We start from the raw sequence: 54,375 nt of genomic DNA, 5'->3' as shown, positions 1-54,375 counted from the left end.
ACACGCCCACACCCGCCCCGGTCGCTATGGGGTAGTGGCTCACGCGAAGCAGAGGCGTCGAGGCGGAGCGCGTCTATCGTTAGCGTCCTCGTCACCCCGCCCTCAAGTGCTCTCACTCCACCGTTTTGGTAGAGTCGTCACATGAACCCGGTGTCGAAGTCAGATTCGTCGGTAATCATCGAAGGTTGGCGAAACTTCTGACATTACCCCCGTATCCATTGCGGGTGGACACATGAACACGCTGATCTAGCCAGCTTCGCCGATATGGCGCGCGCGGTGTGGTACGGGCTCGGATTGCCGCGGCGTGCCAGCAGTCCAAAGTGTCGATCGCTGGCGCGCGACGAATCGTTGGATGGAACCCACCGACGAGTTAGCCGGATCTAAGATGAAGTGATCATGGGTCCTGGGCCGGTCGACTTCGAAGCCGCCTACTTCTTCTTGCCTTTTGCCTGGGCTAGTGCGCTGGCCGCAGCGGTTTTCGACTGAGCGCTGGTCCGGCTGTCCTGAAGGACTTTGGATGCTGCCGACGCTGCAGGCGCCGAGGTTTGCTTTTTCGGTGCGCCCGTTTGTGACAACGTGCTCGCGGCAGCGGTCTTCGATTTTGCGCCGGTCGAATTGCTCTGCAACGTCTTCGACGCCGCGGTTGCGGCCTTGCTGCCAGTAGTCTTGTTGTTTGCCATGTTCTGGTCAATTTCGGACTGCGAAAAAAGGAATACCGCTTGAAGTAGCGCGCCGTAGCAGGACACGGTTGCTGACAAGAATATACCTCTTTCATGGGGCATCCGTTCCATGCCAAAAGTATAACTCGCTCGTCATGCTGTGTGGTTCTGCTGCCCCACCCTACTCTCCGGCACGTCCTTCGCACCGCCAGAACTTGACATTAACCCCCTTTGAACGAGCAAGGACCGCCGCGCCGACTCTGTTTCGCCCCATTCAGAACCCGCTTCCCTACCCCCCTCAACCACTCAGTCCGGGTTGAGGGCCCGGTCAGCACGCAGCGTCTCGACTGCGAGGTCGACGAAACTTCGCACTTTGGCAGACGCGTGGCGGCCCTCACGGTGGATGACATGCACCGGCAGTTTGGTTCCTTCGTAACCTTGGAGCACTGCCCTCAGTTCCCCCGATTCGAGTTGGGGTGCCACCTGATAGGACAACAAGCGCGTCAGTCCATAGCCGCGGCATGCAGCCTCGAGCGGACCGTCATTGGTATTCACGACGATCTGTGGCTGCACACGCACGGTGAGCTTCCCATATGCTCCCGCGAAAACCCAATCGTTCGTCGGCGAGATGCCGCTGGAGGCGATCAGGCGATGACCACCAAGATCGTTTGGCGATTGCGGAGCTCCATGCTGATGGAGATAGGCCGGAGCGCCGACCACGATCCGTCGCACGTACCCGACACGGATGGCACGCAGCGACGAGTCAGGCAGTTCGCCGATACGGACGCCAACATCCATTCCCTCATCCACGAGGTTCACAATCCGATCGACGAACAGCGCGGACACCGTGGTTTGATCGAACGCGGCCTGATACTCGGTAATGATCGGCATTACGTGCAGCTTGCCGAAGAGCACCGGCGCCGTGACCGTCAGATGCCCGCGCGGAGTGGCGTTGATGCCCGTTGCGGCGGCATCGGCCTCGTCCAGTTCAACCATGATGCGGCGCGCATCCTCCAGGTAGCGCGCACCGGCTTCGGTTACCCGCACGACACGCGTAGTGCGGGCGAGCAGACGCACGCCCAGGCGCTCTTCGAGTGCAACCACGGCGCGCGTCACAGCGGGCGGCGAAAGCCTCAGACGACGGGCCGCCCCGGCAAAGCTCTGCGCCTCGGCGACTGCGACAAAGACGTTCATCAGGTGAAAGCGGTCCATCAGTATTACGGCAAACGGAATAATGAATTGCATTGTACGGCCATTCTTTCCTTCAATCGCCTTTGGCAAAGTGGTGACCGTCGACGGTACAGCGACACCTCAGTCCCCTCACCACCGCTAAGGAGAAACATCATGGCCCGCATCAACGTCGTCACGCACGAGACCGCCAACGCTGAACAGAAGGCGCTTTTCGACGCGATCCAGTCTCGGCTCGGCATCGTCCCGAACTTCCTGAAGGTCTTCGCGAATTCACCGGATGCCCTCAAGGCCTTCCTTGGCCTGCACGGCATCGCCAGCGCCGGCAGCCTCGACGCACTGACCCGCGAGCGCATTGCCCTCGCCCTGGCGCAGCAGAATGCCTGCCAGTACTGCTTGTCGGCGCACACCGCAATCGGCCGCAAGGTGGGCCTCGACAACGCGGAGATCGAAGCCAACCGGGCGGGCGGCAGCCAGGACACGAAGGCCGCTGCAGCCGTGAGGTTTGCCCGTGCCCTCGTCGCGCACTCCGGCGAGGTCACAGCGGCCGAGCTGGCCGACGTCCGCACCGTCGGCTACGGCGATGCGGAGATCGTCGAGATCATCACCCACGTCGGCATGAACATCCTGACGAACATCCTCGGCAAGGCCAGCCGCGTCGACATCGACTTCCCGAAGGTCGAACTGCGGGTCGCCGCCTGAGATCAATGCGATTGCGGAAGGGCTTGCTCCCTTCCGCTCTGCACCGGGGAGGTCTCCATGACCAACGCATTCATGCAAATAGCCTTCACCCCTAGCGTGCGGGCACTGCAGGCGCGCATGGGGAGCCGCGATGCGTACGCAGGCGGCGAGCACCACGGGATTGAGGCGCCCGTGCTCGGTCCCTACGAGATGGACTTCATCGCGGCGCGCGACAGCTTCTATCTGGGTACGGTGAGCGAAACCGGCTGGCCGTATGTCCAGCATCGCGGCGGGCCGCCGGGTTTTCTCAAGGTGCTCGATTCGCACACGGTCGGGTTCGCCGATTTCAGCGGCAACCGCCAGTACATTTCGACAGGCAACCTCGTCGGCGACGACCGTGTCAGCCTGTTCCTGATGGACTATCCGCATCAGGCGCGCCTGAAGATCCTCGGAAGGGCACGGGTCATCGACGAGGACAGCGAACCGGAATTGCTGGCACGGTTAGACAACCCGCACTACCGCGCACGTGTCGAGCGCGGCATCGTGATCCGCATCGAGGGCTTCGACTGGAACTGCCCGAAGTACATCACTCCACGCTATACGGAAGATGAAGTCGCGCAGCGGATCAGGGACGCTATCGAGGCGCACGCCCGAACCGTATCGGGCGGAAACCCCGGATCCACGGGGCCGCTCGGCAGCGGGGAACTTGCGCTCGCGATCACCGGTGTCCGGCAACTGACCTCGCGCGTGCGAGCCTATGAATTGCGCGCAGAAGACTGGGGCCGCTTGCCGCCGGCGGAGGCCGGTTCACACCTCGAAGTGCCGATAAGGCTTGCCGACGGATCCGTCGTCACACGGCAATACTCGTTTGCCGCCGACCCCGCAAACCGCGATGTCTATGAAATTGCCGTGCTCCGCGAGAGCGATGGACACGGAGGCTCGGTCGCGATCCATGAGACGTGGCAGATCGGCACGCGGTTGCGTGTGTCGCGGCCGATCAACCACTTTGCGCTGCACCCCGATCCGCGGGCGGCGGTGCTGATTGCCGGCGGCATCGGGATCACCCCGATCAGGGCCATGGCCCTGGCGCTTCGGCGGCGCGGCACTCCATTCGAACTGCACTACACGGGACGCACAGCTTCAGATATGGCTTATCGCGAGCAACTCGCGGCCGAGCTGCCAAGCGCCTACTTCACCTATTTCAGTCGCGTCCCGGGGCAACGCCGGCTCGACGTCTCCGAGGTGCTGCGGCATGCGCTTGCGGTCGCGGTGTTCTACGTCTGCGGACCTGCGTCCTTGATCGAGGCTGTGCGCACCGAGGCCCGACGACTCGGCATCGCGCCGGAGCGGGTGCAGTCCGAGTCCTTCTACTGACCGAACCGCCCGAAAAGATCCGATCACCCTTGACAGGGATCGTTGTGGTGCGCTCTCACACCGCCCCGCCCACATCAGTCACAGCCATCGGCACGACACCGCACTTCGGGCGTGGTCCTCGTGACAGCCCGCATCGCCAGCATGGTGACCGCGACGCCGCCGATGAGAGCCAGATAAGTCGGCAACGCCCATGGCCAGAACGCAGGAATCGCCGCGAGCAGCAAGGTATCGTTGCCTCCCGGGATCAGGGCCACACCAATCCCCATCAGCGCGCCGCCACAAGCAGCGCGCAAGAAAACGGGGGCTGGCGCGGTGCGCAGATGGAAGGAGTTGCGCTGCCGTGCTGAAAGCAACATGCCCGCCAGAACGCTGGTCACGAGCAGCGCATGAAAACCGGATGGCGGGACCACCGCGCCGAGCCACGCGCCCGCTTCGCTGCGGAGGAAATTGGTGTAGGTCCAGGCGCCCTGCAACGGGTAAAGGGTGCCGGCGGCGACGCCCATCAAGGCGGCGGCCGGCGCCGGCTGGTAGGTGGGTTGGCCAAGTATCTCCCGGATCGTGGTCGCGGGCACCGCTGCATGCAGGAGGCGAAACGCTTCCCGCACGCACCAGAGCAGCAAACCCACCAGCAGCAAGACAGCCCAGGGCGGGTGGGTCATCCACGGCGAAGCGGGCATGGGCTGAGCGGAAACGCCACCACTGACGATGAACGCCTGGCCGAATGCGACGCCCGCCGCGAGTCCGACGAGCGTCGCCAGCATCGACAACTCGCCGTCGATCAAGCGCTGGACCGTGGACAGCGAGCACCCGCCATTGAGCGCGGCGCCAACACCAAAGACGAAGCCGCCTGCGAGCGAGAACGATGGACTCCAGGCGACCGGCGCCTGCAGCGTGCCGGGCCCGATAAATCCCACCACACCTGCAATAGCCGCTGCCCACAAGGCCGCGCGGGCAAAACTGCCGAACATGTGCGCGGTCCCCGAACTCATGACTTCCGCGACGGCCTTTACCGTGCACAGGCTCGCACGATGGGCCGCAAAGCCGACTATGGCGGCGAGCAGGAGCGCACCGGCGTGAAGCAGGGTCATTGTGCTCCCCTACACCAGGCTCACGTCCGCGGGGCTGACCAGCAGGCATCGGTCGGCCCCGCAGCACACGAGTTTGTTGCAGGCGGTGCGCGCGGATGCCACGATGAAGCTGTTCTCGACCGCTGCGCCGCGACGGCGAACCTCGCTTGCGAGACGATCAAAGATCGCGGGCCGCAGTCGCACGAGCCGTCCGACATAATGTTGCAACTTCTCCACTTCGATCTCCTCGAACAGGGCGATGGCACTGCCTGCTCCGACACGCCCGGACCAGGGTACGCGGTCATCGCTCCTTCGAATTTGTCGCTTGCCGGCTTCGCACCCTTACAGCACGCCTCATGCAAAACACCGAGAAGGAGGCGCTGACTGAAATCGTCCTCGTCGGGGGCGGACACAGCCACGTTGAGGTGATCCGCCGCTTCGGCCTGGTGCCGCTGACGGGGGTGCGGCTCACCGTGATCCGCACCGATGCGCAGACGCCCTACTCCGGATGCTTCCGGGCTATGTCGCGAGCCATTATGAGGCCGAGGACATCCATATCGACCTGCCGCGCCTCGCCCACTGGGCTGGCGTCCGCTTCGTCATGGGGGGCCGACCCGGGTCGCCGGCCGCTGGGTGTGGCGCTGGAAGGACGCGATCGACCGGCGTTTCATGGCGCGGTATCGCGACTTGCCGGCGAGATGAGTGGTCTAACCAGCGAGCCCCTGGCAGTAGGCCTGCGTGACGGGGTGTCCGGGTGTGGTGAAGATGTGCTCCGTCGCCCCGCTCTCGACCACGCAGCCGCAGCCGTTCTCGACCCAGCACACGGCGACCGCGTCGGCGAGCCGTCGTGCCTGCGCGAGGTTGTGCGTGACCATCAGCATCGTGTAGCGGCCCTTCAGATCGCGGATCAGGCGTTCGACCGAGGCCGTCGCGATCGGGTCCAGCGCGCTGCAGGGTTCGTCGAGCAGCAGCACCTCGGGCGCGAGGACGATGGCCCGCGCGACGCACAGCCGCTGCTGCTGGCCGCCCGAGAGCGTGAGCGCCGACTGGTCGAGGCGTCCGGCCACCTCGCTCCACAGGCCGACGTCGCGCAGCGCGCGTTCGACCATGCGCTCGCGCACGTCGCGGCGGCCGATGCCATGTTCGCGCAAGGGGAAATGCAGGTTGTCGGCGATCGACAGGGGAAAGGGATTGGGCTGCTGGAACACCATCCCGACGCGCCGCCGCAGGAGCGGCAGGGACACGCCCTGCCCCGTCACGGAGGCGCCGCCGATGCGGATGTCGCCGCTGACGCGGCATCCGGGAACCATGTCGGTCATGCGGTTGATCGCGGCGAGCAGGCTGCTCTTGCCGCAACCGCTGGGGCCGACCAGCGCCATCAGCTCGCCCGGCGCGACGCTCAGGCTCGCATGCCGGACGGCCGGGCGGCTGCCGTAGGATACCGACACGTCATCCAGTTCGAGTGCGGGTGCAGCCGTCCGGTCGTCGATCATGCTGAAACTCCCCTTGAAATCCGGCCGAGCGCGACGGCGAGTGCCTGGATGCCGATGGCCAGCACCAGCAGGACCAGCGCGGTCGCGGCGGCATTGGTGCTGCCTCCCGATACGTTCATCGCGAGGTCGTAGATATGCACCGCGAGCGTGCGGCCCGAGTCGAACCAGCTCCCCGGCCAGCGCGTCACGTAGCCGGCGGTGAACAGCAGCACCGCCGTCTCGGCCAGCGCGCGGCCGGATGCGAGCACCACGCCCAGCGCGATGCCCGGGGCCGCGGTGGGCAGCAGGATGCGTCGCGCGAAACCCCAGCGCGACAGCGCCAGCGCCGCCGCAGCCTGGCGGTAGCCGGTGGGGCACTGGCGCAGCGACTGCTCGGCGGCGCGGATGAAAAGCGGCAGCACCATGCAGGCGAGCGTCAACCCGCCGGACAGGATGGAGAAACCCAGCCCCAGTTCGACCGCGAAGAAGCGGTTGCCGAACAGGCCGAAAACGATGGAGGGCACGCCGCCCAGGACGTCCAGCGTGAGCTGCAGGGCGCGTTCGAGCCGGCTCCCGGCGCGCACATGCTCGACCAGGAACAGCGCGCATCCCAGCCCCAGCGGCAGCACGACGCCCAGGCACACCGCGAGCACCCACAGCGTCGATACCAGCACGGAGCCGATGCCGCCGCCCAGTCCCGCATCGGTCGGGGCGCTCAGAAGGAAATCCGCGCCCAGCGCCGGCAGCCCGTCGACCAGCAGTTCGCCGATCAGCAGCAGCGGCACCAGCAGGGTCAGCATGGCGAGCAGGCCCATCCAGCGGCCGTGCAAGCGATCGCTGCGCCCCGCGCGATCCAGCGCTTCAACGCGCATCGCCCCTCCCCTCGCCGGCCGGCCCCGCCCCGAAGCGCCCGGCCATGGCCCGTGCGCCGAGCATGATCAGCGTCACCAGCACGAGCAGCAGCCATCCGCTGGCGAACAGCGCCGTCTGATGCGCACCGCTGGCGTAGGCCATCTCGAGCGCGATGTTGGCGGTGAGCGTGCGGATCGGCGAAGTGATGGTGGCGGGCAGCTGCACCACGTTGCCCGCCACCATCAGCACCGCCATCGTCTCGCCCAGCGCACGTCCGAGCTGCAGCAGGACGGCCGGAAGCAATTCGGGCGCGGCCGTCGGCAGGAGCACGCGGCGCACCGTCCCGCTGACCGAGGCGCCCAGCGCCATGGCCGCGGGGAGGTGGCGCCGCCGCGCCTCGTCGAGCGCGAGGTCGGCCTGCAGCACGAGGATGGGCAGGATCATCAACGCCAGCACCAGCGCCGCGGCGAGCAGGCTCGCCCCCGGCGGCGCCCAGCGATTGAGCCACGGCACCAGCGTCACCAGCCCCCAGAATCCGTACACCACCGACGGAATGCTTGCCAGCAGCCCCATCGCGCCGCGGTATAGCCCACCCAGCCACGGCGGCGCGAAGAAGCGCCCCCAGATCGCCAGCACCAGGCCGGGCGGCACGGCGAAAAGCAGGGCCAGCGCGCTCACCGTCAGCGAACCGACGAGCATCGCGAGCAGGCCGTAGGCACCGAGCGAAGGATGCCAGTCCAGCCGCCACAGCCCCGCGTCGGCAAAGAGCAGGCTGGCGCTCGCCGCCGTCAGGTAGACGAGGATCAGCGCGAGGATGGCCGCGACGGCGCCCGCGGAGACCGCGAGCGCGCGATACAGCAGGCGGTCAGCGGACGGCCGGCGGAACGAAATACTGGCCGGTGACAAGGTCGTTCACCTGGGGCGAGCGCGCGAACGCGACGAAATCGCGCGCGATGCCGGAAAGCTCGCCGCGATGGACGAGGTTCAGTGGCCGCGACAGCGGAAAGCGCCCGGCGGCGACCGTCGCGGTCGAGGGCTCGACGCCGTCGAGCGGCAGCAGGCGGACGGGCGTGCCGCGACCCGCCTCGTACTCGGCCGTGCCGATCGACACGTAGCCGATCGCCTGCGGGTTGCCCGCCACGGTCTTGATCCCCTGCTGGTTGTCGCCGATCACCACGTCCGCGCGAATGGCCGGAGCCTCGAGCTTGAGGTGGCTCAGGAAGAGCTCGAGCGTCGAGCGCCCTTCGGCCTTGTTCACCACCGTGATCGGCGCATCCGTGCCGCCGACCGCCTTCCAGTCGCGCAGTTTGCCGGTGTAGATCGCGATGATCTGCTCGCGCGTGAGCGCGGCCACCGGGTTGTCGCGATGCACGATCATCGCGATGCCATCTTGCGCGATGGTGTCGGCGACGAGATCGCCCTCGTCCGCCTTCAGCGCGCGCGACACCATGCCAATGTTCGCCAGGCCCTGGCGCACGTCGGCGACCCCGCGTGCCGAACCTCCGGCCTGCACGTCGACCTTGACACCCGGATGGGCGGCCTCGAAGCGTTCGGCGAGCACAGTCGCGAGCGGCGCAATGGTGCTCGAGCCGGTCAGGACGAGATGTTCGCCCGACTGGCGCGAGCAACCCGCGGCGAACAGGGCAGCCACGAGCGTCACCACGAAAAACAGGTTCCTCGGCACAAGTTTCATCGCGCCCGCCCCTCAGCAGCAGCCGCCCGCGACGCTCGTCTGCGCATCGCGGTCGAAGGGCATCGAATCGCCGCAGCCTGCGAACAGTCCGTAATGGCGCTCGAAATTGCCGATGAACTCGAAGTGCGCCCGGAAGCGCGTCTCGTGCAGCATGCGCCAGGTGTTGCCGCATACCGGGAAGACGCGCCCGGCTTCGATGTCGTGGTGCTTGTCGAGGCGGAAACGTTGCGGCATCGCCGGCACCGTGCCGCGGTAGATCACCGCCTGCCCGTAGTCCTCGCATTGCGGTTCGAGGCCGTCGAGCTTGAAGAGGCGGTAGGTCGCCGAGTGGAACCCGACCCCCGCGGCACGTTGGGCCAGTGCGGGGTCGGTGATCGCGATCGGGCGGTCTTCGACCAGTCGCGGGTCGGCGAAGCCGTGGCGTTTCGCCAGCGCCAGGAAATCGCCCCAGTAGAGCGCCCCGCCGAGACATTCGCCATACAGCAAGGGGTCGTTGCGGACCTGCGCCGGAACGCGACGGTCGGCGTAGATGTCGGAAAAATAGAACTCGCCGCCCGGCTTCAACAGCCGGAACACGTTGCGCAGCACCGCGTCCTTGTCCGGCGAGAGATTCACCACGCAGTTCGACACCACCACATCGAAGCTCGCGTCGGGCAGCCCGAGTTCATCGAGATGCTCGATATAACCCAGCATGAAGCCCGTGTTGTCGCGCGCATGGCCGAAGGCTTCGCGATGATGGTCACGGTGCCGCAGCGCCACTTCGAGTTGCTCCTCGGTCATGTCCACACCGACGACCTGCCCCCGTTCGCCGACCAGTTGCGACAGTACGTATGCGTCGCGCCCCGAGCCGCAACCCAGGTCCAGCACCCGGCAGCCGTCGAGCAGCGGCGGGCACACCAGCCCGCAGCCGTAGTAGCGCGACAGCACTTCGGGGTGAACCCGCGCGAGCAGCGGTTTCAGCCACGCCGGCATCTGGCTCGCATCGCAGCAGGCGGTGGTGCGCAGGTCCTCGCTGCCCTGCAGCCGGCTGCCGTAGTAGTCCTTCACGAGTTCATGCATGACTTGTGTTTCCTCTGGATTGAGCGTCGGATCCGCGGCGGCTCGCCCGTCAGGCTGCGCAGCGTGAAGTTGCGGGATGGTCGTCGCCCAGCGCGCCGCCACAACTCGATCCCTGGCCGGCCGTGCAGCCGTAGCAGTGGTCGGCGACGCGGATCACGCCGCCGGCGAGCGTCGCGGCGGTCGCGTCGCGCAGATGCAGCCGGGAGTGGGCGTCGCCGGCGATCGGCATGCCGAGCTGCTGGTTGAAGTCGCAGTCATAGAGATAGCCCTGCCAATCGACGCTGACGAGGCTGCGGCACATCACCGCGGTGAGGTTCTCCGAGCGGTGCGCGTCACGCAGGGTGCGCATGTAGTCGTGGAACTGCCCCTTCGAGACGAGCAGGCTGCCGAAGCGCTTGATCGGCATGTTCGCGAGGGTGAAGAGCTGGTTGAAGACGATGCCGAACGTTTCGCCGAGATGCTCGCGATACGCCCCCTCCAGCGCCTCCTGCGGGGGCGGCAGCACCGGGCCTTGCGGGTTGTACACCAGGTTGAGTTGCAGGTTGCTGCCGGAAGCGCCGTAACCCAGCGCATTGAGCTTCTTCAGCGTGCGGATGCTCGCCCCGAACACGCCCTTGCCGCGCTGCCGGTCGACGTTGTCTTCCAGGTAGCACGGCAGCGAGGCGACGATCTCCACCCCCTGTTTGGCGAGGAATTGCGCCAGATCCTCGTATCCGGGCTCCTCCAGGATCGTCAGGTTGCAGCGGTCGATCACCCGCAGGCCGCGGGCGCGCGCCGCCTTCACCAGGCGCTGGAAGTTCGCGTTCATCTCCGGCGCGCCGCCGGTCAGGTCGAGCGTCGTCACCGAAGGGCTCGCGGCGATAAAATCGAGCACCGCATTCGCGTTGTCGACCGACATTTCCTCGCTACGGGTCGGTCCGGCATTGACGTGGCAATGCACGCAGCTCTGGTTGCAGCGATAACCGAGATTCACCTGCAGCGTCTCGATCGTCCCCCGCCGGATGCGGGGAAAGTCGGTTGCGGCGAGCAGCGGAAACGTTGGGTGCATCAGGTGCTCCTGTCGCGGTCGTGGTGTCGTTGATAGGAAAATAGTCGGATCAGCGCGCCAATCCTTACAACTGCTCCGAACTTCTTCGCGGGACGACCGCGGCGCCCAGGGTGCCGCGGCCGTCAGCCACCTCAGCCCGCGATGACCGCCATACGGCGTGTCGCCTCGTCGGCCGACCACACCGCGTTCGCGATCATCCGGAAGTTGGTCAGGGCCGCGAGGTAACCGTCCCCGTCGGGAATCTTCGCGCCCGCGGTCGCATCCTTCACCACCGCAACCTCGAAGCCCGTCTCCAGCAGTTCCCGCAGATGGCTCTCGATGCACAGGTTGGCCGACATGCCGGCCAGGATGACCTGGTCGATCCGCTGCTTGCGCAGTTGCAGCACGACGTCGTTGTTCTGCGGCCCATACACCTTGTGGGGCGACGCGACGACCGTCTTGCCGTCGTTGATGTAGGGCTTGAACCGCTCCAGCCAGTCCGCGCCCGAACCCTCGAAACCCGTGAGACTCAATGGCCCCGTGCGGTCGAACATCTTGATTTTGTGCATCACCTTCTCGAGCGCGCCCTCGAACTTCCAGCCCTTGTCGCCCGGATAGTAGTAATGCGGCGAGATCACGACCGGAATGTCGGCGGCCTTGGCGGCCTTGAACAGACGCTCGATGTTCGCGACCGTTCCCTGCTCGCGCACCGACTCGCCCACCACGCCCCACGCAACCCCCTTCTCGCTGAGGAAGTCGTTCTGCGGATCGACCACCAGCAAGGCCGTGCGGCCCTTCACCAATTCCATGTCGCTTGGCGGCAGGGCGCTCTTCTCCGGGTCGGCGTACGGCGATCCGCCCTTCACCTGCGCATGCGCCGTCGGCGACAGCGCCGCCGCCAGGCCCACTGCGGCAGCCCCTACCACGCCCTTCAGCATGTCGCGGCGGCCCGTAACGGATTCATGGTTATCGTTCTTCATGTCGAGATCCTTCAGGTTGACTGGTTTCACGTGTGCGTTCAGGCGACTTCCACGACCGGGAAATCGATCACCGTCCCCGCCACGTGGTTCGTGTAATTGGTCAGCACGCTCAGTGCGACGTTGGCGATGATTTCGAGGATCACCGCATCCGACAGCCCCGGCTCCCGTGCCTGCGCCACCGCACCGGAATCGACGCGCCCCCGCGTCTTCACGAGCTGACGGGCAAAGGACGCGATCGCCGCCTCCTGCGGGGTGCTTGCCGTGCCGGAGCGCGCCAGTCGGATCTCGTCCTCGCTCAGCCCGATAGCCTTGCCGAGAAGACTGTGTGCGCTCAGGCAATACCCGCAGACGTTTTCCTGGGCGGTCGCCAGCGCAACGATTTCGCGCTGGCGTGACGTAAGCTGCCCGGCACCGAGCGTCTCGGAGAGCTGCAGATAGCCTTGCAGCACCGCCGGGGAATTGGCGAGCGTCGCGATGAGGTTGGGCACGCCGCCCAGCTTGGCTTTGACCGCGTTGAGCGTCGCCGCGGTCGCTTCGTCGGCGTCGGAAATCTTCAAGGGATGGATCGTGGGCGTGGGCGTAGTCATGGTCATCTCCGTTCATGCATTGCGTGCGGAAGTGCACGGTGCATAGAATGAGCGACCGAACGATACTCAAGGATTCGCCAAGTATCGTTTTAACGACTTTACGTATCGCACCTCATGGACCGCCTGTCGCCCCTGCTCGACCGCTTTGCGCTGAGTGCGCGCGTCTTCTATTCCGGCACGCTGTGCGGCGTGACGACCTTCGAGGCGACCGACGAAGCCGGGCACCTGCACGTCGTGCGGCGCGGGCCGCTTCAGGTGCAGGGCGCGGATCGCCGCCTCATCGACATCGACGAACCCAGCCTCCTGTTCTATCCCCGCCCGGCCGGCCACCGCCTGCGCACCCACCGCCAGACGGGGGCGGACGTCGTCTGCGCGTCGGTCGAGTTCGGGGGCGGCCTGGGCAATCCCCTGGCGCGCGCCCTCCCCCCTTTGCTGGTGATCCGCCTTGCCGACCTGCCCGCGCTCGCGAGCACGCTCGCCCTGCTGCTCGACGAAGCGTTCGAGCAGCGCTCCGGTCGGCAGGCGATCGTCGACCGTCTGTGCGAAGTGGTGCTGGTGCACGTATTGCGTCATACCATCGAACACCGCCTGATGCCGACCGGCCTGTTCGCGGGCCTGGCCGATGCCCGGCTCGCGCGCGCCATCCAGGCGATGCACGACGAGCCGGCGCGAAAGTGGTCACTGGAGGAACTCGCCGGGCATGCCGGCATGTCGCGCGCCCGTTTTGCAGTGAACTTCAGGGAAGCGGTGGGACAAACTCCGCTCGACTACCTGACCGACTGGCGCATCGGGCTCGCGCAAACCCTCCTGCGCAAGGGCAAGCCGGTCAAGATCGTTGCCGAGGAAGTCGGCTACGGGAGCGCCACGGCGCTTTCACGCGCCTTTTCGACCCGGCTCGGGGTCTCGCCGATGGCCTGGGCCAGGCGGGAGCGCTGACGACGCTCGGGCTTGTCGGGCAAGGAGTTGGAGAAACAGCCTCCGTTCGCCCTGAGCCGGTCGAAGGGTTCATCCCCAACGGTCCTTTGAGTCCGGAGATCTGGAGGCTGTTTCTCGAGAGCTTGTCGAAGGGTTCAGGGCGAGCGGGTGAATCAACGGCCGACATCAGCGTCCGCTGTAAAGCGGGCTCTCGGCGACGTAAACCGTCACGCCGTCGGTGCCGGGAATGATCTTCGAGAGCGGGAAACTGCGCTGCGGAAAGGCATCGAAGGTCCAGTTGACGGTCTGGTCGCCGGTCCGGATAGCGACCGTCTCGAGCCGCTCGACATTCAGATGGCGTGTCTCCTTGCCGACCACGATCACCCTGCCCGGAGCGGCTGCGGGTGCGGCATGACCGTAGGGCGCGAGCTGCCGTTCGGTGGGCTGTCTGGACGATGCCCGCACGTGTTCGAGCCAGTGCGCCGAGCCGTACTCCGAATAGTCGGTGTGCGCCGAGGCGCCCGCCGCTGCGGCCAGTATCAGGGCCGCGATTACGATGCGGGCCGGTCCGTGGTTTGCGCGAGCGCGCACAAGTGCTCCTGTCCTGCTTGTCATGGCTGTCTCCTTGAGTCCGATCGAGCGACATGCTTGCCACTCAAGGATTTAGTCGCATGTGCGAAGTCCGCCCTTACACCGTCACGTCCGCCGCGTATTCGCAAGGCATCAGGGGCGCATTCGCGCGGTCCTCGACGTCGATCGCTCGGGCGGTCGTGGACATTGCCTGTCCTCCCGAGCTTGCCCGCGCCGGACAGGTTCCTGAACGGACCGACGAAACCCGTGCCATCGCGCTCATGGCCGTCAGCCTCCGCGCACAGGCCTAGTCCGGCGCCACTTCTGGACGCGGTTGTTGCCGAAATCGACAGCGAAGACGGTGCCGTCATCGGCCACGGCGGCGGCAATGGCGTGATTGAACTGCCCCGGGCCGCGCCCTTTGGCGCCCAAGGCCGTCAGAAACGTGCCGTCCGCGGCGAATTTCTGGATGCGATGATTGTAGAAGTCGGCGGCGAACACATGGCCCTGCCCGTCGAGCGTCACGTTGGTCACCGTGGCGAACCAGCCGTTGAACGGGCCGAAGATGTTGATCGCGAACGGGCCGCCCCACTTGCGCAGCAATGCACCGTCGGGAGCGAAGACCTGGATACGGTCGTTGTAGCCGTCGGCGACAAAGAGCGTGCCGTCGGGGCCGACCGCGACATCGGTGGGATAGTTGAACGCGCTCGCCCGGATACCAATCTTGCCCGTTTCCCCCCACTGGCGCACCGGAGTGCCGTCCGCGCCGAGCCGCTGGACGCGCTGGTTATAGAAGTCGGCCACCAGCAGGTCGCCGTTCGGCGCCACCGCCACGCCGCCGGGCGCACTGAATTGGCCCGGCCCGTTCCCCGGCCCGCCGATGATTCGCTGCGAGCGGCCGTCGAGGCCGAAAACCTGGATGCGGTCGTTGAAGTACTCGGCGACGTAAAGGCGCCCGTCGTACGCCTTCAGGTTCATGGGGCGGCCGAGCTGGCCGGGGCCGCTCCCGGGCGTGCCGAATAGCCGCTTGAGCCGGCCGTCGAAGTCGAAGACCTGGATGCGGCCGTTGCGCGAGTCGGCGACGAACACCTCGTCGCCCACCACCGCGATCCCGGTCGGATCGTCGAACTGGCCCGGTGCGCTGCCCTTTTCGCCCCACGCGGCGACGAACATATAGGGCGGTTCGCTGGCGCCGGGCACGAATGCCAGCCAGCCCGCGGCGACCAGGGCGGCCAGCACGAGAATGAGGTTCCGCCCCCACTTTGCGATGGATCGAAGCTGCATTCGTTGCCTCAGAAGTTCATGCGAAAGCCGACGGTGAGGACGTAATCGCTCTCGAGCGCCGTGCCATGAAGATGCTGGATGACGGGAAGCTGGACTCCGGCCTCGACGATCCACTTCCGGGTCACGTACTGCAGGCCGGGCGTGAGGAACAGTATCGTTCCGCCCGAGTTCGGGTCGTCGGCGCCCCCCACGCGATCCCGGGCCGCATGCACGAGACTCGCTTCGAGCACGCCATAGAGAAACGCCGGGACGCCGGCCCCCAGGCTGCGCGGCAACAGGCGGTACTGGAGCGACGCGTCGAGGGCGGCGACGTTGCCGGCCTCAAAGCTCCTGGCTTCCCGGTTGACCTTGTAGCTCACCTGACTGTCGATCTCGAACTCCAGGGTCTGCCAGGTGAGCACGGCGCCGCCGAGCACATCCCACGAACCGGATCCGGCTTGCACCGCGGGCGGCAGGCGGCCCAGGCGGTCGCGCGCGTCATCCTCGCCGGTGGGCGCCTTCACGCCCAGGAACGGCGCGATGCGCAGCGTGCGCCCCGGCACGTCGCGCTGATAGACGGTGTAGCGGCCCAGCACGGTCAGATCGCCGACGCCGGCTTTGCGCCGGGTGAGGTGCTGACCGCCCATGCGCATGTCCAGGAGTTTGTCGAACCAGGGCAGCATGCCGAACAGCGCGAAGTCTGGGGTCACGCCATAGCCGAGCACCGACACCAGCCCGGTCGCCTCCATGTCGCGCCGGGCAGGCGTGGGATCGCCGCCAGCCTTCATGAAGACGAGCTGCTCGCGCAGCACCCAGCCGCCCTCATGCACCGGCAGCGCCGTGTTGAAGGTGATCGGCGCACTCCAGGCGTTTGCGGCCGACAGGCACAGGACGGCCAGAACGCTCTTGAGCGCGGGCTTCATTTCGCCTGTCCCGTGCCCTGCGGAGCAGCCGGCGCCGGTTCCAGGCTGCGCAGGCTGAAGCCGGCGTCCTTCACCGCCTTTCTGGCCGCGGCCTCGTCCAGCGTCGCACCTTCCGCCATCGTGACCGCGACGGTGCCGCTGGCGATGTCGACCTCGATGCGCCCGACGCCCTGGAGTGCGCCCAGCTTCTTTTCGATCCCGTAGGCGCAGAACGGGCAGGACAGTCCGTCGACACGCAGCTTGTAGGTCTGCGGCGCGGCTACTGCGGTCGCCGTCCCCACCATCAGGCCGACGACGAGGACCATGATTTGCACTATCCGTTTCACGATGGATCTCCTCATGAGTTCGGGTAAGCGATATGCGCGTGCCTCTGGCACAGCGTATCCCTCCTTGCGCTAACCCGCGCAGCAGGACAACTGCTTCACGTCCTTGCGGAAAGTCTGAGCGGCGAGCTTGAGCCCTTCGACCATCGTCAGGTAGGGGAACAGCTGGTCGGCCAGTCCCTCCACGGTCATCCCGGCGCGGATCGCCAGCACCGCCGTCTGGATCAGCTCGCCTGCTTCCGGCGCGACCGCCTGCACGCCGATCAGCCGGCGCGAACCCGCCTCGATCACGAGCTTGATGAAGCCGCGCGTGTCGAAGTTGGCGAGCGCGCGCGGCACATTGTCGAGCGCGAGCGAGCGGCTGTCCGTCACCATCCCCTGCGCGCGCGCTTCGGCTTCGGACAGCCCGACCGTGGCGACCTGCGGGTCGGTGAACACCACGGCCGGCATGGCGCTCAGGTCGAGCCGCGCCTCGCCGCCAGTCATGTTGACCGCCGCGCGGGTGCCGGCGGCCGCGGCGACGTACACGAACTGCGGCTGGTCGGTGCAGTCGCCGGCAGCATAGATGTGCGGCGCGCTCGTGCGCATGCCCGCGTCGATGACGATTGCGTCCTGCGGGTTCAGCGCCACGCCGGCTGCCTCGCAGTTCAGGCCGCGCGTGTTCGGACGGCGCCCGGTGGCGACCAGCAGCTTGTCGGCGATGAGCCAGCCCGGACCGGTGGCGAGCACGAATTCGCGGTTCCGGAAATCGATGCGGCTCGCCTGCGTATACTCCAGCACCTCGATGCCCTCGCTGCGGAAGGCGGCGGCGAGTGCTTCGCCGATGGCGGGATCCTCGCCGAAGAGCAGCGTATTGCGCGCAAGGATCGTGACTTTTGCGCCGAAGCGCGCGAAGGCCTGCGCGAGCTCGACGGCCACCACCGACGAACCGATGACGACGAGGCGCTTGGGTATCGTGTCGCTCGCGAGCGCTTCCGTCGAGGTCCAGTACGGCGTCTCGTTCAAGCCCGGAATCGGCGGAATCGCCGGACTCGCGCCAGTGGCGATCAGGCAGCGGTCGAAGTTCACCACGCGTTCACCGCCTTCGTTCAGACGCACGATGAGGCAGTGCCCGTCCCTGAAGCGCGCCGCTCCGTGCAGCACCGTGATCGCCGGATTGCCGGCCAGGATCTTCTCGTACTTGGCATCGCGCAGCTCATCGACGCGCCGCTGCTGCTGGGCCAGCAGCCGCTCGCGCAGGATCGCCGGCGATGCGGTGCCGATGCCCGCGTCGAAAGGGCTCTCGCGACGAAGGTGGGCGATGTGCGCGGCGCGGATCATGATCTTCGAAGGCACGCAGCCGATATTGACGCAAGTGCCGCCGATGGTGCCACGCTCGATCAAAGTGACGCGCGCGCCCTGCTCGACGGCTTTGAGCGCCGCCGCCATCGCGGCCCCGCCGCTGCCGATCACGGCCACGTGCAGCGGATGTTCGCAGTCGCAGTGCTTCCGGGGCCCTGACATGAGGCTCTCCTTACGCTTCTTGATCTGATGCAGTAAGGTTAACTCCGTAGTTGACTACGGAAACAAGCCCGATGGAGAACCTTACGGAAAACCTGACCATCGGCGCCTTCGCCAAGGCAGCCGGGGTGAATGTGGAGACGATCCGCTTCTACCAGCTCAAGGGCCTGGTACCCAAACCGGATCGACCCTACGGCGGAATCCGCCGCTATCCGCGAGCCGACGTGGGGCGGGTCAGGTTCGTGAAGGCGGCGCAGCGCCTGGGATTCAGCCTGTACGATATCGGCCAGCTGCTGAAGCTGGAGGACGGCACCCATTGCAGCGAGGCCGCGGAACTGGCCTCGCTGCGGCTTGCCGACGTGCGCGCACGGCTCGCGGATCTGCTGCGCATGGAAGCGGCGCTGTCGGCGCTGGTGAGCGAATGCGACGCACATCGGGGTAAGGTTTCCTGCCCGTTGATCGCGGCCTTGCACGACGGCCGCGCCGACCCGTCATGAATCCGCCCGGTCCGCCGCATGCAGCGCCCGGAGGCACGGGCCGGCGAGGCGTTCCCTTGCGCCGGTGCACTTCGTTGTAAGGAATCCGTGTCGTGGTTCGACCAAGCTACGAGGGCGCGTGTGCTGCGCCCCGCTGGCAAGGCCTTCACATCAACTCACTCGACAAAAGGATTTCTCATGAAAACCCTATCCCGCAAGACCCTGACGTTCGGGCTGGCTGCCCTTGCCGCGGCCGCGCTGGCATTGCCCGTGGCTGCCGCCGATAGCGCGGCCAACCCGTGCGCAGCAAAGACGATGAATCCGTGCGCGGCGAAGAATCCCTGCGCAGCCAAGATGAAGGACAAGGCGGCCAACCCCTGCGCCGCAAAGGCCGCCAACCCCTGCGCCGCAAAGGCCGCCAACCCGTGTGCGGCCACGAATCCGTGCGCGGCGAAAGCCGCCAACCCCTGCGCGGCCAAGAAATAAGTGGCCATGGCGAGCGGGAACGGGGTCGTCAAGTGGATCGTAACGGCATTGACCTTGACGCTGGCCGCCTGCGGCCCCGACCCCCGATCGCCCCCCCTGCCCTCCTCGCCCGCCACGGCGCCGGCCGATCATGAGTCGTTTCTGAAACGGCACTGGGCGCGTCCGCTCGCGCCCCAGGGCGCGCCTCCCGCCGGATTCGGTCCGCAGGAGGCCTCCCTCGCTCCGGCCGCCTGCGGCCAGTGCCACGCGCAGCAGTTCGAGGACTGGCAGACGGCGCTGCACAGCAAGGCGATGGGTCCGGGGCTGGTGGGCCAGTTGCAGGAGATGGACGCCGGCGCCGTCGACGACCATCAGGCGTGTCTGCGTTGCCATGCCCCGCTCGCCGAGCAGCAAGCCGACCTGCAGCAAACCCTGGCCGCGCCCGGAGCCGTCTCGGCGCGGGCGGACGGCGCTGCCTTCACCCACGGCCTTACCTGTGCCGGCTGCCACGTGCGGCAAAATCAACGTTTCGGTCCGGCGCGCCGTGACGGCAGCTCACCGGCAGCCGGGAGCGCACTGCCGCACGCCGGCTGGCAGGTTTCCGCCGCGTTCGAGGATTCGCGCTTCTGCGCCGCCTGCCACCAGTTCGAGCCCGGCGGTTTCACCCTGAACGGCAAGCTGCTGGAGAACACCTACGAGGAATGGCGGGCGAGCCGCTACGGCCGTGACAACCAGAGCTGTCAGTCGTGTCACATGCCCGACCGGCGCCACCTGTGGCGCGGCATTCACGACCCGGAAATGGTGCGATCCGGGCTGGCCATCGAGTTTGCGGCGCCTTCGATTGCCGCCGGCGGGGTCACGGCCGCGCTCACGATAGCCAGCCGCGGCGTCGGCCATGCCTTTCCGACCTACGTGACCCCGCAGGTCATCGTCGAGATCGGCCAGGCCGGCGAAGACGGCGCCCTGCTCGCGGAGACGGTCGAGCGTCATCTCATCGCCCGCGACGTGAGCCTGGACCTTTCCGAGGAGCGTTCGGACACCCGCATCCTGCCCGACGAAGTCCGCCGCTACGCTTACGACCGTCCGCTTGCACCCAACGCGGCCACCCTCGTCGCGCGCATCCGGGTCGAGCCCGATGCCTTCTATGCCGAGTTCTACCGCGCGACCCTGCGCGACCCGGACTTCAGCAAGGGGCGCGAGGCATTAAGCGCGGCGCTGCGGCAGGCCGAAGGCTCCGGCTACGTGCTGTACGAGTCGCGTCGGGAGCTGAACTTGTCGAAGGACGGATGATCGTGATTACGCCTTCAGCGGCGTGGTCACCACCCGGCCGCGAGGCGTCCGATCGCATTCCCGACGAAGTCGTGCAGGCTTACGAGATCACGGACGTCGAGCGCGCCAGCGACCACGAGCAGCGGCACCGGCGCGCTCGCCACCGCCACCGTGAGCACGAACCAGTGCCATGCGAACTGCCGGCTCGCCCCGCACAGCAGGGCGATGCCACCGCCACCGCCGAGCACCGAATTACCCGGCAGGTTGAAGGCGACCGCAAGGCTCAGGTAGCGATAGGCCAGAAGCCGCGCGCCCACCCGCCTCCATAGGCCCCCTCCGGCATTCCCGCCGGCCACCAGGCGGCGCATCGCCGCGTCGAGGGGCTCGTCGGGGACGGCGACGCCGACGCGCTCCAGCAGGCGCACGAAAATGCGCGCCGGGATCAGGCGGCCCGCGGCGAAGGCGAGGCCAAGGCCGGCAATCGTGGCAGCGTAGACCGCCATCGCCCCGGAAGCGCCGAACAACATGATGATCACCAGGCCGATCTCGACGCCGGGAATGAAGGGCAGCGCCAGCGCCAGCATGTAGGCGAGCATCGCGAGGACGACACCGGCCGGCCCCATCGCCTCGCGCAGCGTGGCCAGCATCGTGTCGAGCACGCCGTACTCGAGGCGCGACAGGCAATCGCCCAGCACGACGAGGGCCACCCACAGGCCCAGCGCGGTGGTCGCGCGCAGGCCGGGCTTGAGGCCCAGGGGCAGGCTGCGGAGAGCTCCATACACGAGCGCGGTGAACACCGCGGTTTCGACCGCAAAGCGCATCGCCACCGTCGCGGGCAACCCTATGGGTCCGAAATCTAGCGCATTGATCAGGCGCAGGGTGAAGGCGAAGATCACCGCCCAGGCGCCGATCAAGGCGCTGACCCACACCCGGAAGAGTCGCGGATGCCGGCGGGCGAACGGAGCCCGGTGCAGCAGGGGCTGGGGCGGCAAAGTGCTCAAGGCTGCTTCCTCGTTCGATGCTATCGGCCCTATCAATCGGGAAACTCAATACCGTTCGGGCCGAGCCTGTCGAAGCCCAGCCAGGCCCTTCGACAAACCTGTCCCGAGCTTGCCGCAGGGCTAGCGGTCGGACGAGCCACCGCCTGCAACAGTCGAATCCACGCGCAGTTTGGACTCGGCCGCGCCGGGGCGCCCCTCGCCCGTGCGACAGAAGCCTTGCGGTGCCACCGCAAGCGCCGCGTTGAACTTGCTCGACATGTTCTGGAAGGCGACGAGCGCCGTCAGCTCGATGATCGCGTCATCATTGAAATGGGACCTCAAGCGCGCCATGAGCGCGTCGTCAACACCGGCATCGGTGCGCGTCATCGCCTCGGCATAGGCAAGCGCCGCCTTCTGGCGCGCGTCGAAATGGGCCGACTGCTCGAACCCGGCGAGCTCGGCCAGTTGCGCATCGCTCACGCCGCGTTTGAGGCATGTGGCCGAGTTTATATCCACGCAGAACGCGCACCAGTTGATCTGTGACACCCGCACCGTGACGAGCGAACGCAGCGCGGGCTCGATGGGCGAGCGGCGCCGGTCGAGCGCCCCGTAGAGCAGCGACAGCGCAGCGAAGACCTTCGGCGTGCGCGCCCACAGGCGTGCCGGTTCGAGCTCGCACCCGTAGCGGCGGCGCTGATTGGCGAACACCAGGCGCGCGTACCAGGAAAAACGGTGCCGGGGGTCGGTCGGGATGCGTGAGCCGGGGTTCATGGTCGGGGCACCGGTCGAATGGGAACTACAGGATGCCACACGGGGCAAGGCACGCGCGCTGCGCACTCATTCATTTCAAGCCCCCTTTTTCCAGTCCGGCCCGGGTTCGGTTTCAGGCTCGCAACAGGCGTTTTCCATCCACTGCCGCCGCAGCGCGTAGAGCGTGAGGCCGACGAAGGCAATCAGCGCCGGCATCAACACGTAATCGAGCCAGCCGACCCATGCGGAGAGCCCCACGGCCCCCAGCAGGATCACGAGCACCGGCGTGGCGCAGCACACGGCCGCGACCGCCGATCCGGCAATGCCCGTTCGCAGCAAGTTGCGGGTCTTCATGGTTTGGAGCTCCTCTCGTCCTCGATGATCTTCATGCGATAGCCAGCGTACTTCCGTAGTCAACTGCAGGGTCAAGCGATGCGAAACGCGACGCGGCCTTCATTTGCCCTCGTAGAGCGCCGTTTGCGGATGAAAGGCGAGCCACGCGAACCAGAACGCGGTCACGCTGGGCAGTTCGCGCCCGTCGGCGTCGAGCACCCGCCCGGTGCGCGCCTCGGCATCGAACTCGATGCGGATCGCCTGGCCGCCGACGCGGTCCTCGACGACGCGCCGGCCGGCCCGCGCAAGGGCCGAAAACGGGTAGGCTTTATGCTCGCCACCAAGTGTCAGGCCGATCACCTGCTCCTTCGGATGCAGGCGCCTGTCCTGCGTCGCGACGGGGAACAGCAGATCCGGGCTCTCGCGGTAACCAGCATAGGGGTCGCGCGCATAGTCGCGGCCGTAGCCGGTGTCGGCGGACAGGACTTCGGTCGCGGGATGGCGCGCGCGCCACTCGGCCCAGGTCGTGTGTGCGGTGGCGAGGAAGACAAGGCGCTGCCCGCGCAGCGGTCCAACGACGGCCTGCGCCATGATCTGCGACCACAGCGACTCGGTCTGCCGGTCGTAGAGCAACACGTCGCTGTTGTAGAGCAGCCCCGAGACGCCGAACGACAGATCCCGCCCCGCAATGCGTGCCGCAAACGCCATGCCGGTGCCGCACAGCGGGCAGAAGGTGACGACAACCGCCTCGTCGCCGAAGCGGTCGTTGACGACCTCGTGCCAGTTGAGGATCGCGATCGGATAGGCGCGCGAAATCGCTCCGCGCACGACGCCAAGCACGCGGTCCCCGGGTTTGACGTGGCGCGCCTGCGCCGCGGGCACGAAGCGCGGGTGGTCGATTGCGGGGATGCCGTCGCGCGGCGGGCCGCCCGGAAGGATCTCGTCGACCGGGACGGCGGCCCCGTCGAGGCGGAAGCCGTTGCGTTCGACCGCCCCTCCGGACGCCGACACCACCAGGGTGATCAGCGCGACGGCGAAGTGCCGGACATGCGTGTACTTCATCAATGCCCCCGTTCCGTTCGCCGGAAGTCCTTATCCTCCTTGTTGGTCGTTATGGAACCCCTGCCCTTACATCGGATCGGCTGCCCGCCGCAGGGGAAGCGCAAAAAAAGTATCCGAGCTGTAAGGATTCACCGCCAGACACGACCAATGCACAGAACCATCCGCATCGGCGGACGGTTTGTCGTGCATAAAAAACCACCTGATGATGGAGGGACGTTTCCATGAACCACGCCAAAACGTGTCGTACCGGTCGTACTGTTGCCGCGAGGGTTTCCGCCGGCCTGATCAGCGCAGCCCTCGGCCTGCCGCTGGCGGCTTTCGCAGCCGGCAACCCTTGCGCAGCGGGAAGTCAGGCGACGCGCGCCGCGAATCCCTGCGCGGCCAATCCCTGCGCCGCGAAGAATCCCTGCGCCGCGAAGAATCCCTGCGCCGCGAAGAATCCCTGCGCCGCGAAGAATCCCTGCGCCGCGAAGAATCCCTGCGCGGCGAAGGCCCTGCAGCGTCCCGCGGGCTACAAGCCCTACAAGGGTGACCGCGCCGAGCTCGTCGCCGCCGGCCAGAAGCTCTTTTCCGACAAGAGCCTGTCGACGAACAACACCTCGTGTGCGACCTGCCACACGGATTACGCCGCCTACAAGGCGAGCTTCGCCCAGCCCTATCCGCACAAGGTCGAGATGGCCGTGAACACGGCCGGCATGAAACAGATTCATCTCGACGAGATGGTGCAGTTGTGCATCGCGACGCCGATGGCCGGCAAGCCGCTCGACTGGAAGTCCAGGGACCTCGCAGCCCTGGTCGCCTACACGGAAGAACAGCAGAAGGGCTACAAGGAGCACATGAAGAAGAACCCGTGCGCGGCGAAAAACCCGTGCGCCGCGAAAAATCCTTGCGCCGCGAAAAACCCCTGCGCAGCCAGGAATCCCTGCGCGGCAAAATGATCGCTGTTGACACCGCTTCCAGGCCGGTGCCCGCCCCGTCCGCGGACGGGGCGGAGCTCGCCGGCCCGGCTGCACCACCGCTGCTGTCGCACTACCTGCCGGCCATCCGCGAGCTCGACCTGCCGACCCGGCGCGGACTGCTCGACGCCGGCCGGGAGGCGCTGGACTGCCGGCGCGTGCTGGCGAAGGTCGGCCTCAACATCGTCGGCGAGGTGCTGCGCGATCAGGGCGAATTCGTCGAGATGGAGCACTACCCGCAGGACGACGTGTTCGACGCCGACACGCACGCGCAGTACTACTACCACGCCCATCGCGGCGAGGCGGAGCATGGCCACTTCCATACCTTCTTGCGCGCGGGCGGCATGCCGGCAGATGTGGCGCCGTTCGCGTTCCGGGCGGCGAGCGAGCCCTGGCCCGCCGGCGATGACGCGATCAGCCATCTCGTCGCGATCTCGATGGATGCCTGGGGCGAGCCGATCGGCCTGTTTGCGACCAACCGCTGGGTCACGGGCGAGAGCTGGTATCCGGCCGAGGACGTCATCCGCATGCTCGGGCGGTTCGAGATCGACCATGCCTGGCCGTCGTGGCCGGCAAACCGCTGGCTGGGCGCGATGCTGCGGCTCTACCGGCCGTGGATCGAAGGCCTCTTGCGGCATCGCGACGCGGTCATCTCAGCCCGTCTGCGCTCGCGCCCGGACGAGGATGTCTTCGAGGATCGTGCGCTCGAGATCACCGGCTACCTGCCGGTATCGGTCGAGCAACTGGTCGCGGCGCTGAGCGACGGAACGTGAGAATTCATCGCCCCGCCGTAAGGTTGTCCCATCCCCGCGCGACGAATCGGGGAGGAGACCACAATGAACATCCGTAACGCATTGGAGCGATGGATCGCGCCGCCGCCCCGCACGCCCGGCGGCGGCCGCGATCACGATCTGCTTGCCAGCCTGCTGGTGATCGCGTGGATCGTCGAGGCGCGCGACCCCTATACCGGCGGGCATCTGTGGCGCGTCTCGCGCTATGCCGAGTTGCTCGCGGAGCAGGCCGGCCTTGGCCCTGCGGACGTGGCGCGCGTGACGATAGGCGGTTTCCTGCACGACCTGGGCAAGATCGGCATTCCCGATGCGATCCTGAGGAAACCCGCCAGTCTCGACGCCGACGAGTACGCCACGATCCGCACACATCCCGAGATCGGCGCACGGTTGCTCGCCGCGCATCCGCTCGCCGGCCTGGTGCTGCCGACGGTCGAATCGCACCACGAGCGCCCCGACGGCCGCGGCTACCCGCGCGGCCTGCCGGGTGACGAGATCCCCCTCGACGCCCGCCTGGTGGCGATCTGCGATGCCTTCGACGCGATGACGAGCACCCGCCCCTACCGCGTCGGCATGCCCATCGAGACCGCGCTCGACATCGTCGGCGCACATCTGGACACGCAGTTCGACTCCGAACTCGGCACCCACTTTCTTGTACTCGCCGACAGCGGGGTGCTCGCGCACATCGTCGGCCACAGCGACGACGGCATTCCGCTGCAAACCTGCGCGATGTGCGGGCCGACGCTGGTACTCACGCGCGCGAGCGCACCGGGCGACGTCGTGCATTGCCGCTCCTGCGGCGGCGAGTACCGCATCACGGCGACGGCCGCCGGAGCGCTCGGGGTCGCGTCGACCGGACGCAAGGGCGACGCGCGTGCGCTGGAGCCGGCCGCCGACATCGCGCTCATCGCTCGCGTCGTGCAGTCTGCCGCCGGCCGCGTCTCGCTGCAGGATCTGCTCGAAAGCGTACCGCAGGGCTGTCCGGCATGACGCGTCTCGTCACCTTGCTGCGCACGGCCTGCCGGCGCGAGATCGCCGGTGCCGCACTGAAGGTGTCGCTGGTGGTCGGCGTGGTCCTGAATCTGGTCAACCAGGGAGGGGCCCTGCTTGACAACGGTCCGATCGACTGGGCCCGCGGCCTGCTGAATTTTCTGGTTCCGTATTGCGTGTCGAGCTACAGTGCCGCACTCGATGCCACTCGAAGATGCAGGGAGAATACGCGATGAACCAGAGCGAAGCCCGGCCGACGGGAATTCTGTGGGACGATCCGTCCATCGTCGCGATCCGCCGCGACATGCTGCGTTTCGCGCGGCTGCAGCTGCGTGATGCCGGGGCGGCGGAAGACATGGTGCAGGAAGCACTTATCGCAGCGATGGCCGGCGGGAAGGACTTCGCCGGGCGGTCGGCGCTGAAGACCTGGATGTTCGCGATCCTGCGCAACAAGATCGTCGATCACATCCGCGCCTCGTCGCACGAGATCTGCGGCTCGGATCTCGTCCAGAGCACCGGCGACGACGGGGAGCTCCAGGACTTCGACGCCCTCTTCGACAAACGCGGTTTCTGGAATCCCGAGGATCGCCCGGCCACGTGGTCGGACCCGGAGGCCTCGTTCTCGCAGCGGGAATTCTGGGCAGTCTTCGAGGCCTGCCTCGACCACCTGCCCGACCGCATCGCCCGTGTTTACATGATGCGGGAATTCCTCGATCTGGAGACCGGCGAGATCTGCCGCCGGCTCGGCATCACCGACCGCAACTGCTGGGTGATCCTGCACCGGGCCCGTCTCGGCTTGCGGGAATGTCTCGAAAACCGCTGGTTTCAGGGGGAGTCCGTCACATGATGAACTGCAGGGAGGTAACCCGCCTCATTTCCGAAAGTCAGGAGCGTGCCTTGACGCTGCGCGAGCGCCTCTCGCTGATGCTGCACACGATGGCATGCAGCGGTTGCGCAAACTACGGCAAGCACCTCGAATTCCTGCGCAAAACCGCACGCCGCCTGCGCGAAGGCGGCGCTGGCGACGAACGCTGAGCCACCTGGCCCGGCGCAATGGGATTCCTCTTCAACCGGGTGGGCCGCTGGCTCGGACGTGCGCTGACGCGCCCGGCCCACGTCCACACCCTCTCGCAACCGACCCCGGCCGGGATTCTGCTGGCCTGCCTCCGGCCGGGCGACGTGCTGCTGATCGAGGGGCATTCGCGCATCAGCACGGCAATCAAGTACCTGACGCAATCGACGTGGTCGCACGCCGCGCTGTACGTCGGTGACGCGCTGCAAGGCCGTGCGCCTGACGGCCATTGCTTCGTCGAAGCCGACATCGTGGGGGGCGTGCGCAGCGTCGGCATCGAGGAGTTCGCCGGTCTGCACAGCCGCATCTGCCGCCCGAGCGGGCTGACGGACGAGGACTGCCGCAGGGTTGTCACCTACGCGATCGAGCGCATCGGCTATCAATACGACTTGCGCAATGTCTTCGACCTCGCCCGTTACCTGCTGCCGACGCCGCCGGTGCCACAGCGTTTCCGGCGGCGGATGCTCGCGCTCGGCAGCGGCGACCCGACCCGCGCGATCTGCTCGACCCTGATCGCGCAGGCATTCCAGTCGGTGCGCTACCCGATCCTGCCGGTCGTGACGCAAGGGCCGAGCCGTGACGCGATGTGCGCGGACTGTATCGAGGAGATCCTCCACGTGCGCCATCACAGCCTTTTCGCACCCCGCGATTTCGACGTCTCGCCCTATTTTGCGGTCGTCAAACCGACCCTCGCGCGCGGCTTCGACTACCGTTCGCTACGGTGGGAGGACGAGCCGGTTACCCATGACGACGCACGGATCGAGGAGGAAGCTTGACAAATGGACTGTACAGTCCAGAATGCAGGCATGCAAACCGGACGCCCCCTCGAATTCGATCCTCAGCTCGCCCTCGACGCCGCGATGGGCGTGTTCTGGCAGCGGGGTTTCGAGGCAACGTCCCTTTCCGATCTGCTGGCGGCGATGGGGCTGTCGAAGAGCAGCTTCTACAACGCGTTCGGCAGCAAGCAGCAGTTGTTCGAGGCCTGCCTCGTGCGTTTTCGCGGGCGGCATGTCGAGCGCATGCGTGAAATGCTGCGCTCGGCGGCTTCTGCGCTGGCTTTCGTGCGCGAAATGCTCCTCACGAACGCCCGCGAGGCCCGCGAGCCGGGTCCGCGGCGCGGCTGCCTCATCATGAACACGGCGACCGAGTTCGCCGGGCGCGACGCGGCCGTCGCCGCGTGCGTCGCGGATGCCGCGCGCGACTTCGCCGGCGTGTTCCGGACGGCCATCGAGATGGCTCGGGAACACGGCGAGATCCCGCGCGAGGCCGACCCCGAGGTGCTCGCGCGCTACCTGCTGACGACGATGGCGGGGCTGCGCACGATGGTCAAGGCGGGCCTGCCCGCCGACGAGCTCGAAAAAGTCGTCGAGGTCGCGATGGGCGCCCTTCATTGATTTTTTTGCGCCATTTTTGGACCGTACGGTCCATTTAACCCGAAGAAGGAGAGCGTGATGCTGGCCGAATACAAGATGACACTACCGCCCCAATCGCCCACGACGGCTGAAGGTAGCGCGAAGGCGGTGCTGGACAAGGCCCTCCGGCAAGTGGGCTTCATTCCCAACATGTACGCCAACATGGTGCATTCGCCCGGCGTGCTGAACACCTACCTCGACGGCTATGCCGCCTTCCGCAACGATTCGGGCTTCACGCCGGCCGAGCAGGAGGTCGTCTTCCTCGCGATCTCGCGCGAGAACGGCTGCGAGTACTGCGTGGGCGCACACAGCCTCATCGCCGACAAGTTCTCCGGCGTGCCGGTCGAGGTGACCGACGCAATCCGCGACGGCCGTCCGCTGCCGGACGCCCGGCTGCAGGCGCTGGCGGAATTCACGCGCGTCATGGTGGCGAGCCGCGGCCTGCCCCGGCGCACGGAGGTGGATGCCTTCCTCTCTGCCGGCTACACGGAGCACCAGATTCTGGAGATCGTCCTCGCAATCGCTGTCAAGACGCTCAGCAACTACTCGAACCACCTGTTCCACACCGAACTCGACGAGAAGTTCGCCGAACGCCGCTGGGCCGACCCGCGCTGAACGAAGCTTCCGGCAAGACACCCCGGCCGCCGCGAGGGCCGGCGGCCCGGCAGATCCCCCCTCGAACATCGACACAAGGGCAAAAAGAATGGCAACCGTGGCTTACGTCAGTGAAAGCGACGCCGTCGGCGTCGTACGGGAAGTTTATGAGGACATCCGGAAAACTTTCGGCATGTCCTTCGTGCCCAACCTCTTCAAGGTCATGGCGCACAACCCGGCCTACCTGCAGTCCAGCTGGCAGCGGGTCAAGACGATCATGGGGCCCGGGCTGCTCGACCGCAAGACCAAGGAAATGATCGCCGTCGCCGTGTCGGCGACCAATGGATGCGACTACTGCGTGCAGGCGCATACCGGGGCACTGCGCGCGATGGGGAGCACGGACGGGGAGCTGGTGGAGCTGATGGCCGTAGTGGACCTCTTCAGCGGCTTCAACAAGATGCTCGAGGGGCTGCGGGTCGATAACGACTTCGCTCGCTGAATTCCCGTTTCCAGGAGGTGTGACACATGCAGCCCACACGACTGACCGGTATCGAGGCGTGCGTCTTCGACGCCTACGGCACCCTGTTCGACTTCAACAGTGCGGCGCAAGGCGCACGCGACGAGCTCGGCGACGACTGGCAGCGCCTGTCCGACCTCTGGCGCCAGAAGCAACTGCAATACACGTGGTTGCGGGGGCTGGGTCAGCATTACGCCGACTTCTGGCAGGTGACCGGCGACGCGCTCGATTTCGCGCTCGCCACCTTGCGCCTCGACCGGCCCGGCCTGCACGACCGGCTGATGGACCTGTATCTGCGCCTTCGATGCTATCCGGAAGTGCCCGAAACGCTGCGGGAGCTGAAAGCGGCGGGAATGAAACTCGCGATCCTGTCCAACGGATCGCTGCCGATGCTGTGGGCAGTGGTGCGCAACAACGGCCTCGAAGCACACTTCGACGCCGTGCTGTCGGTCGAGGAGGTGCGCGTGTTCAAGCCGCATCCCTCGGTGTATCGGCTCGCGTCAACGCGCCTCGACACTGCACCGGGAGAAATCTGCTTCCTGTCGTCGAACGGCTGGGACGCGTTCTCGGCGAAGTCTTTCGGCTTTCGCGTGCTGTGGTGCAACCGCTTCGGCCAGGAACCGGAGCGCATCCCTGCGACGCCGGACGGCGAGATCGCCGATCTTTCTCTCCTGCCCGAGTGTCTCGGTTTCGCAAGGCCAGCCGCAGCGGACTGACCGGATCTGTAAGGATGAGCGGTCGCCATGCGACCAATCCTTATGCGCGCTTGCCCTGCCCCGAACACCAGCCCCGACCGCCTGCCCGCAACAGGTGGAACCGGACGCAGCGGGCGCGGTTCCGCCTTTCGGTTTTCGGGAGACCCCATGCACAAGATCAGTCCGCGCCCCCTGCGCCACGCGATCGCGGCAATGCTCGCTGCCCTGGCAATACAGTTGCCCGCCCTCGCCCAGGCCGCGCCGTCCGACGGCTTGCGCACCGTCGCAAGCGCGCGTTCCTTTCCGGAACTGCTCGATCGACTCCAGAACGAGGTCGACAGGCACGGCCTCGCGGTCGTCGCCGTCGCCAGCGCGAGCCGCGGCGCCGCCACGCGCGGCGTGAAGATCCCCGGCAACGCGGTGGTGATGGTGTTCCGCAACGACTACGCGGTGCGCATGCTCCAGGCGAGCGTGCCGGCCGGCATCGAGGCGCCGCTACGCTACTACGTGACCGAAAACGCCGACGGCACGGCGACGCTGTCGTGGCGCACGCCGAGCAGCGTGTTCGGCCCTTACGGCAGCCCCAGGCTCGACGAGATAGCACATGAGCTCGATCCGGTCTTCGAAGCCATCGGCCGCGATGCGGGCCAGTGAACTCGCTTCGCCGCGCGGGATGCGGCACCCGGCCGCGACGCTCGCCTGGCTCCTGCTCGCCGCGGCGATCGGCGTCGCGGCCTATGCCGCGCAAGGCGGACGCCATCTCGCGCTGTATGCGGTGAGCCTGCTGCTCGGCGCAGCGCTGCTATCGAGCGAATTCGGCTTCACCGGCAGTCTGCGGCGCTTTATCGTCGACCGCGACCCGCTCGCGCTGCGGGCGCCGCTCGCGCTGCTCGGCCTGACGACGCTCGCGTTCGCCCCGGTGCTCGCCGCCGGCGAGGTCTTCGGCCAGGCGCTCGGGCCGGCCGCCGCGCCGGTCGCGGTGCAGGTCGCAGCCGGCGCGCTCCTCTTCGGCATCGGCATGCAGTTAGCCAGCGGCTGCGGCTCGGGCACCCTGTTCAGCCTCGGCGGCGGCAACGGACGCATGCTGGTCGTGATCGTCTTCTTCTGCGTCGGCTCCTTCGCTGCGAGCCTGCACATGGACTGGTGGGAATCGCTGCCTGCGGCCGACCCTGTCGTGCTCGGCGAGCGGCTCGGCTGGCCTCTGGCTGCACTGCTGCAAAGCGTCGCGATCGCCGCGCTGTGGTGGTGGCTAGGGCGGCCACGCCACGCGGGCTGGCCACGGCTCGCCGCGCCATGGGCGCCGGCTCGCGCGCACAGCCCGTGGCCGGCGCTGCTCGCCCTCGCCATCCTCAATCTCGCGACCCTGGTGCTCGCCGGCCACCCCTGGACCATCACCTGGGCCTATGCGCTGTGGGGCGCGAAGGCGGCCGTGATCCTGGGTTGGGATCCCGCGACATCGGCCTTCTGGCAGGCACCGTTCCAGTCGGCCGCCCTCGCCCGCGGCGTGCTCGACGACGTCACCTCGCTGATGGACATCGGGCTCGTGCTCGGAGCGGCCGGCGCGGCGCTCGCCGCCGGGCGCTGGACGCTGCGCTTCGACCGGCGCCCAGGTGCGCTGATCGCAGCGATACTGGGTGGCCTCCTCATGGGATATGGCGCACGCATCGGCTTCGGCTGCACGATCGGCGCATTGCTCTCGGGCGTCGCGTCGACCAGCGTACACGGCTGGCTGTGGTTTGCGGCAGTGCTGCCCGGGACTTGGCTGGGTGCCAGACTACGCCCGCATTTCGGTCTGCAATGACAGGAGCTCCACAATGAAAGCCGGCCGATTCGTCCTTGCCGCCGCCCTCGTCCTCGCGATCGCACTGTTCTTCCAGTTCGATCTCGACGGTTACCTCAACCTCGACTTCTTCAAGAGCCAGCAGGCCGCCATCGAGGCCTGGCGGGAGGCGCGGCCGCTCGCCGCGGCGCTCGGCTTCTTCGTCCTCTACGTCGCCGTCACCGGCCTGTCGCTGCCCGGCGCAGCGGTCATGACGCTCGTCGCCGGCGCCATCTTCGGCCTGGCGTGGGGAACGCTGATCGTCTCGTTCGCCTCGACGATCGGCGCCACCCTCGCCTTCCTCGCCTCGCGCTTCGTGCTGCGCGAGTCCGTGCAGTCGCGCTTCGGCGACCGGCTCGCGGCGATCAACGCCGGGGTGGAGAAGGATGGCGGCTTCTATCTCTTCACGCTGCGTCTCGTTCCCGCCTTCCCCTTCTTCGTCATCAACCTCGTGATGGGCCTGACGCCGATCCGCACCCGGACCTTCTACTGGGTCAGCCAGCTCGGCATGCTCGCCGGCACCCTCGTCTACGTGAACGCCGGCACCCGCCTCGCGCAGATCGACTCGCTCGCCGGCATCCTGTCGCCAGGGCTGCTCGCCTCGTTCGCGCTGCTGGGCGTGTTCCCGCTGATCGCCCGAAAGCTCGTCGCCGCCGCCAAGGCGCGCAAGGTCTACGCTGGCTGGCAACGCCCCGGCCATTTCGACCGCAACCTCGTCGTGATCGGCGCCGGCGCGGCGGGGCTCGTCAGCAGCTACATCGCCGCCGCGGTGAAGGCGAAGGTCACCCTGATCGAGAAGCACAAGATGGGCGGCGACTGCCTCAATACCGGCTGCGTGCCGTCGAAGGCGCTGATCCGCTCGGCGAAGCTGCTGTCGCACATCCGGCGCGCGAAGGAGTTCGGCATCCGCGAAGCCAGGGCGGAATTCGACTTCGCCGACGTGATGGAGCGCGTGCAGGCCATCATCAAGACCGTCGAACCGCACGATTCGGTCGAGCGTTACACCGGCCTCGGCGTCGAGGTCATCGAAGGCCGGGCGAAGATCGTCTCGCCGTGGGAAGTCGAGATCGCGCGCAACGACGGCGGGCACCAGCGGCTCTCCACCCGCAGCATCATCATCGCTACCGGCGCACGCCCCGCCGTGCCCGCGATCCCCGGCATCGAGGACGTCGGCTACTACACCTCGGACACGATCTGGAACCTGCGCGAACTGCCGCGGCGCCTCCTCGTGCTCGGCGGCGGGCCGATCGGCGCCGAACTGACGCAGACCTTCGCCCGCTTCGGCGCGAACGTGACGATGGTCCTGCGCGGCGAGCGCGTCATGCCGCGCGAGGACCTGGAGGTGTCCGAACTCGTCATGCAGCGCTTCCGCGTGGAAGGAATCGACCTGCGCACCGGACACAAGAGCCGGCGTTTCGTCATCGAAAACGGCGAGAAGACGCTCGTCGCCGAACACCAGGGCGAGGAAGTCCGCATCCCCTTCGACGTGCTGCTCGTCGCGGTCGGCCGTGCCGCAAAGCTCACCGGCTACGGGCTCGAAGAACTCGGCATCCCGACCGGGCACACCGTCGAAGTCAACGAGTTCATGCAGACGAACTACCCCAACATCTACGCCGCGGGCGACGTTGCCGGCCCGTATCAATTCACGCACACGGCCGCGCACCAGGCCTGGTATGCCTCGGTGAACGCCCTGTTCGCCCCGTTCAGGAAATTCCGCGCCGACTATTCGGTCGTGCCGTGGTCGACCTTCGTCGATCCCGAGGTCGCCCGCGTCGGCCTCAACGAACAGGAGGCCCGCGCGCGCAACATCCCCTTCGAGGTCACGCGCTTCGCCCTCGAGGAGCTCGATCGCGCAATCGCCGACGGCGAGGCGCACGGCTTCGTCAAGGTGCTCACCGTGCCGGGCAAGGACAGGATCCTCGGCGTCACGATCGTCGGCGAGCACGCCGGCGACCTCATCGCCGAGTACGTCATTGCGATGCGCCACGGCCTGGGCCTCAACAAGATCCTCGGCACCATCCACATCTACCCGACGCTCGCCGAGGCCAACAAGTACGCCGCCGGCGAGTGGAAGCGCGCCCACGCGCCGCAGAAATTGCTGGCATGGGTCAGGCGCTTCCACGACTGGCGGCGCGGCCGTCCGCTATCGAGCATGTCTCACACCGTCACGCCGCGAGAACGTCGACGCGCCGGCATGGCGGCCCACACGGACTGAGGGCGGTTTCCTTGCTTCGCATTCGGCGAAAAAACATGCGACCGTCGATCATCATCCCCCTCCTCAACGAAGCGCCGAACCTGCCCGCTCTGACCCGTCAGTTGGCGCCGCTCGTTCAGGCAGGTGTCGAGGTGCTCTTCGTGGATGGCGGTAGCCAGGACGGCAGCGCGAGTCTTGCCGAAGCGGCAGGATTTCGTGTGATACGCAGTCGGCGGGGCCGGGCCTGCCAGATGAACGCCGGCGCGACGGCATCGCACGGCGACACGCTGATCTTCCTGCACGCGGACACGGCGCTCCCGACCGACGCCCTGCAGGCCATCGACGCGAGTCTTCGCACAGGACGCGAATGGGGGCGCTTCGACGTGCACATCGCGGGCCGCCCCTGGATGCTCGGGATCGTCGCCCGCATGATGAACTGGCGCTCGCGCATCACCGGTATCGCCACCGGCGACCAGGCGATGTTCATGACGCGGCAAGCCTTCGAGTCCCTCGGCGGCTTCCCGGATCAGCCGCTGATGGAGGACATCGAGATGTCGCGGCGGCTCCTCGCCCGCAGCCGGCCCGCCTGCCTTCGCAGCAAGGTAACGACTTCCGGGCGCCGCTGGGAATCGCGCGGCGTCTGGCGCACCATCTTCCTCATGTGGCGACTGCGCTGGAATTACTGGCGCGGCGTTCCCGCGAGCCGGCTCGCCGAGGCCTACCGATGACCGCCACACGGATCGTGATCATCGCCAAGGCACCGATCCCCGGATTTGCCAAGACCCGCCTGATCCCGGCTCTCGGCCCGGAGGGTGCCGCACGGCTCGCGCGGCAGATGCTCCGCCACACCGTGAGCAACGCACTCGCCGCAGCACTCGGACCAGTCGAATTGTGCACCACGCCCGATCCACTGGATCCGGTCTGGTCGAACCTGCAACTGCCGGGGCAATTGACCTGGAGCGACCAGGGGAAAGGAGACCTCGGCGCCCGCATGGCCCGAGCCGCCGCACGCTCGCCCGCCCGGGGAGAACGAGTCCTGCTGATCGGCACCGACTGTCCGACCATCAGCGCAGACGATCTGCTAACGGCGTCCCGCGCTCTCGACACGCATGATGCCTTCATCCAGCCCACCGTCGATGGAGGTTATGCCCTGTTGGGCCTGCGCGCCTTTCATCCACTCGTCTTCCACGACATCCCGTGGAGCACGGATAGCGTTGCCTTCGACACCTTGTGCCACATGGGGCGCCTGGGATGGAGCGTGCTGTCCCGCCCCCCGCTGCACGATATCGACGAGCCGCCGGATCTCCGTTTCCTGCCCGCGGACTGGCTCATCTCACGGTCTGCATGATCAGCGGGAAGTGTTAATATACGGAATATATACAAACCGTACATAGGGTAACTTCGTGGGAATCGTCAAGATCTCGGAGCAGGTACATGAGGCGCTGCGCCGAACCAGCGCCGCGCTGAGCCGTTCCATCAACAGCCAGGCCGAACATTGGCTGCGCGTCGGAATGCTCGCGGAACTCAATCCGACGCTGAGCTATGGTCAAATTTGCCAGATCCTGATCCAGGAAGAAGTCGCGCACGGCACACCCGAAGCACTTTCCCCGCTGACGAACCCGAGCAAGGTGGCCTGATGGCAAAGAAGCAGCAGGTTCCGATCCGCTCGCAGGCCGAGATCGCCATGTCCCGGCGCGCCGGCGCTCTGGCGGCTGATGTCCTCCGCATGATCGGGGACCACGTCCGACCAGGCGTCACCACCGACGAACTCGACCGCATCTGCCACGACTACATCGTCGAGGTGCAGCAGGCGATTCCGGCGAACATCGGCTATCACGGCTACCCGAAAACGCTGTGTACCTCGGTGAACCACGTCGTCTGCCACGGCATCCCGTCCTCGAAGCGCCTGAACGGCGGAGACATCCTCAACATCGACGTCGCCGTCATCAAGGATGGCTGGTATGGCGACAGCAGCCGCATGTACTTCGTCGGCAAGCCCGGCGTCCTCGCCCGGCGACTCGTCCGGACGACATACGAAGCCATGCGCGCCGGCATCCTCGCCGTCCGTCCCGGCGCCACGCTCGGCGACATCGGCCACGCCATCCAGGCCGTCGCCCACCGCGAAGGCTTCACCGTGGTGCGCGAGTATTGCGGCCACGGCATCGGCGACATCTACCACGACGAGCCGCAAGTCCTCCACTACGGCCGGCCCGGCGCCGGCCTGACGCTCGAACCCGGCATGGTCTTCACCATCGAACCGATGATCAACGCCGGCCGTCCCGAAACCCGCGAACTGGCCGACGGCTGGACCGTGGTCACCAGGGACCACTCGCTTTCGGCGCAGTGGGAACATATGGTGGCGGTCACGGCAGACGGCTTCGAGATCCTCACCCCCTGGCCGGATGGCTGTGGAGACTACCCGGCGATCGCGGCGGACGTCCTTGTACCGGCGCAGGGGTAGCCGGTTGTCTGTTTCGCGATCGGATCAGCCACGGGATGGAGCGACGGGTCGTCAAGTGTGCGCGGCGCTCGAAGCATCCGACCAAGGGCCCCTGCGGCACGCCTGTGACAGGCTCACGACAGACCGCCGCCCCCCATGGCTCCGCTACGGGTGGTTCCCCAGCGGCTTTTGCCAGAACAGCGCGCTGCCTGCGCGCGCATCGAGCGTGTAATCGCGAAAACCGAACTTCGCATAGGCCGCCCGCGCCACTTCATTACCGCTCAGCACTTCCAGCGTGATCTTGCAGCAACCCCGCTCGCTGGCAGCGGCCTCCACCGCCTCCAGCAGATGCTGGCTCACCCCGCGCCCGCGGTACTCCGCAAGAACCACGAAATCGTGAATATTGATCAGCGGCCGTGCTGCGAAGGTGGAAAACCCTTCTAAGCAATTCGCCAGCCCCATCGCGACACCGTCCGCGTAGGCGATCAGGCTGAAGGCATGCGGCAGGCGTGCAAGCTCCCCCACGACCCTTTCCTTGACGTCGGCCCGCAAAGCCTCGCCGCCCCCCATGGCGTCGCGGGCATAAGCGTCCAGTAACGCAATAATGTCTTTCGCATGAACGGGATCGCGATAATCGGCGCGAACGATTTCGATGGGCATGTGTGTGTTTCCCGGGGTTTGTTTCGTGCGAGCGCCAATCATACCGCTGCCGGCTGCCCCTGCTCGCGGACATGCGCCCACGCCTGAATTCGCGGCCAGGACATGCGCTCAAGCAGCATTCATGTGGCCGTTCCAATGTAGCACTGCAGCAAAACTGGGTCGTTTTTCACCGTGCGATGAATATCCGGAACGACTGGATCGGCCAGATGTTGATGTCGGACCTTCGCAGACCCGCCTGAAACCCGCGCCATGGCTGCACTAACCCTAGATGAGTATATCCCGCACCGACGACATGGGTTTCTTTTGACATTCGTCAAACGTGAGCGAAATTTTTGTGCAACGCACATAGCCACACCTTAAAAGTGGGTACTATGCCCCACAATTCATTCGCGTCATGCAAGAGGAGTAGCTCATGAAAAAATCGTTAGTCATCGTCTCCCTGCTCGCCCTGGGCACTGCAAGCCCCTTTGCACATGCCTACAAGGCCGGCGACTTCATCGTCCGCGCGGGTGCAGCGAAGGTTGATCCGGACATCGGCGATTCGCATGTTTCGTCGACTGCAACCGGCAAGGTTGCAGGATCCAGCGTGGATGTGAGCGACGATACGCAGCTCGGTCTGACGTTCGGCTACATGCTGACGGATCACGTTGGCGTGGAGCTCCTCGCCGCCACCCCGTTCAAGCACAGCGTCAGCGTCAAGGGCCTGCCCGCGGGCCTCAACGGCAAACTCGCCACCATCGAGCAACTGCCTCCGACCGTTACGCTGCAATACTTCCCGCTCGATTCCAGCTCCAAGTGGCAGCCGTATGTCGGCGCCGGCATCAACTACACGACCTTCTTCAATGAAGAGCTGACGGACGGGCGCAAGGCACAGGGCTTTTCCCACCTTGATCGCGAGGATTCCTGGGGACTCGCCCTGCAGGCCGGCGTCGACTACATGCTGACCGACAGGGTTGTGCTTAATGCGGCCGTGTGGCGTATCGGCATCGACAGTCAAGCCACGGCCCGGCATCCGGCGCTCGGAAAGGTCAAGGTCAGTGTCGAGATCGATCCGTGGGTGTACATGGTCGGCATCGGCTACAAGTTCTGAGCCCGCAGCAACACAGGGCAATCCAGACGGCGACCCGCGGGTCGCCGTTTTCATTCGGCGCGGCGCTCTGTGATCACGGTATACTCATCGGCTTTCCAGATTCTCCGGAGCCCCGCCATGGAAGCCGAACGCGTCAACGCCATCTCCCTGAAACTCGACGACCTGCAAGCCCGCGGTCGCGAACTTCGGAGGTATCTTTGACTACGACGAAAAAGCGTCGAAGCTCGAAGAAGTAATCCGCGCGCTGGAAGACCCGGCCGTCTGGAACAATGCCGAGAAGGCTCAGGACCTCGGCAAGGAAAAACGTCAGCTCGAGAACGTGGTCGTCAACCTGCGCGACATCGAGCAGTCGTCCATCGACCTCAAGGACCTGTTCGACCTCGCTCAGGCCGAGGACGACGAGGACACCCTGACCGCCGTCGAGGCCGATCTCGACCCGCTCGAGGCCAAGGTGCACGCACTCGAATTCCGCCGGATGTTCTCCAATCCGATGGACCCGAATTCCTGCTTCATCGAAATCCAGGCCGGCGCCGGCGGAACCGAGGCCCAGGACTGGGCGGGCATGCTCGAGCGCATGTACCTGCGTTATTGCGAGCGCAAGGGATTCACTGTCGAGCTTATGGAAGAGTCCGAAGGTGAAGTCGCCGGCATCAAGGGCGCCACGATCAAGGTCAGCGGCGAATACGCCTACGGTTTCCTGCGCACCGAATCCGGCATCCACCGCCTCGTGCGCAAGAGCCCGTTCGACTCCAACGCGCGCCGCCACACCAGCTTCTCGTCGGTGTTCGTGTATCCGGAAGTCGACGACTCGATCGAGATCGACATTAACCCGGCGGACCTGCGCATCGACACCTATCGCGCGTCCGGCGCCGGCGGCCAGCACATCAACAAGACCGACTCCGCGGTGCGCATCACGCACGAACCGACCGGCGTCGTCGTGCAGTGCCAGAACGACCGCTCGCAGCACAAGAACAAGGCCGAGGCGATGTCCATGCTGAAGGCGCGCCTGTACGAACTGGAACTGCGCAAGCGCCAGGCCGAACAGCAGAAGCTGGAAGACTCCAAGAGCGACATCGGCTGGGGCCACCAGATCCGCTCCTACGTGCTCGACCAGTCGCGCATCAAGGATCTGCGCACCAACTACGAAGTCGGCAACACCCAGGCCGTGCTCGACGGCGACCTGGAGGACTTCATCGCAGCGAGCCTCAAGCAGGGTGTCTGAGCGGCCAGTCCACGCACGCCCATGACGCCTGAGCTCGCTGATTTCCTCGCCCCCGGCGTTGCCGCGGACGATGTGCCGGAACTCGCGCCGCTCGTCGCGGCGCGGCCGCTGATCGACGCCTTCATCACGCTGTTCCGCGGCTCCGAGGCGGAGGTCATGCTGCGCCTGCTGGTGCTGCGCGAGATCGGTCAGGAAGCGGAATCCCCGCGCTGGTCGCCCGACGCCCTGCGCGCGCGCTTCACCTACCTCGACCCGGTCAAGCTCGAAACCGTCCTGAAGCGCCTGCGCGACAACCAGCTCCTCGCCTATGCGGACGACGGCAATTACCACCTCTCGGACCTTGGCCGCAACGCCGTGGCGGCCATCGCCATGCTGCTGCGCTTCTCGGCCGAAGAGGACGCGGAACTGGGCTTCCTCACCGCCCAGCTCGCCGGCCTGCAGGCCGTGGGCAGGGTCACACCCGAAGCGCTCGGCCACCTGCTCTCCAAGCTCAACGATCTCACCTGGCATTTCGAGGAGGCGATCGCCTCCGGCTCGGAGTTCCAGATCCTCGGCGCACGCCGCCGGCTTTCCGCCAACGAGCGCTGGCTCGGGCGCGGCACCGAGATCCTCAAAGGCCTGCTGGCTGACCCGGAAGTCGATTTCGAGATCGCGCGCGTCGCACAACGCATCGGCCTCGCCCAGTCCAGGCTCGCTCGCGCCGACGCAAGCTTCCAGCGCGCGCTCAACAAGATCGAGGCCCAGCGCGTCACCCTGGGCGCATCGGGCATCTCCTCGTCCGACGTCGCGGCCTGGCTGCGCGGACTCGATGCCGCCTCCTTCGCCGGTTTTGCCGAGGGCGCCCTCCTCGTCGTACCCGAGCTGCGGCTGCTCGCGGGCGGCCACGAACTGATCGACCGCGCCGAGGGCGTGCTCTCCGACGAGGTCCGCGCCCGCGAAACCGACAACGCACTGCCGCCCCCCGACGCCGCGGCGGTGAGCGCCGCGCCCGAGCAGGACGATCTCGCCCTGCTCGAACACTTTGCGCGACGCCTCGATACCCTGCCCGACTCCGCCCCGCTGCACACCGTGGTGGCCGGCGGCGGTTTCGCGCCCGCCTCCTACCGCCTGTCGCTGCTGGCGCTGCTGGCCGACGGCGAATCCGCCGGCCCAGCCGACGGGCCGGTAGGCGAATTCATGCGCCTTCCCGTGGATGTCCACTTCGGCGATGCGCTCATCCCGGTCGGCGACGACGAGATCGCCGCCATGTCCGAGGGCCGGGTGGCCCCCCGCCCCGCCTCCTCCGCATCCACGGAAACCGCGAACGCGCGCCCCCACATGGACGCCTGATGGAACACGAACTCAAGACCCTCACCGCGCGCCTGCTCGCCCACCGCTGGCTCCCGCGCAACGACCGGCTGGTACGCCGCGCGCTGGTCGACGAGACCTTCCGCGTCGAACTCGACCACCGCCTCGCAGCCGTCGGCCTGCAAATCCAGGACAACCCGTACGCCAGCCACGTCGCCGCCGTGCTCACCCCCGAGATGTTCGAACCGGTATTCGGCGCCCGGCGCGAATACGCGGCGAGCAACGTGGGGCTCACGCGCGACGAGATTGCCCTGCTCGTCGTCATCTGGTCGCTCGTCATCCTGCCCAAGCGCGAGCGCCAGGTGACCCGGCGCGAACTGGCCGACGACGGCCAGGGTGACATGTTCGGCGCCGACAAGCCGGTCGTTCACGGCGAAGCGGTTTCCGGCGGACTCTCGGAAGCCTCCCTCCTCACCGACTTCGGCCAGCTGCTGGGCGGCAAGACCAAGGTCAAGAATTTCATGCTCGGCAAACTCGCCCGGCTGGGCTTCATCGAGCGGCGCAACGGCGTGCTTTACGAAGGCCCCCTGCTCGATGTCGCGCTCGACTATCGCGTGCTCGCCGACCGCATCATCCACGGCACGCTCGCCGACGTGCTCAAGAACGCAGGGCACGCCGTTCCCGAAGCCAACGCCTTCGAGGAGGCCGAAGTCCTGCCCGACGTCGACGACGAAGAGGAAAACGCCTGATGTTCCACATCAAGCAACTGGAACTCGTCCACTGGGACTACTGGCGCCGGTTTACGCTGCCGCTGGACGCGCAGATCATCACCATCGTCGGCCCCAACGGCTCGGGCAAGACCACCCTGCTCGACGCCCTGCGCACCCTGTTCGCGCTGCGCTGCTCCGGCAAGCGCGACTTCCGCCGCTACGTGCGCCGCGCCGAGCGCAGCTTCGCCTGGATCCGCGCCGTCGTCGCGAACAAGCCGGGCGCCACCGGCCGCCGCCCGTTCTTCCCCTGCCTGCACGACGAAGTCACCCTCGCCTGCCGCATCCGCCGTGCCGGCGGCGAATGGACACGCGATTACGCCATCATCGACGGCGACCAGCCGATCGAGGTCCTGGAGCAGACCGAAGACTGGGTCGGGCTGCGCGACTACCAGAATCGCCTCGCCTGGGGCGGGCTCACGCCCGCGATCGCGAAAGTGCTCTCGCTTGAGCAGGGCGATACCGACAAGCTGTGCGAATACTCCCCGCGCGCGCTGCTCGAACTCGTCTTCGACGTCTTCGGCGACAAGGAAGTGCTCGACAACTACCAGGCCGCACGCGAGGAACAGAAGAGCGCCGAGCGCGAACTCGACGACCTCGGCCTGGACCTCGACCGCCTGCGCGCGCAGGCCGAAGGGCGGCGCCTCGAAGCCGACAACTACCTGCAGTGGAAGCAGCTCGCGGACGAGACGCACGCGCTCGAAGCCGAGATCGTCCCGCGCCTGGAGGCAGCCGAGCTCGCGCGCGACGTCGTCGCCGAACGTAATGAACTCGGTCGCCAGCGTGGCGAATACGCGCTCAAGCAAGCCGAGCGGCGCGCCGCACGCCTGCGTCTCGACGAGGTCCAGGCCGAAAAGACCGAGGCGGAAGGCCGCCGCAACATGCTTCGCGCCGAGCATGACGCCGCCGGGGCGGCACACCTGCAAGCGCACGACACGGTCCGCGATTTCGAGAAACTCATCACCGAACGCGACAACCTGCGTACTCAGCTCGCCGCCGAGCACGGCGCCGACGCCGTCGCACTCGAAACGCAGCACGAAGCGGCCGAAGCCGCGCTGCGCGAACTCAAAGCGCGGGAACGCACGCTCGTCGCCGAATTCGAGGACAAGACCACTTCGCTGCGCAATGCCAGGAGCCGTTCGGGGCCACCGTCCGATCCCGAGGTCGCCCGTTTCCGCGCGCTGCTCGACGCCGAAGGGATCCGCCACTGCGGCCTCGCCGAAATCGTCGAGGTCACCGACGCCGCGTGGCAGGCCGCGCTCGAAGCCGTGCTGCGCCCCTATCGGCACGTGATCCTGCTCGAGCGCGAGTCCGACCGTCATGCCGCGTGGGCGCTCGGCGAACGCGAACGCTTCCGCCACTTCGTCGTGCCCGAGCGCGAAGAGGCTCCGCCGGCAGCCGCCCGCAGCCTCGCCGAGGTGGTGCGCTTCTCCGCTGCCGCCCCGCGCTGGCTCGCCGACCTGCTCAACCGCATCCGGCGCGTCGACAGCGTGGAAGCCGCCCGCGATCTTCCGCGCGAGATCGAATGGATCACCCGCGACGGCTACCATCGCGAGCGCCGCGGCGCCCGCCACCTGGGCCGCCCCGCCGAATTCCATTTCGGCGAACTCGCCCGCCAGGCGCGCATCGCGCAGCTCGATGACGACATCAACGGGCTCGATCGCCAGCTCCAGCACCTGCGCCCCAGGGTCGCCAAGGCTGCCGAAGAGCTCACCACGCTGCGCCAGCGCCTGCTCGGCCTGCAATCCGCTCAACTGCTTGCGGCAAAGGCCGAGACCTACGCCGAGGCGGAAGCCGCCCTGCCCACCGCCCGCGCCGCGCTCACCGCCGCCATCGCGCAGCGAGCCGACACACAGGGAGCACTGGACGAACTTGCCGGCCGCATCAATGGCGTCGTGATCGAGATCGACCGCCGCAACCGCGAACTGCGCGCCATAGACGGCCGCATCACCGAACTCGAAACCGGTGCCGCACCGCGCCGCCACACCCAGGCACAGCGCATCCTGCGCCTGCGATCCCTGCGTCGCGGCATGCCGGCGCACTGGCGCGACCCGGCCGAAATCGCGCTGCTGGCCGAACGCTACGAAAACGCCGCCGCCGCACGCCGCGAGCGCGACCGCCTGCGCGCGCGCCTCGACGAGGGCGACTGGGTCAAGGACCCGACCGTCATCACCCTGTCGGAACGCCTCAAGGCCGACGTCGCCCAGCGCGAACGCGACTACCTCGAGCGCCAGGGCTATTGCGCCACCGCGCGCCGGCTCACCGAGGACGCGCGCACCGCCTACATCGCCAAGCTGCGCGCCACCGTTCGCCAGTACGGCAAGAACCTCAAGGCGCTCGGCGAACTCGCGGGCGTCGGCGTCGATTGCCCTGCCCCGGCACTGGGCAACGACGACCTCTCCCTCGGCCACGCAGGGCTCGAAGTCCGCTTCGACTTCGACCGCAAGGGCGCGGTCGGGCTCAACGACGGCGAAGCCTCCGGCGGCCAGCAAGTCATGAAGTCCCTCATCCTGCTGATTGCGCTGCTAATGGACGACGCGCGCCCCGGCGGCTTCGTCTTCATCGATGAACCCTTCGCCCACCTCGACGTCGCCAACATCGACCGCGTCGGCACCTTCCTGCGTGCCACGCGCGCCCAGTACCTGATCACCACGCCGGTGACCCACAACGCCAACGTCTTCGCCCCGGCCCAGCTGACGCTCGTCACGCGCAAGAAGAAGCCAGGCGAAGAATGGGCGCCGACCATCGGCGTACTGGCGCGCGCGACCGCATAACGTATCCTCGCATACCGAGCATGTTCGAAGATTTCCACTGGCTGCCCTTCCTCGTCGCCATCACCGCGCTGACCATGTCGCCCGGGGTCGATTCACTGCTGGTCATGCGTAATGCGGCCCGCGGCGGAGTGCGCGACGGACTGCTTACCAGCCTCGGCATCTGCCTCGGACTGTTCGCGCACGCCACCGTCTCCGCGCTGGGGCTGTCGGTGATCCTGCTCGGCTCCGCGACGCTGTTTGCCGCGATGAAGATTGCCGGCGCGGCCTATCTCGCGTGGCTGGGCATCCAGAGCCTGCGCTCCGCGTGGCACGCACAGGGCATGCGGATTACGGTGCAAGGTGCGAGGGTCGTTCCGGCGATGACCTCACTGCGCGAGGGGCTTTTGTCGAATGTGCTGAACCCGAAGCCAATCATTTTTTACATGGCCTTCCTGCCGCAATTCATCGACCCTGCCCACTCGGCAATTATCCAGTCGCTTGCGATGGCCGCCATCCACTTTACGATCGCGATGGTCTGGCAGGGACTGCTCGTCCTGATGGTAGACCGTGCCCGCAGCCTCCTCGAGCGCCCTCGCGTAAGCCAGATCATGGACGGAGCCACCGGGGTTCTCCTCCTGGGATTCGGGGCCAAGCTCGCGGCGACGCAGGACTGACAGCGCGACGCGGCCTTGTGCCGCGCTCACGGTGATCTAAGCTGAATTCATCGGCATGGCGGCGATACGCAGCCCTGCAGAACCGGATATCCAGCGAGGGACTCCGCATGCCCGACACATCCGGCGCCGAGAAGTCGTGGCTCGCAATTTCAGAATCCATCAATATACCGCTATAAAAAGAACATGATCCGCGCCGCGCACCTTAGCCGGCGCGGATCATGACCAATGGCAAAGTCCGGGCAGTGCAGCTGCTGAAACAGGCCGCAAACTTCAACTTGCACGGCAGGCCGCGCGTAGATTCGTGGAGGTCAGAAATGTTCACCCGTCGTTCCTTTCTGAAGACTTGTGCCCTCGCTGGATCCGGCATTGCGCTCCCGCTTCATCCATTTCTTCGTACCGCGCATGCGTATGCACTGCTGTCTGGCGCCGGCGCGCTTAGCGACCCGGCGCTGCAATTCAAGTTCGTCGAATCGGCCCCCAATGCGCTGGACCCGGCCTTCCTTTTCAAGGACCTGAACAGCAACGGAAGGCCGGTCCAGGCACCCAATTTCAGCCTGCGCGCGCGGGAGACCGTGCAGGAAACCGGACTCGTCGATCCGCACAGCGGCAGGCGGCTGAAGACCAAGGTGTGGGGCTACGGCGCCGATACCGTGTCCTGGCCCGGGCAGACTTTCCAGGTCATGAGTGCCTCTGCGGGTGGCGCGGCCGAGACCGTGGTGCGCTGGGAAAACGAGCTTCAGGGCAGGAAGCACCTGCTGCCGGTCGATACCAGCACCCACTGGTGCTATTCGCTGCACGGCGACAGTTCGGTCAATGGCGTCGACTACCGGCAGTTCAGCATCGAGCGCGATGGCGTGCCCATCATCACGCACCTGCACGGCGGCCACAGCGACTACCAGTTCGACGGCAACCCGGAGTTCTTCTACAGCCCGGATGGCAAGGTCAAGGGCCCGCAGTGGGACTTCGCTCCCGATGGTTTCACCAATACCTTCCGCTACGACAATAGGGTGCGGGCGGGCAGCCTGTGGTACCACGACCATGCACTCGGCATCACCCGACTGAACGTCTATGCCGGGCTTGCGGGCTTCTACTTTGTGCGCGATGAGTGGGATACGGGCCTGCCGCGCAATCCGCTCGGCCTGCCTGCGTTTCCCTACGAGCTGGCGTATGCGGTCCAGGATCGCATGTTTACCAGAAGGGGCGAGCTGTTCTATCCGGCCTTCCCGGGCGATCCGTTCTATGAGGATTTCATCGACGGCGAGGACGCGGAGTTGCCGTCCGAACTCTTTCCGCACGGCGGCCCGACCGCGCTTGCCGAGTTCTTCGGCGACCACATCGTAGTCAATGGCAAGATCTGGCCCAAGGCGGACGTGGAGCCGCGCCATTACCGCCTGCGCCTGCTCAACGGCTCGGATTCGCGCTTCCTGATCCTCCGCTTCCGAGTTGCGGCTTCGCTGGCGGCCACCGATCTGGAGGGGGCGGGCAGCCCGCTACCGTTTTACGTGATCGGTGCCGACCAGGGGCTGGCGTCCCAAGCCAACATGATCGACCGGCTGGTGTTTGAGCCCGGCGGTCGCTACGACGTCGTAATCGATTTCGCAGACCTTGCGGGCCAGCGGATCATCATGGAGAACATCGGTGCGGATGCACCCTTCGGTGGAGACTTCGGTGAGCCGTTCGACCCTGACGATGTATTCCCCGACCGTCAGACCGACCGCATCATGGCCTTCGACGTGACCATGTCGTTCGAGCAGGCCGTGCCCGACAGCTTCGATGTGCACGCCTTCAATGACTCGGCGGGCGAGCTGGGTTTCGGCACGCAGGTTGGCGAACCGACGGCGACGCGCAAGGTTGCGCTGTTCGAGGGCAAGGACGAATTCGGTCGCCTTCAACCCCTGCTCGGCGTCGTCAATGCCGACGCCACCGCAACCGCCTTCACCTGGTTCCAGCCGCCGACCGAGACGCCGGCCCTCGATGTGACCGAAATGTGGGAGATTCACAACTTCACCGGCGACGCCCACCCGGTGCATCTACATCTTGTCAACTTCGAGGTCGTAGGGCGCAACGAAATCGAGTTCGCGGAGGGTGAGCCCTTATCCGTGCTGCAGCACAATGGTGCCCTCGGCGCGGTGGCGGCCATCTCCGACATCAGTGTCGGTGCCGCTGTGAGCCTCGGACCGAATGAAGGCTATGTGGAGAACGCACCCAAGGACGTGGTCACAGCTTTGCCGGGCCAGGTAACGCGCATCAAGGCTAGCTTCGACAAGCGGGGGCGTTACGTCTGGCACTGCCACATCCTGTCGCACGAGGACCACGAGATGATGCGCGTGCTCGGGGTCGATTGAAGACCGCCTCGCAGGAGTCCGGTGAAGGCTTACGAAGGGTGACGGTCGGTCGCGTTCGCCGCCGGTGTGCTACGCGGTAGCCACAGCCTGATCTCGCACCCCCGCCCGCCGGGGCCGGGGCAGATCTCTATCTTGCCTTCCTGCACCGTGAATTGCCCCGGGTTTCGCGGAGGCCGTTTTGTTTGAGTCAGGCAACCGTGGCCTGCTCGGTTCGACTGCGATAGTAGCTTGATCCGTCGTTGATCACCGGTCTGGTTTACCGTCATATATATGATAGGCATATAGACGGTAAACGAGCAATTCCCTTACACCTAGCGGCGTATACCGTTAAGAATACCGTCAGTTCGAGCCGGTTCGCCGACGATGGGCAGGGTCCAGAAAGCAAGGAACCCCAGCACTTGCCGGGGTTTCTGCTCGTTAATAATTCGTTCCAATCATCAACGATACGGCATTAAGTTATTGTTTTTATTGTTGTGTGATGACGGCTATCACTCCCACTCGATGGTCGCAGGCGGCTTCCCTGAGATGTCATACACGACACGGTTGATACCCCGGACTTCATTGATGATCCGGTTCGACACCTTGCCCAGCAGGCTGTGCGGCAGCTCGGCCCAGTGCGCCGTCATGAAGTCCTGCGTCTGCACGGCGCGCAGCGCGACGACGTACTCGTAGGTGCGGCCGTCGCCCATCACGCCGACACTCTTCACCGGCAGGAAGACCGCGAAGGCCTGGCTGGTCTTGTCGTACCAGTCGGCCGCGCGCAGTTCATCGATGAAGATCGCGTCCGCACGGCGCAGCAGGTCGGCGAATTCCTTCTTCACCTCGCCGAGGATGCGCACGCCGAGGCCCGGGCCGGGGAAGGGGTGGCGATAAACCATGTCATGCGGCAGGCCCAGCGCGATCCCCAGTTCGCGGACCTCGTCCTTGAACAGCTCGCGCAGCGGCTCGAGCAGCTTGAGATTCAGCGTGTCGGGCAGCCCGCCCACGTTGTGGTGGCTCTTGATCGTGTGCGCCTTGCCGGTCTTCGAACCGGCCGACTCGATCACGTCCGGGTAGATCGTCCCCTGCGCCAACCACTTCGCATTCGGCAGCTTCTGCGCTTCGGCCTGGAACACCTCGACAAACTCACGGCCGATGATCTTGCGTTTCTGCTCAGGATCGGAGACCCCTTTGAGGTGGCCCATGAACTGTTCGGTCGCGTCGACATGGATCACCTTGACGCCTAGATTGCGGGCGAAGGTCTGCATCACCTGCTCGGCCTCGTTCAGGCGCAGCAGGCCGTTGTCGACGAACACGCAGGTCAGCTGATCGCCGATCGCGCGATGCAGCAGCGCCGCGACCACCGACGAATCGACGCCGCCGGACAGGCCGAGGATCACCTCCTCCTTGCCGACCTGCGCGCGCACCTTCGCTATCGCCTCGGCGACATAGTCCGGCATGTTCCAGTCGTGGCCGCAGCCGCAGATCTCGTGCACGAAGCGGGCGATCATCTCCTTGCCCTGGATCGTGTGCGTGACTTCCGGATGGAACTGCACGGCGTAGAACTTGCGCGATTCGTCGGCGATCGCCGCGATCGGGCAGGATTCGTTGCTCGCGATCACCTTGAAGCCCGGGGGCATCTCGGTGACCTTGTCGCCGTGGCTCATCCAGACGTCGAGCAGCCCATGACCCTCGTCGTTCGTCCGGTCCTGGATGCCGCGGAAGAGCTCCGAATGACCGCGGGCACGAATCTCGGCGTAGCCGAATTCGCGCTTGCCAGAGCTTTCCACTTTGCCGCCCAGTTGCTGTGCCATCGTCTGCATGCCGTAGCAGATGCCCAACACCGGCACACCCAGTTCGAAGACAGCCTGCGGCGCATGCCAGCCCACCGCCTCATAGACAGAGTTCGGGCCGCCGGACAGGATCACGCCGGCCGGCGCGAAGTCGCGCACAAACTCGTCGGTCACGTCGAACGGATGGATCTCGCAGTACACCTGCTGTTCGCGGATGCGGCGCGCGATGAGCTGGGTGACTTGGGAACCGAAATCAAGGATGAGAATATTCTGGTGAGCCATGGCGAGGTCTCAGGGGTACGAAAAAAGGAAAGGCGGCCCACCGGGGGCCGCCTTTTAGGTCAGCGAGGAATCAATCCACGTGATAGTTGGGCGCTTCCTTGGTGATCTGGACGTCATGCACGTGCGATTCGCGCACGCCCGCCGAAGTGATCTCGACGAACTCCGCCTTGCGGTGCATCTCGTCGATCGTCGCGCAGCCGAGGTAACCCATCGAAGCACGCAGACCGCCCACGAGCTGGTGGATCACCGCGGTGACCGCACCCTTGTACGGCACGCGGCCCTCGATGCCCTCGGGGACGAGCTTGTCGGCATTGCCGTCGGACTCCTGGAAATACCGGTCCGCAGCGCCCTGCTGCATCGCGCCGAGCGAGCCCATGCCGCGGTAGGACTTGTACGAACGTCCCTGATACAGCACCGTTTCGCCCGGAGCTTCTTCGGTGCCCGCAAACAGGCCGCCCAGCATCACGACGTTCGCACCGGCGGCGATCGCCTTGGAAATGTCGCCCGAGAAACGGATGCCGCCGTCGGCAATCAGCGGAATGCCCGTGCCTGCCAGTGCGGTCGCGACGTTGTCGATCGCCGTCACCTGCGGCACACCGACGCCGGCGACGATCCGTGTCGTGCAGATCGAACCCGGCCCGATGCCGACCTTCACGGCATCCGCTCCGGCATCGGCCAGCGCGCGCGCAGCAGCACCGGTAGCGATGTTGCCGCCGATCACTTCGACATGCGGGAAATTCTTCTTCACCCAGCTCACGCGGTCGAGCACGCCTTGCGAGTGGCCGTGCGCCGTATCGACGACGACGACGTCCACACCCGCCTCGACCAGTGCTTCCGCACGTTCTTCCGTGCCGGCGCCAACCCCGAGCGCCGCACCGACGCGCAGCCGGCCAAGGTCGTCCTTGGCAGCCAGCGGATGCTCGGTGGACTTCATCATGTCCTTCACGGTGATCAGTCCGCGCAACTCGCGGGCCTCGTTCAGCACCAGCACCCGCTCGAGGCGGTGCTTGTGCATGAGGCGGCGCGCCTCCTCGAGGCTGTCGCCTTCCTTGACCGTGACCAGACGGTCGAACGGCGTCATGATCGCGGAAACGGGCTGATCGAGGTTCGTCTCGAAGCGAACGTCACGGTTCGTGACGATGCCGACCACGCGCTTTCCCTCGACGACGGGCAGGCCCGAGAACTTGTGCTGACGTGTCAGCGCGACAACATCGTGGACGCTCATCGTCGGAGAAATCGTGATCGGATCCTTGAGGACGCCCGACTCGAAACGCTTCACCTTCGCGACCATCCCCGCCTGCTGCTTGACGGGAAGGTTCTTGTGGATGATGCCGATGCCGCCTTCCTGCGCCAGCGCGATCGCCAGGCGGGATTCGGTCACCGTATCCATCGCGGCGGATACCAGCGGAATATTGATGCGGATGTTGCGAGTCAGCTGTGCCCGCAGGCTGACATCGCGGGGGAGAACCGTTGAGTGGGCGGGGATGAGAAGGACGTCATCGAACGTCAGCGCCTTCTGAATCACTCGCATGGCTTCTATCCTTTCGGCCAAATCCGTATTATACAGATGCCGCGGATTCATGGTAAGCGGCGCTTTTCAATGGAGCCCGTCCGATGCGTCGCCTTAGCCTGCTCGTCTTGAGCCTGACCCTTGCACTGCCCGCAGCGGCTCAGGTGTACCAGTGGCGCGACGCGCAGGGACGGATCAACTACTCCGACACGCCTCCTCCGACCGGAGCCGTGAAAGCTGTCAAACCCGCGAGCCGGGCCAAGGTGCCGATGAGGGATGAAGTCGCACCGGATCAATCCGGCGACGCGGCCGAGCAGAAACCCGCGACCGACGGCGCCGCGGCCGGCAAACCGGCGGGGGCAAAGGCTGATCCGTCCAAACCCAAGACGATGGCGGAAAAGGAAACCGAATTCCGCCAGCGCAAAGTGGCCACGGCAGAGGCCGAAGCCAAGGCGGAAAAGGAGCGCCAGCGGGCGGCCGAAGTCGCCCGTAGCTGCGAGCAGGCCCGCAGCCAGATCGCGGGGCTCAAGAACAGCCGCCGCATCACGCGCTTCAACAGCGAAGGTCAGCGCGAACTCATGGACGATGCCGCACGCACGGCCGAGATCGAGAACTCGCAGCGCTACATCGACCAGAACTGCAGGTAGGCGCCGCAGCCGGATTCGTCCGGCGGGGGCGCACGACCCTCATTCTTCGGCCGGACCGCCGCCCTTCTTCATCGCCTTGCCTTCCTCGGCACGCTTCTTCCGTACGGCCTTCGGGTCGGCGATGAGCGGCCGGTAGATCTCCACGCGGTCGCGATCGCGCAGTGTGGTATCGAGTCGCGTCAGCTTGGCGAAAACGCCGACCTTGTTACGACCGTCGAGCTCGATGTCGGGGTGCTTCACGAGGACGCCAGATGCCTCGATCGCATCGCGAACCGTCGCCCCCTCGGCGACCCGGACCTTGATCAGCTCCTGCTTCGAAGGCAGTGCGTAGGAGACTTCCACGTCGATGAATGCGGCCATTGTCATCTCTTCGGATACACCTGCTGCGCGCGCTTGATGAATGACTCCACGAACGTGTTCGCGATGTGGCTGAACACCGGGCCGAGCACCTTTTCCAGCAGCTTGCTGGAGAACTGGTAGTGCAGGTTGAACTCGACCTTGCACGCCGTGTCGCCGAGAGCGGTGAATCGCCACAGGCCGTCGAGATGCGTGAACGGGCCTTCGCGGAGGCCGATCTTCATCTCGCCCGGAAATACCTTGGCGTTTTCGGTCGTGAAATTCGCCTTGATGCCGTGATAGCTGATGTGTAGCGTCGCAACCGTCTTGTTTTCCGAGCGATCCTGCACATCCGCGCCTCCGCACCAGGGGAGGAATTGCGGATAGTCTTCGCAGCGGTCGACGAGCTCGAACATCTGCGCGGGGGTGAACTCGATCAGAACCTGCTTCCTGACTTCAGCCATATGCGTGTGGGACCGGCGCTTTGCCGAACTGCTAAAATGGGCGATTCTACCGCAACGCACCGCCAACGACCGCTTCCCGCGGACCAGCCGCGAGGCACAGGATCCAGAACCCGCATGAGCATCATCGACAACCGCAAGGCCTACCACGATTACTTCATCGAGGAGAAGTACGAAGCCGGACTCGTGCTCGAGGGCTGGGAGGTCAAGGCAATCCGGGCCGGCCGCGCGAATATCAAGGAAGCCTACGTGATCATCCGCAACGGGGAGATCTTCATCGTCGGCATGCACATCACGGCGCTGCCCGCCGCGTCATCGCACATCACGCCGGACCCCGTGCGCACGCGCAAGCTCCTGCTCCACGGTAACGAGATCTCCAAGCTCATCGGCAAGGTCGAACGCGCCGGCTACGCGCTCGTGCCGCTCGATCTTCACTTCACCAAGGGCCGCATCAAGGCGCTGGTCGGGCTCGCGAAGGGCAAGAAGCAGTATGACAAGCGCGAGGACGCGAAGGAGCGGGACTGGGAACGCGACAAGGCGCGCCTAATGAAGGTCAAGGTCTGACGCGAAGCTGTCCTACGAGCTGCACGACAGCATCGAGCACCCTGCGCGGTTGCGCGCCCAGTCGGGACGGCGCGCCGCGAAACGTTCGCGCCCGGGTTGATCGTCGTAAGGGCGGCGCATCACGTCGAGCAGTTCGGACACGAGCGAATCGTCGCCCTGCTCCGCCGCGTCGATCGCCTCCTGGGCGAGGTAGTTGCGCAGCACGTAGCGCGGATTGACCGCGTTCATGCGCGACCTCCTCTCCTCGGCGGGCACTCCGTCCGTACGGACGCGTGCGGCGTAGCGCCCCAACCACTCGGCGAATGCCGCCTCGTGCGCGCGCAGCTTGTCGTCGGCATAGAAGGCCTCACGCAGCGGTTCTAGAGTCGGCGCCTCCGCATCCACGCGGGAGAGCTCGCGGAACAGAATCGTCATGTCGACTTCCGCCGTGGTCATCAGCTCGTGCAAGGTTTCGACGAGCCCATCGTCCTCGTCCCGCAGTTCCTCGAGGCCGAGTTTCGCGGCAAGCATGCTGCGGCTTTCGGCCTCATACACCGCCGCGTAGCGTGAAAGGCCGTCCTGCAACGGCTCGACCACACCAAAGGCCGGATACAGCGCGTTCGCGAGCTGGAGGAGATTCCACTGCGCGATATGCGGCTGGTTGCCGAAGCGATAGCGGCGCCCCTGCGCGTCGGTCGTGTTCGGCGTCCACCCCGGATCGAAGTTGTCGGTCCAGCCATAGGGACCGTAATCGATCGTCAGTCCGAGGATCGACATGTTGTCGGTGTTCATCACGCCATGCACGAAGCCCACGCGCATCCAGTGGGCGACGAGCCGCGCCGTGCGTTCGCACACGGCATTGAACCACTCCACCCGCCGCGTCGCGGTCTCGCCGGTGATACCGGGAAAATCGCGCGCGATCGTGAAGTCGACCAGTCTTTCCAGCAAGCCTTCGTCGCCGCGCGCGGTGAAGATCTCGAAGTTACCAAAACGGATGAACGACGGTGCCACGCGGCACACGACCGCACCCGGCTCGGCCCGCGGCCGCCCGTCGTAGAACATGTCGCGGACGACCGCCTCG

At 66.3% G+C, this 54,375-nt stretch carries 60 protein-coding genes (1 of these 60 running past the window's edge); 33 read left to right on the top strand and 27 right to left on the bottom strand.

Annotated elements, in window-relative coordinates; all coding sequences use genetic code 11:
- Positions 1-428: 428 nt before the first annotated feature.
- Both F464_RS30345 and F464_RS0112850 read right to left on the bottom strand, forming a co-directional pair.
- A complete protein-coding gene (locus F464_RS30345; protein WP_198292263.1) occupies positions 429-758 on the bottom strand; it encodes a hypothetical protein in 330 nt (109 codons plus the stop codon).
- Positions 759-965: 207 nt separating this feature from the next.
- Positions 966-1,904 (bottom strand): LysR family transcriptional regulator, encoded by a 939-nt coding sequence (locus F464_RS0112850; RefSeq protein ID WP_232428908.1) that lies wholly within the window; start codon positions 1,902-1,904, stop codon positions 966-968.
- 99 nt (positions 1,905-2,003) lie between these two features.
- Between F464_RS0112850 and F464_RS0112845 the strand changes: the two genes are divergently transcribed.
- Complete coding sequence (locus F464_RS0112845) at positions 2,004-2,549, top strand: carboxymuconolactone decarboxylase family protein (RefSeq protein WP_018990230.1); 546 nt, start codon at positions 2,004-2,006, stop codon at positions 2,547-2,549.
- Between the two features lie 189 nt (positions 2,550-2,738).
- Positions 2,739-3,902: a pyridoxamine 5'-phosphate oxidase family protein gene (locus F464_RS0112840; RefSeq protein WP_232428906.1), complete on the top strand. Its 1,164-nt coding sequence runs from the start codon at positions 2,739-2,741 to the stop codon at positions 3,900-3,902.
- A 74-nt stretch (positions 3,903-3,976) separates the two neighbouring features.
- On the opposite strand, the gene F464_RS0112835 is transcribed toward F464_RS0112840, so the two are convergent.
- The 10 genes from F464_RS0112835 to F464_RS0112790 form a co-directional block, all read right to left on the bottom strand.
- Positions 3,977-4,990 carry a YeeE/YedE thiosulfate transporter family protein gene (locus tag F464_RS0112835; RefSeq protein WP_018990228.1) on the bottom strand — a complete coding sequence of 338 codons (1,014 nt, stop codon included), beginning with the start codon at positions 4,988-4,990 and terminating at the stop codon, positions 3,977-3,979.
- A gap of 9 nt (positions 4,991-4,999) precedes the next feature.
- On the bottom strand, positions 5,000-5,206 hold the full coding sequence (locus F464_RS0112830; RefSeq protein WP_018990227.1) for a hypothetical protein: 207 nt from the start codon (positions 5,204-5,206) through the stop codon (positions 5,000-5,002).
- Between the two features lie 470 nt (positions 5,207-5,676).
- Positions 5,677-6,462, bottom strand: coding sequence for a phosphate ABC transporter ATP-binding protein (locus F464_RS28450; protein ID WP_018990226.1), 786 nt, complete (start codon positions 6,460-6,462; stop codon positions 5,677-5,679).
- On the bottom strand, positions 6,459-7,313 hold the full coding sequence (pstA, locus tag F464_RS0112820; protein WP_018990225.1) for a phosphate ABC transporter permease PstA: 855 nt from the start codon (positions 7,311-7,313) through the stop codon (positions 6,459-6,461). The genes F464_RS28450 and pstA overlap by 4 nt, the downstream gene beginning before the upstream one ends.
- Positions 7,303-8,199, bottom strand: coding sequence for a PstC family ABC transporter permease (locus F464_RS28445; protein WP_018990224.1), 897 nt, complete (start codon positions 8,197-8,199; stop codon positions 7,303-7,305). The genes pstA and F464_RS28445 overlap by 11 nt, the downstream gene beginning before the upstream one ends.
- A complete protein-coding gene (locus F464_RS0112810) occupies positions 8,159-8,986 on the bottom strand; it encodes a phosphate ABC transporter substrate-binding protein (protein ID WP_018990223.1) in 828 nt (275 codons plus the stop codon). Before F464_RS0112810 ends, F464_RS28445 begins: the two co-directional genes overlap by 41 nt.
- 12 nt (positions 8,987-8,998) lie before the next feature.
- Positions 8,999-10,045, bottom strand: a complete 1,047-nt coding sequence (locus F464_RS0112805; RefSeq protein WP_018990222.1) for a methyltransferase domain-containing protein — start codon at positions 10,043-10,045, stop codon at positions 8,999-9,001.
- A gap of 49 nt (positions 10,046-10,094) precedes the next feature.
- A complete protein-coding gene (gene arsS / locus F464_RS0112800; RefSeq protein ID WP_018990221.1) occupies positions 10,095-11,093 on the bottom strand; it encodes an arsenosugar biosynthesis radical SAM (seleno)protein ArsS in 999 nt (332 codons plus the stop codon).
- 131 nt (positions 11,094-11,224) lie between these two features.
- The gene (locus F464_RS0112795; RefSeq protein WP_026295963.1) at positions 11,225-12,052 is read right to left on the bottom strand and encodes a cysteine hydrolase; all 828 of its coding nucleotides are present in this window, start codon (positions 12,050-12,052) and stop codon (positions 11,225-11,227) included.
- 38 nt (positions 12,053-12,090) lie between these two features.
- Positions 12,091-12,639, bottom strand: coding sequence for a carboxymuconolactone decarboxylase family protein (locus F464_RS0112790; RefSeq protein ID WP_018990219.1), 549 nt, complete (start codon positions 12,637-12,639; stop codon positions 12,091-12,093).
- Positions 12,640-12,753: 114 nt separating this feature from the next.
- Between F464_RS0112790 and F464_RS0112785 the strand changes: the two genes are divergently transcribed.
- The gene (locus F464_RS0112785; RefSeq protein ID WP_018990218.1) at positions 12,754-13,575 is read left to right on the top strand and encodes an AraC family transcriptional regulator; all 822 of its coding nucleotides are present in this window, start codon (positions 12,754-12,756) and stop codon (positions 13,573-13,575) included.
- A gap of 165 nt (positions 13,576-13,740) precedes the next feature.
- Here F464_RS0112785 and F464_RS0112780 read toward each other — a convergent pair whose 3' ends face one another.
- The 5 genes from F464_RS0112780 to merA all read right to left on the bottom strand — a co-directional run bounded on the left by F464_RS0112780 (position 13,741) and on the right by merA (position 18,160).
- Positions 13,741-14,169, bottom strand: coding sequence for a CzcE family metal-binding protein (locus F464_RS0112780; protein ID WP_051092285.1), 429 nt, complete (start codon positions 14,167-14,169; stop codon positions 13,741-13,743).
- A 243-nt stretch (positions 14,170-14,412) separates the two neighbouring features.
- Positions 14,413-15,363 (bottom strand): NHL repeat-containing protein, encoded by a 951-nt coding sequence (locus tag F464_RS0112770; RefSeq protein ID WP_232428905.1) that lies wholly within the window; start codon positions 15,361-15,363, stop codon positions 14,413-14,415.
- Between the two features lie 53 nt (positions 15,364-15,416).
- The gene (locus tag F464_RS0112765) at positions 15,417-16,310 is read right to left on the bottom strand and encodes a transporter (RefSeq protein ID WP_018990214.1); all 894 of its coding nucleotides are present in this window, start codon (positions 16,308-16,310) and stop codon (positions 15,417-15,419) included.
- Entirely contained in the window at positions 16,307-16,636 is a 330-nt protein-coding gene (locus F464_RS28440; RefSeq protein WP_232428903.1) for a heavy-metal-associated domain-containing protein, read from the bottom strand. Before F464_RS28440 ends, F464_RS0112765 begins: the two co-directional genes overlap by 4 nt.
- A 69-nt stretch (positions 16,637-16,705) precedes the next feature.
- Positions 16,706-18,160: a mercury(II) reductase gene (gene merA, locus F464_RS28435; protein ID WP_269744906.1), complete on the bottom strand. Its 1,455-nt coding sequence runs from the start codon at positions 18,158-18,160 to the stop codon at positions 16,706-16,708.
- A 47-nt stretch (positions 18,161-18,207) separates the two neighbouring features.
- Between merA and merR the strand changes: the two genes are divergently transcribed.
- From merR to F464_RS28425, 3 genes are all read left to right on the top strand, one after another.
- On the top strand, positions 18,208-18,630 hold the full coding sequence (gene merR, locus F464_RS0112750; protein WP_018990211.1) for an Hg(II)-responsive transcriptional regulator: 423 nt from the start codon (positions 18,208-18,210) through the stop codon (positions 18,628-18,630).
- 177 nt (positions 18,631-18,807) lie between these two features.
- On the top strand, positions 18,808-19,095 hold the full coding sequence (locus F464_RS30340; RefSeq protein ID WP_084600491.1) for a hypothetical protein: 288 nt from the start codon (positions 18,808-18,810) through the stop codon (positions 19,093-19,095).
- A 6-nt stretch (positions 19,096-19,101) separates the two neighbouring features.
- Entirely contained in the window at positions 19,102-20,364 is a 1,263-nt protein-coding gene (locus F464_RS28425; RefSeq protein ID WP_018990209.1) for a multiheme c-type cytochrome, read from the top strand.
- 26 nt (positions 20,365-20,390) lie between these two features.
- Here F464_RS28425 and F464_RS29915 read toward each other — a convergent pair whose 3' ends face one another.
- The 4 genes from F464_RS29915 to F464_RS0112720 form a co-directional block, all read right to left on the bottom strand.
- Positions 20,391-21,344: a hypothetical protein gene (locus tag F464_RS29915; RefSeq protein WP_051092284.1), complete on the bottom strand. Its 954-nt coding sequence runs from the start codon at positions 21,342-21,344 to the stop codon at positions 20,391-20,393.
- Between the two features lie 120 nt (positions 21,345-21,464).
- Positions 21,465-22,094 carry a carboxymuconolactone decarboxylase family protein gene (locus F464_RS28415; protein ID WP_018990207.1) on the bottom strand — a complete coding sequence of 210 codons (630 nt, stop codon included), beginning with the start codon at positions 22,092-22,094 and terminating at the stop codon, positions 21,465-21,467.
- A 75-nt stretch (positions 22,095-22,169) separates the two neighbouring features.
- Positions 22,170-22,427 carry a mercury resistance system transport protein MerF gene (gene merF / locus F464_RS0112725; RefSeq protein ID WP_018990206.1) on the bottom strand — a complete coding sequence of 86 codons (258 nt, stop codon included), beginning with the start codon at positions 22,425-22,427 and terminating at the stop codon, positions 22,170-22,172.
- A gap of 99 nt (positions 22,428-22,526) precedes the next feature.
- Positions 22,527-23,468: a DUF3179 domain-containing protein gene (locus tag F464_RS0112720; protein WP_018990205.1), complete on the bottom strand. Its 942-nt coding sequence runs from the start codon at positions 23,466-23,468 to the stop codon at positions 22,527-22,529.
- Positions 23,469-23,689: 221 nt separating this feature from the next.
- On the opposite strand from F464_RS0112720, the gene F464_RS29910 reads away from it, so the two are divergent.
- The 18 genes from F464_RS29910 (at position 23,690) to map (ending at position 36,966) form a co-directional block, all read left to right on the top strand.
- Complete coding sequence (locus F464_RS29910) at positions 23,690-24,406, top strand: cytochrome c peroxidase (RefSeq protein WP_018990204.1); 717 nt, start codon at positions 23,690-23,692, stop codon at positions 24,404-24,406.
- Entirely contained in the window at positions 24,403-25,197 is a 795-nt protein-coding gene (locus F464_RS0112710) for a DUF6969 family protein (RefSeq protein ID WP_018990203.1), read from the top strand. The genes F464_RS29910 and F464_RS0112710 overlap by 4 nt, the downstream gene beginning before the upstream one ends.
- Before the next feature lie 63 nt (positions 25,198-25,260).
- Positions 25,261-26,202 carry an HD-GYP domain-containing protein gene (locus F464_RS0112705; protein ID WP_018990202.1) on the top strand — a complete coding sequence of 314 codons (942 nt, stop codon included), beginning with the start codon at positions 25,261-25,263 and terminating at the stop codon, positions 26,200-26,202.
- The gene (gene nrtS / locus F464_RS0112700) at positions 26,199-26,438 is read left to right on the top strand and encodes a nitrate/nitrite transporter NrtS (RefSeq protein WP_018990201.1); all 240 of its coding nucleotides are present in this window, start codon (positions 26,199-26,201) and stop codon (positions 26,436-26,438) included. The genes F464_RS0112705 and nrtS overlap by 4 nt, the downstream gene beginning before the upstream one ends.
- Positions 26,435-27,049 (top strand): sigma-70 family RNA polymerase sigma factor, encoded by a 615-nt coding sequence (locus tag F464_RS0112695; RefSeq protein ID WP_018990200.1) that lies wholly within the window; start codon positions 26,435-26,437, stop codon positions 27,047-27,049. Before nrtS ends, F464_RS0112695 begins: the two co-directional genes overlap by 4 nt.
- Complete coding sequence (locus tag F464_RS0112690) at positions 27,046-27,237, top strand: anti-sigma factor family protein (protein ID WP_018990199.1); 192 nt, start codon at positions 27,046-27,048, stop codon at positions 27,235-27,237. Before F464_RS0112695 ends, F464_RS0112690 begins: the two co-directional genes overlap by 4 nt.
- A gap of 18 nt (positions 27,238-27,255) precedes the next feature.
- Positions 27,256-28,050, top strand: coding sequence for a YiiX/YebB-like N1pC/P60 family cysteine hydrolase (locus tag F464_RS0112685; protein ID WP_018990198.1), 795 nt, complete (start codon positions 27,256-27,258; stop codon positions 28,048-28,050).
- A gap of 3 nt (positions 28,051-28,053) precedes the next feature.
- Complete coding sequence (locus F464_RS0112680; protein WP_018990197.1) at positions 28,054-28,668, top strand: TetR/AcrR family transcriptional regulator; 615 nt, start codon at positions 28,054-28,056, stop codon at positions 28,666-28,668.
- Positions 28,669-28,725: 57 nt separating this feature from the next.
- On the top strand, positions 28,726-29,301 hold the full coding sequence (locus tag F464_RS0112675) for a carboxymuconolactone decarboxylase family protein (protein ID WP_018990196.1): 576 nt from the start codon (positions 28,726-28,728) through the stop codon (positions 29,299-29,301).
- 172 nt (positions 29,302-29,473) lie between these two features.
- On the top strand, positions 29,474-29,779 hold the full coding sequence (locus tag F464_RS0112670; protein ID WP_157353735.1) for a carboxymuconolactone decarboxylase family protein: 306 nt from the start codon (positions 29,474-29,476) through the stop codon (positions 29,777-29,779).
- A gap of 26 nt (positions 29,780-29,805) precedes the next feature.
- The gene (locus tag F464_RS0112665; protein WP_018990194.1) at positions 29,806-30,513 is read left to right on the top strand and encodes a haloacid dehalogenase type II; all 708 of its coding nucleotides are present in this window, start codon (positions 29,806-29,808) and stop codon (positions 30,511-30,513) included.
- 147 nt (positions 30,514-30,660) lie between these two features.
- Positions 30,661-31,146, top strand: coding sequence for a DUF302 domain-containing protein (locus tag F464_RS0112660; protein WP_018990193.1), 486 nt, complete (start codon positions 30,661-30,663; stop codon positions 31,144-31,146).
- Positions 31,097-32,293 carry a YeeE/YedE family protein gene (locus F464_RS28400; protein ID WP_084600490.1) on the top strand — a complete coding sequence of 399 codons (1,197 nt, stop codon included), beginning with the start codon at positions 31,097-31,099 and terminating at the stop codon, positions 32,291-32,293. The genes F464_RS0112660 and F464_RS28400 overlap by 50 nt, the downstream gene beginning before the upstream one ends.
- 13 nt (positions 32,294-32,306) lie before the next feature.
- Positions 32,307-34,526 (top strand): FAD-dependent oxidoreductase, encoded by a 2,220-nt coding sequence (locus tag F464_RS0112650; RefSeq protein ID WP_018990191.1) that lies wholly within the window; start codon positions 32,307-32,309, stop codon positions 34,524-34,526.
- A 35-nt stretch (positions 34,527-34,561) separates the two neighbouring features.
- Entirely contained in the window at positions 34,562-35,233 is a 672-nt protein-coding gene (locus F464_RS0112645; RefSeq protein ID WP_018990190.1) for a TIGR04283 family arsenosugar biosynthesis glycosyltransferase, read from the top strand.
- Entirely contained in the window at positions 35,230-35,853 is a 624-nt protein-coding gene (locus F464_RS0112640) for a TIGR04282 family arsenosugar biosynthesis glycosyltransferase (RefSeq protein ID WP_018990189.1), read from the top strand. The genes F464_RS0112645 and F464_RS0112640 overlap by 4 nt, the downstream gene beginning before the upstream one ends.
- Positions 35,854-35,908: 55 nt before the next feature.
- A complete protein-coding gene (locus F464_RS0112635) occupies positions 35,909-36,142 on the top strand; it encodes a ParD-like family protein (protein ID WP_018990188.1) in 234 nt (77 codons plus the stop codon).
- Positions 36,142-36,966, top strand: a complete 825-nt coding sequence (map, locus tag F464_RS0112630; protein ID WP_018990187.1) for a type I methionyl aminopeptidase — start codon at positions 36,142-36,144, stop codon at positions 36,964-36,966. The genes F464_RS0112635 and map overlap by 1 nt, the downstream gene beginning before the upstream one ends.
- Positions 36,967-37,110: 144 nt before the next feature.
- Here map and F464_RS0112625 read toward each other — a convergent pair whose 3' ends face one another.
- A complete protein-coding gene (locus F464_RS0112625; protein ID WP_018990186.1) occupies positions 37,111-37,605 on the bottom strand; it encodes a GNAT family N-acetyltransferase in 495 nt (164 codons plus the stop codon).
- A 412-nt stretch (positions 37,606-38,017) separates the two neighbouring features.
- Between F464_RS0112625 and F464_RS0112620 the strand changes: the two genes are divergently transcribed.
- From F464_RS0112620 to F464_RS0112590, 7 genes are all read left to right on the top strand, one after another.
- Positions 38,018-38,695: an OmpW/AlkL family protein gene (locus F464_RS0112620; RefSeq protein ID WP_018990185.1), complete on the top strand. Its 678-nt coding sequence runs from the start codon at positions 38,018-38,020 to the stop codon at positions 38,693-38,695.
- Positions 38,696-38,812: 117 nt separating this feature from the next.
- Positions 38,813-39,917, top strand: a protein-coding gene (gene prfB / locus F464_RS0112615; protein WP_157353733.1) for a peptide chain release factor 2 whose coding sequence is annotated in 2 segments (ribosomal slippage) — positions 38,813-38,893 and positions 38,895-39,917 — 1,104 coding nt in all. Because the reading frame shifts where the segments join, the coding sequence is not laid out codon by codon here.
- A 21-nt stretch (positions 39,918-39,938) separates the two neighbouring features.
- The gene (locus tag F464_RS0112610; protein ID WP_018990183.1) at positions 39,939-41,246 is read left to right on the top strand and encodes a hypothetical protein; all 1,308 of its coding nucleotides are present in this window, start codon (positions 39,939-39,941) and stop codon (positions 41,244-41,246) included.
- A complete protein-coding gene (locus F464_RS0112605) occupies positions 41,246-41,953 on the top strand; it encodes a hypothetical protein (protein ID WP_018990182.1) in 708 nt (235 codons plus the stop codon). The genes F464_RS0112610 and F464_RS0112605 overlap by 1 nt, the downstream gene beginning before the upstream one ends.
- On the top strand, positions 41,953-44,745 hold the full coding sequence (locus F464_RS0112600; RefSeq protein ID WP_018990181.1) for an AAA family ATPase: 2,793 nt from the start codon (positions 41,953-41,955) through the stop codon (positions 44,743-44,745). Before F464_RS0112605 ends, F464_RS0112600 begins: the two co-directional genes overlap by 1 nt.
- 20 nt (positions 44,746-44,765) lie before the next feature.
- A complete protein-coding gene (locus F464_RS0112595; RefSeq protein WP_018990180.1) occupies positions 44,766-45,398 on the top strand; it encodes a LysE family translocator in 633 nt (210 codons plus the stop codon).
- 314 nt (positions 45,399-45,712) lie between these two features.
- On the top strand, positions 45,713-47,743 hold the full coding sequence (locus F464_RS0112590) for a multicopper oxidase family protein (protein WP_018990179.1): 2,031 nt from the start codon (positions 45,713-45,715) through the stop codon (positions 47,741-47,743).
- 488 nt (positions 47,744-48,231) lie between these two features.
- Here F464_RS0112590 and guaA read toward each other — a convergent pair whose 3' ends face one another.
- Entirely contained in the window at positions 48,232-49,797 is a 1,566-nt protein-coding gene (gene guaA / locus F464_RS0112585) for a glutamine-hydrolyzing GMP synthase (protein ID WP_018990178.1), read from the bottom strand.
- A gap of 70 nt (positions 49,798-49,867) precedes the next feature.
- Positions 49,868-51,328, bottom strand: coding sequence for an IMP dehydrogenase (gene guaB / locus F464_RS0112580; protein ID WP_018990177.1), 1,461 nt, complete (start codon positions 51,326-51,328; stop codon positions 49,868-49,870).
- Between the two features lie 83 nt (positions 51,329-51,411).
- Here guaB and F464_RS0112575 point away from each other — a divergent pair, with 83 nt between their 5' ends.
- Entirely contained in the window at positions 51,412-51,954 is a 543-nt protein-coding gene (locus F464_RS0112575) for a DUF4124 domain-containing protein (protein WP_018990176.1), read from the top strand.
- A gap of 39 nt (positions 51,955-51,993) precedes the next feature.
- On the opposite strand, the gene F464_RS0112570 is transcribed toward F464_RS0112575, so the two are convergent.
- A complete protein-coding gene (locus tag F464_RS0112570; RefSeq protein WP_018990175.1) occupies positions 51,994-52,314 on the bottom strand; it encodes an RnfH family protein in 321 nt (106 codons plus the stop codon).
- Positions 52,315-52,316: 2 nt separating this feature from the next.
- Positions 52,317-52,754, bottom strand: a complete 438-nt coding sequence (locus F464_RS0112565) for a type II toxin-antitoxin system RatA family toxin (RefSeq protein WP_018990174.1) — start codon at positions 52,752-52,754, stop codon at positions 52,317-52,319.
- A 114-nt stretch (positions 52,755-52,868) separates the two neighbouring features.
- On the opposite strand from F464_RS0112565, the gene smpB reads away from it, so the two are divergent.
- Complete coding sequence (smpB, locus tag F464_RS0112560) at positions 52,869-53,315, top strand: SsrA-binding protein SmpB (protein WP_018990173.1); 447 nt, start codon at positions 52,869-52,871, stop codon at positions 53,313-53,315.
- 12 nt (positions 53,316-53,327) lie between these two features.
- Here the strand turns inward: smpB and F464_RS0112555 are convergent, their stop codons facing one another.
- Positions 53,328-54,375, bottom strand: partial view of a protein adenylyltransferase SelO gene (locus tag F464_RS0112555; protein ID WP_018990172.1) — the 3' portion only. The gene runs 512 nt beyond the window's last position; only the last 1,048 of its 1,560 coding nucleotides appear in the window; its start codon lies off the right edge, out of view — the gene reads right to left on this strand; it ends in the stop codon at positions 53,328-53,330.

The sequence above is a fragment of the Aromatoleum toluclasticum ATCC 700605 genome, from assembly GCF_000378245.1.
GTDB classification, from domain to species: domain Bacteria; phylum Pseudomonadota; class Gammaproteobacteria; order Burkholderiales; family Rhodocyclaceae; genus Aromatoleum; species Aromatoleum toluclasticum.
The sequence above is the reverse complement of the archived record's forward strand: the minus strand, read 5'-3'. Positions and strand labels throughout refer to the sequence as shown.

What these genes read in the sequence shown, in the direction of transcription:
- F464_RS0112850 (WP_232428908.1), bottom strand. Translation starts at nt 1,904, where the DNA reads ATGCAATTCATTATTCCGTTTGCCGTAATACTGATGGACCGCTTTCAC.
- F464_RS0112845 (WP_018990230.1), top strand. Translation starts at nt 2,004, where the DNA reads ATGGCCCGCATCAACGTCGTCACGCACGAGACCGCCAACGCTGAACAG.
- F464_RS0112840 (WP_232428906.1), top strand. Translation starts at nt 2,739, where the DNA reads ATGGACTTCATCGCGGCGCGCGACAGCTTCTATCTGGGTACGGTGAGC.
- F464_RS0112835 (WP_018990228.1), bottom strand. Translation starts at nt 4,990, where the DNA reads ATGACCCTGCTTCACGCCGGTGCGCTCCTGCTCGCCGCCATAGTCGGC.
- F464_RS28450 (WP_018990226.1), bottom strand. Translation starts at nt 6,462, where the DNA reads ATGATCGACGACCGGACGGCTGCACCCGCACTCGAACTGGATGACGTG.
- pstA (WP_018990225.1), bottom strand. Translation starts at nt 7,313, where the DNA reads ATGCGCGTTGAAGCGCTGGATCGCGCGGGGCGCAGCGATCGCTTGCAC.
- F464_RS0112810 (WP_018990223.1), bottom strand. Translation starts at nt 8,986, where the DNA reads ATGAAACTTGTGCCGAGGAACCTGTTTTTCGTGGTGACGCTCGTGGCT.
- F464_RS0112805 (WP_018990222.1), bottom strand. Translation starts at nt 10,045, where the DNA reads ATGCATGAACTCGTGAAGGACTACTACGGCAGCCGGCTGCAGGGCAGC.
- arsS (WP_018990221.1), bottom strand. Translation starts at nt 11,093, where the DNA reads ATGCACCCAACGTTTCCGCTGCTCGCCGCAACCGACTTTCCCCGCATC.
- F464_RS0112795 (WP_026295963.1), bottom strand. Translation starts at nt 12,052, where the DNA reads ATGAAGAACGATAACCATGAATCCGTTACGGGCCGCCGCGACATGCTG.
- F464_RS0112790 (WP_018990219.1), bottom strand. Translation starts at nt 12,639, where the DNA reads ATGACTACGCCCACGCCCACGATCCATCCCTTGAAGATTTCCGACGCC.
- F464_RS0112785 (WP_018990218.1), top strand. Translation starts at nt 12,754, where the DNA reads ATGGACCGCCTGTCGCCCCTGCTCGACCGCTTTGCGCTGAGTGCGCGC.
- F464_RS0112780 (WP_051092285.1), bottom strand. Translation starts at nt 14,169, where the DNA reads ATGACAAGCAGGACAGGAGCACTTGTGCGCGCTCGCGCAAACCACGGA.
- F464_RS0112765 (WP_018990214.1), bottom strand. Translation starts at nt 16,310, where the DNA reads ATGAAGCCCGCGCTCAAGAGCGTTCTGGCCGTCCTGTGCCTGTCGGCC.
- merR (WP_018990211.1), top strand. Translation starts at nt 18,208, where the DNA reads ATGGAGAACCTTACGGAAAACCTGACCATCGGCGCCTTCGCCAAGGCA.
- F464_RS30340 (WP_084600491.1), top strand. Translation starts at nt 18,808, where the DNA reads ATGAAAACCCTATCCCGCAAGACCCTGACGTTCGGGCTGGCTGCCCTT.
- F464_RS28425 (WP_018990209.1), top strand. Translation starts at nt 19,102, where the DNA reads ATGGCGAGCGGGAACGGGGTCGTCAAGTGGATCGTAACGGCATTGACC.
- F464_RS28415 (WP_018990207.1), bottom strand. Translation starts at nt 22,094, where the DNA reads ATGAACCCCGGCTCACGCATCCCGACCGACCCCCGGCACCGTTTTTCC.
- merF (WP_018990206.1), bottom strand. Translation starts at nt 22,427, where the DNA reads ATGAAGACCCGCAACTTGCTGCGAACGGGCATTGCCGGATCGGCGGTC.
- F464_RS0112720 (WP_018990205.1), bottom strand. Translation starts at nt 23,468, where the DNA reads ATGAAGTACACGCATGTCCGGCACTTCGCCGTCGCGCTGATCACCCTG.
- F464_RS29910 (WP_018990204.1), top strand. Translation starts at nt 23,690, where the DNA reads ATGAACCACGCCAAAACGTGTCGTACCGGTCGTACTGTTGCCGCGAGG.
- F464_RS0112710 (WP_018990203.1), top strand. Translation starts at nt 24,403, where the DNA reads ATGATCGCTGTTGACACCGCTTCCAGGCCGGTGCCCGCCCCGTCCGCG.
- F464_RS0112705 (WP_018990202.1), top strand. Translation starts at nt 25,261, where the DNA reads ATGAACATCCGTAACGCATTGGAGCGATGGATCGCGCCGCCGCCCCGC.
- nrtS (WP_018990201.1), top strand. Translation starts at nt 26,199, where the DNA reads ATGACGCGTCTCGTCACCTTGCTGCGCACGGCCTGCCGGCGCGAGATC.
- F464_RS0112695 (WP_018990200.1), top strand. Translation starts at nt 26,435, where the DNA reads ATGAACCAGAGCGAAGCCCGGCCGACGGGAATTCTGTGGGACGATCCG.
- F464_RS0112690 (WP_018990199.1), top strand. Translation starts at nt 27,046, where the DNA reads ATGATGAACTGCAGGGAGGTAACCCGCCTCATTTCCGAAAGTCAGGAG.
- F464_RS0112685 (WP_018990198.1), top strand. Translation starts at nt 27,256, where the DNA reads ATGGGATTCCTCTTCAACCGGGTGGGCCGCTGGCTCGGACGTGCGCTG.
- F464_RS0112680 (WP_018990197.1), top strand. Translation starts at nt 28,054, where the DNA reads ATGGACTGTACAGTCCAGAATGCAGGCATGCAAACCGGACGCCCCCTC.
- F464_RS0112675 (WP_018990196.1), top strand. Translation starts at nt 28,726, where the DNA reads ATGCTGGCCGAATACAAGATGACACTACCGCCCCAATCGCCCACGACG.
- F464_RS0112670 (WP_157353735.1), top strand. Translation starts at nt 29,474, where the DNA reads ATGTCCTTCGTGCCCAACCTCTTCAAGGTCATGGCGCACAACCCGGCC.
- F464_RS0112665 (WP_018990194.1), top strand. Translation starts at nt 29,806, where the DNA reads ATGCAGCCCACACGACTGACCGGTATCGAGGCGTGCGTCTTCGACGCC.
- F464_RS0112660 (WP_018990193.1), top strand. Translation starts at nt 30,661, where the DNA reads ATGCACAAGATCAGTCCGCGCCCCCTGCGCCACGCGATCGCGGCAATG.
- F464_RS28400 (WP_084600490.1), top strand. Translation starts at nt 31,097, where the DNA reads ATGAGCTCGATCCGGTCTTCGAAGCCATCGGCCGCGATGCGGGCCAGT.
- F464_RS0112650 (WP_018990191.1), top strand. Translation starts at nt 32,307, where the DNA reads ATGAAAGCCGGCCGATTCGTCCTTGCCGCCGCCCTCGTCCTCGCGATC.
- F464_RS0112645 (WP_018990190.1), top strand. Translation starts at nt 34,562, where the DNA reads ATGCGACCGTCGATCATCATCCCCCTCCTCAACGAAGCGCCGAACCTG.
- F464_RS0112640 (WP_018990189.1), top strand. Translation starts at nt 35,230, where the DNA reads ATGACCGCCACACGGATCGTGATCATCGCCAAGGCACCGATCCCCGGA.
- map (WP_018990187.1), top strand. Translation starts at nt 36,142, where the DNA reads ATGGCAAAGAAGCAGCAGGTTCCGATCCGCTCGCAGGCCGAGATCGCC.
- F464_RS0112625 (WP_018990186.1), bottom strand. Translation starts at nt 37,605, where the DNA reads ATGCCCATCGAAATCGTTCGCGCCGATTATCGCGATCCCGTTCATGCG.
- F464_RS0112620 (WP_018990185.1), top strand. Translation starts at nt 38,018, where the DNA reads ATGAAAAAATCGTTAGTCATCGTCTCCCTGCTCGCCCTGGGCACTGCA.
- F464_RS0112610 (WP_018990183.1), top strand. Translation starts at nt 39,939, where the DNA reads ATGACGCCTGAGCTCGCTGATTTCCTCGCCCCCGGCGTTGCCGCGGAC.
- F464_RS0112605 (WP_018990182.1), top strand. Translation starts at nt 41,246, where the DNA reads ATGGAACACGAACTCAAGACCCTCACCGCGCGCCTGCTCGCCCACCGC.
- F464_RS0112600 (WP_018990181.1), top strand. Translation starts at nt 41,953, where the DNA reads ATGTTCCACATCAAGCAACTGGAACTCGTCCACTGGGACTACTGGCGC.
- F464_RS0112595 (WP_018990180.1), top strand. Translation starts at nt 44,766, where the DNA reads ATGTTCGAAGATTTCCACTGGCTGCCCTTCCTCGTCGCCATCACCGCG.
- F464_RS0112590 (WP_018990179.1), top strand. Translation starts at nt 45,713, where the DNA reads ATGTTCACCCGTCGTTCCTTTCTGAAGACTTGTGCCCTCGCTGGATCC.
- guaA (WP_018990178.1), bottom strand. Translation starts at nt 49,797, where the DNA reads ATGGCTCACCAGAATATTCTCATCCTTGATTTCGGTTCCCAAGTCACC.
- guaB (WP_018990177.1), bottom strand. Translation starts at nt 51,328, where the DNA reads ATGCGAGTGATTCAGAAGGCGCTGACGTTCGATGACGTCCTTCTCATC.
- F464_RS0112575 (WP_018990176.1), top strand. Translation starts at nt 51,412, where the DNA reads ATGCGTCGCCTTAGCCTGCTCGTCTTGAGCCTGACCCTTGCACTGCCC.
- F464_RS0112570 (WP_018990175.1), bottom strand. Translation starts at nt 52,314, where the DNA reads ATGGCCGCATTCATCGACGTGGAAGTCTCCTACGCACTGCCTTCGAAG.
- F464_RS0112565 (WP_018990174.1), bottom strand. Translation starts at nt 52,754, where the DNA reads ATGGCTGAAGTCAGGAAGCAGGTTCTGATCGAGTTCACCCCCGCGCAG.
- smpB (WP_018990173.1), top strand. Translation starts at nt 52,869, where the DNA reads ATGAGCATCATCGACAACCGCAAGGCCTACCACGATTACTTCATCGAG.